Origin of the sequence: Coprothermobacter proteolyticus DSM 5265 (assembly GCF_000020945.1) — a bacterium.
GTDB lineage: Bacteria > Coprothermobacterota > Coprothermobacteria > Coprothermobacterales > Coprothermobacteraceae > Coprothermobacter > Coprothermobacter proteolyticus.
Map to the genome: position 1 here is coordinate 343079 of NC_011295.1, position 54487 is coordinate 397565.

64 protein-coding genes and 1 riboswitch (1 of these 65 only partly in view) are annotated in these 54487 nt (G+C 45.3%); of the genes, 38 read left to right on the forward strand and 26 right to left on the reverse strand.

Features of this window, described 5'->3' with window-relative positions; all coding sequences use genetic code 11:
- Positions 1 to 5: 5 nt before the first annotated feature.
- The 3 genes from COPRO5265_RS01705 (at position 6) to COPRO5265_RS01715 (ending at position 3826) form a co-directional block, all read left to right on the forward strand.
- Positions 6 to 1193: an ABC transporter ATP-binding protein gene (locus COPRO5265_RS01705; RefSeq protein WP_012544041.1), complete on the forward strand. Its 1188-nt coding sequence runs from the start codon at positions 6 to 8 to the stop codon at positions 1191 to 1193.
- Positions 1194 to 1257: 64 nt separating this feature from the next.
- Entirely contained in the window at positions 1258 to 2637 is a 1380-nt protein-coding gene (locus tag COPRO5265_RS01710) for a sigma-54-dependent transcriptional regulator (RefSeq protein ID WP_012544721.1), read from the forward strand.
- Positions 2621 to 3826 (forward strand): sugar transferase, encoded by a 1206-nt coding sequence (locus tag COPRO5265_RS01715; protein WP_012544744.1) that lies wholly within the window; start codon positions 2621 to 2623, stop codon positions 3824 to 3826. The genes COPRO5265_RS01710 and COPRO5265_RS01715 overlap by 17 nt, the downstream gene beginning before the upstream one ends.
- Before the next feature lie 76 nt (positions 3827 to 3902).
- On the opposite strand, the gene COPRO5265_RS01720 is transcribed toward COPRO5265_RS01715, so the two are convergent.
- The 4 genes from COPRO5265_RS01720 to udk form a co-directional block, all read right to left on the reverse strand.
- A complete protein-coding gene (locus tag COPRO5265_RS01720) occupies positions 3903 to 4166 on the reverse strand; it encodes an HU family DNA-binding protein (RefSeq protein WP_012544085.1) in 264 nt (87 codons plus the stop codon).
- Between the two features lie 152 nt (positions 4167 to 4318).
- Positions 4319 to 5287 carry a 3'-5' exoribonuclease YhaM family protein gene (locus COPRO5265_RS01725; protein ID WP_012543470.1) on the reverse strand — a complete coding sequence of 323 codons (969 nt, stop codon included), beginning with the start codon at positions 5285 to 5287 and terminating at the stop codon, positions 4319 to 4321.
- A gap of 4 nt (positions 5288 to 5291) precedes the next feature.
- Complete coding sequence (locus COPRO5265_RS01730; protein WP_012544291.1) at positions 5292 to 5846, reverse strand: class II aldolase/adducin family protein; 555 nt, start codon at positions 5844 to 5846, stop codon at positions 5292 to 5294.
- Positions 5843 to 6532, reverse strand: a complete 690-nt coding sequence (udk, locus tag COPRO5265_RS01735) for a uridine kinase (RefSeq protein ID WP_012544528.1) — start codon at positions 6530 to 6532, stop codon at positions 5843 to 5845. The genes COPRO5265_RS01730 and udk overlap by 4 nt, the downstream gene beginning before the upstream one ends.
- A gap of 107 nt (positions 6533 to 6639) precedes the next feature.
- Between udk and COPRO5265_RS01740 the strand changes: the two genes are divergently transcribed.
- Complete coding sequence (locus tag COPRO5265_RS01740) at positions 6640 to 8025, forward strand: aminopeptidase (protein ID WP_012543445.1); 1386 nt, start codon at positions 6640 to 6642, stop codon at positions 8023 to 8025.
- Between the two features lie 123 nt (positions 8026 to 8148).
- Here the strand turns inward: COPRO5265_RS01740 and COPRO5265_RS01745 are convergent, their stop codons facing one another.
- Both COPRO5265_RS01745 and COPRO5265_RS01750 read right to left on the reverse strand, forming a co-directional pair.
- Positions 8149 to 8589, reverse strand: coding sequence for a MarR family winged helix-turn-helix transcriptional regulator (locus COPRO5265_RS01745; protein ID WP_236608231.1), 441 nt, complete (start codon positions 8587 to 8589; stop codon positions 8149 to 8151).
- 44 nt (positions 8590 to 8633) lie between these two features.
- The gene (locus tag COPRO5265_RS01750) at positions 8634 to 9164 is read right to left on the reverse strand and encodes a nitroreductase family protein (protein ID WP_234397874.1); all 531 of its coding nucleotides are present in this window, start codon (positions 9162 to 9164) and stop codon (positions 8634 to 8636) included.
- Positions 9165 to 9232: 68 nt separating this feature from the next.
- On the opposite strand from COPRO5265_RS01750, the gene COPRO5265_RS01755 reads away from it, so the two are divergent.
- Genes COPRO5265_RS01755 through COPRO5265_RS01785 form a run of 7 tightly spaced genes read left to right on the forward strand, consistent with a single transcriptional unit; the run spans position 9233 to position 13190 of the window.
- On the forward strand, positions 9233 to 9595 hold the full coding sequence (locus COPRO5265_RS01755) for a hypothetical protein (RefSeq protein ID WP_012543743.1): 363 nt from the start codon (positions 9233 to 9235) through the stop codon (positions 9593 to 9595).
- An 18-nt stretch (positions 9596 to 9613) separates the two neighbouring features.
- On the forward strand, positions 9614 to 10267 hold the full coding sequence (locus COPRO5265_RS01760; protein ID WP_012543514.1) for a nitroreductase family protein: 654 nt from the start codon (positions 9614 to 9616) through the stop codon (positions 10265 to 10267).
- Positions 10268 to 10323: 56 nt separating this feature from the next.
- On the forward strand, positions 10324 to 10551 hold the full coding sequence (locus tag COPRO5265_RS01765; RefSeq protein WP_012544335.1) for a hypothetical protein: 228 nt from the start codon (positions 10324 to 10326) through the stop codon (positions 10549 to 10551).
- Between the two features lie 5 nt (positions 10552 to 10556).
- Positions 10557 to 11297, forward strand: coding sequence for a lipoate--protein ligase family protein (locus tag COPRO5265_RS01770; RefSeq protein ID WP_012544746.1), 741 nt, complete (start codon positions 10557 to 10559; stop codon positions 11295 to 11297).
- Complete coding sequence (locus tag COPRO5265_RS01775; protein ID WP_012544160.1) at positions 11288 to 11902, forward strand: cyclase family protein; 615 nt, start codon at positions 11288 to 11290, stop codon at positions 11900 to 11902. Before COPRO5265_RS01770 ends, COPRO5265_RS01775 begins: the two co-directional genes overlap by 10 nt.
- Entirely contained in the window at positions 11899 to 12558 is a 660-nt protein-coding gene (sfsA, locus tag COPRO5265_RS01780; protein WP_012544780.1) for a DNA/RNA nuclease SfsA, read from the forward strand. Before COPRO5265_RS01775 ends, sfsA begins: the two co-directional genes overlap by 4 nt.
- Positions 12522 to 13190: an N-glycosylase/DNA lyase gene (locus COPRO5265_RS01785; protein WP_012544164.1), complete on the forward strand. Its 669-nt coding sequence runs from the start codon at positions 12522 to 12524 to the stop codon at positions 13188 to 13190. The genes sfsA and COPRO5265_RS01785 overlap by 37 nt, the downstream gene beginning before the upstream one ends.
- A gap of 53 nt (positions 13191 to 13243) precedes the next feature.
- Here COPRO5265_RS01785 and COPRO5265_RS01790 read toward each other — a convergent pair whose 3' ends face one another.
- A complete protein-coding gene (locus tag COPRO5265_RS01790) occupies positions 13244 to 13741 on the reverse strand; it encodes a flavin reductase family protein (protein ID WP_012543758.1) in 498 nt (165 codons plus the stop codon).
- Between the two features lie 94 nt (positions 13742 to 13835).
- Here COPRO5265_RS01790 and COPRO5265_RS01795 point away from each other — a divergent pair, with 94 nt between their 5' ends.
- From COPRO5265_RS01795 to COPRO5265_RS01825, 7 genes are all read left to right on the forward strand, one after another.
- On the forward strand, positions 13836 to 16121 hold the full coding sequence (locus COPRO5265_RS01795) for a transketolase (RefSeq protein ID WP_012544065.1): 2286 nt from the start codon (positions 13836 to 13838) through the stop codon (positions 16119 to 16121).
- A gap of 8 nt (positions 16122 to 16129) precedes the next feature.
- The gene (pncA, locus tag COPRO5265_RS01800) at positions 16130 to 16711 is read left to right on the forward strand and encodes a bifunctional nicotinamidase/pyrazinamidase (RefSeq protein ID WP_012544363.1); all 582 of its coding nucleotides are present in this window, start codon (positions 16130 to 16132) and stop codon (positions 16709 to 16711) included.
- Positions 16708 to 17469: a TrmH family RNA methyltransferase gene (locus COPRO5265_RS01805; protein WP_012543724.1), complete on the forward strand. Its 762-nt coding sequence runs from the start codon at positions 16708 to 16710 to the stop codon at positions 17467 to 17469. The genes pncA and COPRO5265_RS01805 overlap by 4 nt, the downstream gene beginning before the upstream one ends.
- A complete protein-coding gene (locus COPRO5265_RS01810; protein ID WP_107763768.1) occupies positions 17435 to 18082 on the forward strand; it encodes an endonuclease III domain-containing protein in 648 nt (215 codons plus the stop codon). The genes COPRO5265_RS01805 and COPRO5265_RS01810 overlap by 35 nt, the downstream gene beginning before the upstream one ends.
- Positions 18083 to 18084: 2 nt before the next feature.
- Complete coding sequence (locus COPRO5265_RS01815; protein ID WP_012544670.1) at positions 18085 to 18555, forward strand: hypothetical protein; 471 nt, start codon at positions 18085 to 18087, stop codon at positions 18553 to 18555.
- Between the two features lie 45 nt (positions 18556 to 18600).
- Positions 18601 to 19332, forward strand: coding sequence for an SIMPL domain-containing protein (locus COPRO5265_RS01820; RefSeq protein ID WP_012543858.1), 732 nt, complete (start codon positions 18601 to 18603; stop codon positions 19330 to 19332).
- A gap of 108 nt (positions 19333 to 19440) precedes the next feature.
- On the forward strand, positions 19441 to 20172 hold the full coding sequence (locus COPRO5265_RS01825) for a class I SAM-dependent methyltransferase (protein ID WP_234397875.1): 732 nt from the start codon (positions 19441 to 19443) through the stop codon (positions 20170 to 20172).
- Here the strand turns inward: COPRO5265_RS01825 and COPRO5265_RS01830 are convergent.
- Complete coding sequence (locus COPRO5265_RS01830; protein WP_012544756.1) at positions 20159 to 20860, reverse strand: biotin--[acetyl-CoA-carboxylase] ligase; 702 nt, start codon at positions 20858 to 20860, stop codon at positions 20159 to 20161. The two genes, COPRO5265_RS01825 and COPRO5265_RS01830, sit on opposite strands and share 14 nt — an antisense overlap.
- 62 nt (positions 20861 to 20922) lie before the next feature.
- On the opposite strand from COPRO5265_RS01830, the gene COPRO5265_RS01835 reads away from it, so the two are divergent.
- Positions 20923 to 22695, forward strand: coding sequence for a M3 family oligoendopeptidase (locus COPRO5265_RS01835; protein ID WP_012544748.1), 1773 nt, complete (start codon positions 20923 to 20925; stop codon positions 22693 to 22695).
- A gap of 108 nt (positions 22696 to 22803) precedes the next feature.
- Here COPRO5265_RS01835 and COPRO5265_RS01840 read toward each other — a convergent pair whose 3' ends face one another.
- Positions 22804 to 23139 carry a phage holin family protein gene (locus tag COPRO5265_RS01840; protein WP_041735575.1) on the reverse strand — a complete coding sequence of 112 codons (336 nt, stop codon included), beginning with the start codon at positions 23137 to 23139 and terminating at the stop codon, positions 22804 to 22806.
- Positions 23140 to 23228: 89 nt separating this feature from the next.
- Here COPRO5265_RS01840 and COPRO5265_RS01845 point away from each other — a divergent pair, with 89 nt between their 5' ends.
- Positions 23229 to 24872 carry a putative manganese-dependent inorganic diphosphatase gene (locus COPRO5265_RS01845; RefSeq protein WP_236608233.1) on the forward strand — a complete coding sequence of 548 codons (1644 nt, stop codon included), beginning with the start codon at positions 23229 to 23231 and terminating at the stop codon, positions 24870 to 24872.
- A 71-nt stretch (positions 24873 to 24943) separates the two neighbouring features.
- Here COPRO5265_RS01845 and COPRO5265_RS01850 read toward each other — a convergent pair whose 3' ends face one another.
- The gene (locus COPRO5265_RS01850; RefSeq protein WP_012544615.1) at positions 24944 to 25840 is read right to left on the reverse strand and encodes a zinc metalloprotease HtpX; all 897 of its coding nucleotides are present in this window, start codon (positions 25838 to 25840) and stop codon (positions 24944 to 24946) included.
- A 119-nt stretch (positions 25841 to 25959) separates the two neighbouring features.
- On the opposite strand from COPRO5265_RS01850, the gene COPRO5265_RS01855 reads away from it, so the two are divergent.
- The 3 genes from COPRO5265_RS01855 to ymfI are packed head-to-tail and all read left to right on the forward strand — an operon-like array spanning position 25960 to position 29895.
- A complete protein-coding gene (locus tag COPRO5265_RS01855; RefSeq protein WP_083760210.1) occupies positions 25960 to 26346 on the forward strand; it encodes a hypothetical protein in 387 nt (128 codons plus the stop codon).
- On the forward strand, positions 26316 to 29141 hold the full coding sequence (gene uvrA / locus COPRO5265_RS01860) for an excinuclease ABC subunit UvrA (protein ID WP_012544006.1): 2826 nt from the start codon (positions 26316 to 26318) through the stop codon (positions 29139 to 29141). Before COPRO5265_RS01855 ends, uvrA begins: the two co-directional genes overlap by 31 nt.
- A gap of 7 nt (positions 29142 to 29148) precedes the next feature.
- Positions 29149 to 29895 (forward strand): elongation factor P 5-aminopentanone reductase, encoded by a 747-nt coding sequence (ymfI, locus tag COPRO5265_RS01865; protein WP_012544855.1) that lies wholly within the window; start codon positions 29149 to 29151, stop codon positions 29893 to 29895.
- Here ymfI and COPRO5265_RS01870 read toward each other — a convergent pair.
- From COPRO5265_RS01870 to COPRO5265_RS07635, 5 genes are read right to left on the reverse strand one after another with little or no spacing between them, the layout of a single operon-like run.
- A complete protein-coding gene (locus COPRO5265_RS01870) occupies positions 29892 to 30452 on the reverse strand; it encodes a hypothetical protein (protein WP_083760211.1) in 561 nt (186 codons plus the stop codon). The genes ymfI and COPRO5265_RS01870 overlap by 4 nt on opposite strands.
- A complete protein-coding gene (locus COPRO5265_RS01875; protein WP_012544310.1) occupies positions 30437 to 31180 on the reverse strand; it encodes a DUF72 domain-containing protein in 744 nt (247 codons plus the stop codon). The genes COPRO5265_RS01870 and COPRO5265_RS01875 overlap by 16 nt, the downstream gene beginning before the upstream one ends.
- Positions 31171 to 32445, reverse strand: coding sequence for a hypothetical protein (locus tag COPRO5265_RS01880; RefSeq protein WP_236608234.1), 1275 nt, complete (start codon positions 32443 to 32445; stop codon positions 31171 to 31173). The genes COPRO5265_RS01875 and COPRO5265_RS01880 overlap by 10 nt, the downstream gene beginning before the upstream one ends.
- A 26-nt stretch (positions 32446 to 32471) precedes the next feature.
- Positions 32472 to 34079, reverse strand: coding sequence for a two-component system sensor histidine kinase NtrB (locus tag COPRO5265_RS01885; RefSeq protein WP_012544734.1), 1608 nt, complete (start codon positions 34077 to 34079; stop codon positions 32472 to 32474).
- Positions 34076 to 34210, reverse strand: coding sequence for a hypothetical protein (locus COPRO5265_RS07635; RefSeq protein WP_269077301.1), 135 nt, complete (start codon positions 34208 to 34210; stop codon positions 34076 to 34078). The genes COPRO5265_RS01885 and COPRO5265_RS07635 overlap by 4 nt, the downstream gene beginning before the upstream one ends.
- A 36-nt stretch (positions 34211 to 34246) precedes the next feature.
- On the opposite strand from COPRO5265_RS07635, the gene COPRO5265_RS01890 reads away from it, so the two are divergent.
- Positions 34247 to 34786: a LemA family protein gene (locus tag COPRO5265_RS01890; protein WP_012544091.1), complete on the forward strand. Its 540-nt coding sequence runs from the start codon at positions 34247 to 34249 to the stop codon at positions 34784 to 34786.
- A 119-nt stretch (positions 34787 to 34905) separates the two neighbouring features.
- Here COPRO5265_RS01890 and COPRO5265_RS01895 read toward each other — a convergent pair whose 3' ends face one another.
- The 4 genes from COPRO5265_RS01895 to COPRO5265_RS01905 all read right to left on the reverse strand — a co-directional run bounded on the left by COPRO5265_RS01895 (position 34906) and on the right by COPRO5265_RS01905 (position 36061).
- Complete coding sequence (locus COPRO5265_RS01895; RefSeq protein ID WP_012544573.1) at positions 34906 to 35355, reverse strand: glucosaminidase domain-containing protein; 450 nt, start codon at positions 35353 to 35355, stop codon at positions 34906 to 34908.
- Entirely contained in the window at positions 35336 to 35509 is a 174-nt protein-coding gene (locus tag COPRO5265_RS07465) for a YvrJ family protein (protein WP_012544653.1), read from the reverse strand. The genes COPRO5265_RS01895 and COPRO5265_RS07465 overlap by 20 nt, the downstream gene beginning before the upstream one ends.
- 106 nt (positions 35510 to 35615) lie before the next feature.
- The gene (locus COPRO5265_RS01900) at positions 35616 to 35831 is read right to left on the reverse strand and encodes a DUF2922 domain-containing protein (protein ID WP_012543815.1); all 216 of its coding nucleotides are present in this window, start codon (positions 35829 to 35831) and stop codon (positions 35616 to 35618) included.
- 35 nt (positions 35832 to 35866) lie between these two features.
- Positions 35867 to 36061: a DUF1659 domain-containing protein gene (locus COPRO5265_RS01905; protein WP_041735579.1), complete on the reverse strand. Its 195-nt coding sequence runs from the start codon at positions 36059 to 36061 to the stop codon at positions 35867 to 35869.
- Between the two features lie 135 nt (positions 36062 to 36196).
- Between COPRO5265_RS01905 and COPRO5265_RS01910 the strand changes: the two genes are divergently transcribed.
- Entirely contained in the window at positions 36197 to 36424 is a 228-nt protein-coding gene (locus COPRO5265_RS01910) for a helix-turn-helix domain-containing protein (protein WP_041735580.1), read from the forward strand.
- A gap of 29 nt (positions 36425 to 36453) precedes the next feature.
- Here the strand turns inward: COPRO5265_RS01910 and COPRO5265_RS01915 are convergent, their stop codons facing one another.
- A complete protein-coding gene (locus COPRO5265_RS01915; protein ID WP_012544511.1) occupies positions 36454 to 37890 on the reverse strand; it encodes a pyruvate carboxylase subunit B in 1437 nt (478 codons plus the stop codon).
- A gap of 138 nt (positions 37891 to 38028) precedes the next feature.
- On the opposite strand from COPRO5265_RS01915, the gene COPRO5265_RS01920 reads away from it, so the two are divergent.
- The gene (locus COPRO5265_RS01920) at positions 38029 to 38583 is read left to right on the forward strand and encodes a hypothetical protein (RefSeq protein WP_012543564.1); all 555 of its coding nucleotides are present in this window, start codon (positions 38029 to 38031) and stop codon (positions 38581 to 38583) included.
- Positions 38537 to 39427: an O-antigen ligase family protein gene (locus tag COPRO5265_RS01925; RefSeq protein ID WP_012543911.1), complete on the forward strand. Its 891-nt coding sequence runs from the start codon at positions 38537 to 38539 to the stop codon at positions 39425 to 39427. Before COPRO5265_RS01920 ends, COPRO5265_RS01925 begins: the two co-directional genes overlap by 47 nt.
- Here the strand turns inward: COPRO5265_RS01925 and COPRO5265_RS01930 are convergent.
- Positions 39395 to 39898, reverse strand: a complete 504-nt coding sequence (locus COPRO5265_RS01930) for an ECF transporter S component (RefSeq protein WP_012544710.1) — start codon at positions 39896 to 39898, stop codon at positions 39395 to 39397. The genes COPRO5265_RS01925 and COPRO5265_RS01930 overlap by 33 nt on opposite strands.
- A 52-nt stretch (positions 39899 to 39950) precedes the next feature.
- Positions 39951 to 40079, reverse strand: a riboswitch (FMN riboswitch).
- A gap of 74 nt (positions 40080 to 40153) precedes the next feature.
- Between COPRO5265_RS01930 and COPRO5265_RS01935 the strand changes: the two genes are divergently transcribed.
- From COPRO5265_RS01935 to COPRO5265_RS01955, 5 genes are all read left to right on the forward strand, one after another.
- Complete coding sequence (locus COPRO5265_RS01935) at positions 40154 to 40780, forward strand: methyltransferase (RefSeq protein ID WP_107763781.1); 627 nt, start codon at positions 40154 to 40156, stop codon at positions 40778 to 40780.
- 28 nt (positions 40781 to 40808) lie between these two features.
- Positions 40809 to 41156, forward strand: a complete 348-nt coding sequence (locus tag COPRO5265_RS07330) for a glycerol-3-phosphate acyltransferase (protein ID WP_012544471.1) — start codon at positions 40809 to 40811, stop codon at positions 41154 to 41156.
- Complete coding sequence (gene rsmI / locus COPRO5265_RS01945) at positions 41111 to 41812, forward strand: 16S rRNA (cytidine(1402)-2'-O)-methyltransferase (protein ID WP_236608235.1); 702 nt, start codon at positions 41111 to 41113, stop codon at positions 41810 to 41812. The genes COPRO5265_RS07330 and rsmI overlap by 46 nt, the downstream gene beginning before the upstream one ends.
- Position 41813: 1 nt before the next feature.
- Positions 41814 to 42413, forward strand: a complete 600-nt coding sequence (gene mobA, locus COPRO5265_RS01950) for a molybdenum cofactor guanylyltransferase (RefSeq protein WP_041735583.1) — start codon at positions 41814 to 41816, stop codon at positions 42411 to 42413.
- A 75-nt stretch (positions 42414 to 42488) separates the two neighbouring features.
- A complete protein-coding gene (locus COPRO5265_RS01955) occupies positions 42489 to 42947 on the forward strand; it encodes an Hsp20/alpha crystallin family protein (protein WP_012544831.1) in 459 nt (152 codons plus the stop codon).
- A 77-nt stretch (positions 42948 to 43024) separates the two neighbouring features.
- On the opposite strand, the gene murJ is transcribed toward COPRO5265_RS01955, so the two are convergent.
- The 5 genes from murJ to COPRO5265_RS01980 all read right to left on the reverse strand — a co-directional run bounded on the left by murJ (position 43025) and on the right by COPRO5265_RS01980 (position 49115).
- Positions 43025 to 44581, reverse strand: a complete 1557-nt coding sequence (gene murJ, locus COPRO5265_RS01960) for a murein biosynthesis integral membrane protein MurJ (protein WP_236608236.1) — start codon at positions 44579 to 44581, stop codon at positions 43025 to 43027.
- 109 nt (positions 44582 to 44690) lie between these two features.
- On the reverse strand, positions 44691 to 45755 hold the full coding sequence (locus COPRO5265_RS01965) for a glycosyltransferase family 4 protein (protein WP_236608237.1): 1065 nt from the start codon (positions 45753 to 45755) through the stop codon (positions 44691 to 44693).
- A gap of 59 nt (positions 45756 to 45814) precedes the next feature.
- The gene (locus tag COPRO5265_RS01970) at positions 45815 to 46759 is read right to left on the reverse strand and encodes a glycosyltransferase family 2 protein (RefSeq protein WP_012543880.1); all 945 of its coding nucleotides are present in this window, start codon (positions 46757 to 46759) and stop codon (positions 45815 to 45817) included.
- A gap of 36 nt (positions 46760 to 46795) precedes the next feature.
- Positions 46796 to 47914 carry a glycosyltransferase gene (locus COPRO5265_RS01975; RefSeq protein WP_012543929.1) on the reverse strand — a complete coding sequence of 373 codons (1119 nt, stop codon included), beginning with the start codon at positions 47912 to 47914 and terminating at the stop codon, positions 46796 to 46798.
- Positions 47915 to 47981: 67 nt separating this feature from the next.
- A complete protein-coding gene (locus COPRO5265_RS01980) occupies positions 47982 to 49115 on the reverse strand; it encodes a glycosyltransferase (RefSeq protein ID WP_012543625.1) in 1134 nt (377 codons plus the stop codon).
- Positions 49116 to 49317: 202 nt separating this feature from the next.
- Here COPRO5265_RS01980 and COPRO5265_RS01985 point away from each other — a divergent pair, with 202 nt between their 5' ends.
- The 6 genes from COPRO5265_RS01985 to glf form a co-directional block, all read left to right on the forward strand.
- Positions 49318 to 50670 carry a UDP-glucose dehydrogenase family protein gene (locus COPRO5265_RS01985; protein ID WP_012544453.1) on the forward strand — a complete coding sequence of 451 codons (1353 nt, stop codon included), beginning with the start codon at positions 49318 to 49320 and terminating at the stop codon, positions 50668 to 50670.
- A complete protein-coding gene (locus tag COPRO5265_RS01990; protein ID WP_012543573.1) occupies positions 50667 to 51605 on the forward strand; it encodes a UDP-glucuronic acid decarboxylase family protein in 939 nt (312 codons plus the stop codon). The genes COPRO5265_RS01985 and COPRO5265_RS01990 overlap by 4 nt, the downstream gene beginning before the upstream one ends.
- Positions 51590 to 52633 carry a glycosyltransferase family 2 protein gene (locus COPRO5265_RS07335; RefSeq protein ID WP_012544755.1) on the forward strand — a complete coding sequence of 348 codons (1044 nt, stop codon included), beginning with the start codon at positions 51590 to 51592 and terminating at the stop codon, positions 52631 to 52633. Before COPRO5265_RS01990 ends, COPRO5265_RS07335 begins: the two co-directional genes overlap by 16 nt.
- Positions 52634 to 52732: 99 nt before the next feature.
- On the forward strand, positions 52733 to 53206 hold the full coding sequence (locus tag COPRO5265_RS07570; RefSeq protein ID WP_201763830.1) for an NAD(P)-binding protein: 474 nt from the start codon (positions 52733 to 52735) through the stop codon (positions 53204 to 53206).
- On the forward strand, positions 53185 to 53877 hold the full coding sequence (locus COPRO5265_RS07575; RefSeq protein ID WP_201763831.1) for a UDP-galactopyranose mutase: 693 nt from the start codon (positions 53185 to 53187) through the stop codon (positions 53875 to 53877). Before COPRO5265_RS07570 ends, COPRO5265_RS07575 begins: the two co-directional genes overlap by 22 nt.
- Positions 53878 to 54077: 200 nt before the next feature.
- Positions 54078 to 54487, forward strand: partial view of a UDP-galactopyranose mutase gene (gene glf, locus COPRO5265_RS02005; RefSeq protein ID WP_012544253.1) — the 5' portion only. It continues 730 nt past the right edge of the window; 410 of the gene's 1140 nt are visible here — the first part of the coding sequence; it begins with the start codon at positions 54078 to 54080; its stop codon lies off the right edge, out of view.

Genomic DNA, 54487 nt, shown 5'->3' on the forward strand with positions numbered 1-54487 from the left:
ACAAATTGGCTCGGGTATATCTTGAGCATGTGTGGAAAAAGTTCGGCACTGTTGTAGCCGTGAAGGATTTAACACTGGAAGTCAAAGATGGTGAGTTTTTTGTCCTTTTAGGTCCCAGCGGTTGCGGAAAAACTACCACGCTCAGAATGATAGCTGGGTTAGAAGATGTAACTGAGGGAACCATCTACATCGGGGATCGTGTTGTTAACGATGTTCATCCTAAGGATCGCGATATTGCCATGGTGTTTCAAAACTATGCACTTTACCCGCACATGTCGGTATTTGATAACATAAGTTTTGGGCTGAAGCTCAGGGGTTTACCCAAGGAAGAAATTAAAGCCAGAGTCGATGAGGTAGCAGGATGGTTAGGCTTAAAGGAACTGCTTAACCGCAGGCCACGGGAACTTTCCGGTGGTCAAAGACAAAGGGTGGCACTGGCAAGGGCTTTAGTGAGAAGGCCACAAGTTTTCCTCATGGACGAGCCGTTATCCAACCTTGATGCAAAACTAAGAACCCAAGCCAGAGGTGAACTACTCAGGTTGCACAAGGATTTTCCAACTACGACCATCTACGTTACTCACGACCAAGTGGAAGCAATGACTTTGGGTGATCGTGTGGCTGTGATGATGGAAGGTACTTTGCAGCAGGTGGATAGCCCACAAATGCTGTACCTTTATCCGGCGAACCAGTTTGTAGCTGGTTTTGTTGGCACGCCTCCTATGAACTTTCTTACCATGGACATTGTTACTGAAGAAGGTCAAATGTACTTGAAGCACAACGGGTTGAAAGTGCCTGTTACAGCAGACATGGCAGTTGGGCTCAAGGATTATCCCAAAAACAAAGTTTTGATGGGCATAAGACCTCAAGATGTTCATTTGGCTGACGAAGCCAGAATGATTGAGAATTCTGGCTGGGTTTTGCACTGCATTAGTGATGTAGCAGAAAGACTAGGTACAGAAACATATGTACACTTCACCCTGGACGACTTTGAGCTGGTGGGACGCGTTTCTGCTGTGCGCACAGTTTCCATGGGCATGGAGTATGACATTTACATGGATATGACTGGTGCTCATCTGTTTGATCTGGATACCGGAGTACGAGTGTGCAGTGGCACTGCTCCAGAAAAAATGGAAACCAGGTTAGGACTGAAGGCAGAGCCACAGCTGAGAACGGCTGAGCAGTCTGAAGAGTAAGAAAAGGAACAGAGCATTCTTTTATTGAGCAGTAGGGAAATAACATTTTTACATCTGTATAGTCATGGAGAAAAAAGAAGAGAGAGTGTCAAAGCGTAGTAAAAAAACTAATGAAAAGCCAGTAGTCTTGGTGGCTGACGATGAGCCTTCCATAAGGGAACTGGTTCAAACTGTTCTTTCTCAGCAGTCTTTGGAAGTGGTTACCGCATCGGATGGTGAAGAAGCACTTAAGGTCTCAGAAGCTCAGGTTGTTGACTGCGCATTAGTGGATATTCGCATGCCTAAAGTGGATGGCTTGGCTGTTCTTGAACAACTGGTATTGAAAAATATTCCTGTAATTGTTATAACTGCTTACGGAACTTCCGACGTCACCATTGAAGCTATGCGCAGAGGTGCCTACGATTTTATAACCAAACCCTTCGACATCGACGACTTGGCGGAAAAGGTACGCAAAGCACTGGACTACTCCAAAACCACTGAAGTGTTACCCATAAAGGGCAGTAAAGAGACATCATCATTAATGGTGGGCATGTCAGCTGCCATGCAGGAAGTGTATAAACTCATTGGACGTGTAGCTTCTACCGATGTAACGGTGCTCATAACTGGTGAATCGGGTACCGGAAAGGAATTGGTCAGTAGGGCAATCCACTACAACTCACCCAGAAACAAGGGTCCCTTTGTGGTTGTGAACTGTGCTGCCATTCCCGAAGATCTGTTGGAAAGTGAACTGTTTGGTTACGAAAAGGGTGCCTTTACTGGTGCTGATGAACGCAAGATAGGTAAGTTCGAGCTGGCAAACCACGGTACCATTCTTCTCGATGAAATCGGTGATATGAGCCCCATGCTTCAAGCAAAGATCCTTCGTGTGCTTCAGGAGCACGTCATTGAGCGTATCGGTGGAACCAGGTCCATACCAGTAGATGTCAGAGTTTTGGCAGCTACTAACAAAGATCTGCAGAGTTTAGTAAAAAGTGGGAGTTTCAGAGAAGATCTTTATTTCCGGCTGAATGTGGTTCAAATACAGCTGCCTCCACTACGAGAGCGAAAAGAAGACATACCGCTGCTGGCTGATCATTTCATTAAGAAATACGCAGCGGAAACGAGCAAGGAGGTTACTGGAGTTACCCCGGAAGTCATGGCGGCATTAATGGCCTATGACTACCCCGGAAATGTAAGGGAGCTAGAGAACATCATAGCTCGTGCCGTTGCTTTGTGTTCAGGTAAAGTGCTCACCCTTGACGTGCTTCCACCTCAGGTTGTTGAACCAAAGCCCGCCTTGAGGCCTTTAAAAGAGGTTCTGTTGGAAGCCGAGCGTAGAGCTTTCAGGCAGGCGGTTGCCGTGGCAGGCTTAGACCCACAGGCAGTAGCAGATTTGCTGCAGGTGGACCTGGATTATGCAAAGAAGCGGTTGAAGGAGTGGTTTTCCAGTGTGGGCAGTAATTGACCTCTTGGTTTTTCTTTCGTCCTATGCTTTAGCTTCTTTGACGAAATTTGGCTTTCCCATACCTCCCGAAAACCTTGAGTCCATGTTGATTGTTCTCCCTTGGTCTGCCTTAATATTTCTGTTTCTCATGTATTACCTAGATGCCTATGCCACCTATACCAGATCATTTGAAGACATAGCTTGGGCTACTGTTATTTCCATTGCGGGTGCCAGCCTTGCTTCCTTGGTGCTGTCTTTCTGGCTAAGGGCTTTTGCGTTTCCAAGAAGTGTTATCCTTTACGCACTCCTGTATCAGCTACTGCTCTTTTTCCTTATTACTTGGCTTAAGGTTCGGTTCATATCTAAGGAGCCTTTTCCCAGTGTGTTCGTAAAAGGGGTTGATGAAAGTATTGCTTCACTGCTTTCTAGCAATAGAGCTCAGTCCATTGATGAAGCCCAAGCCATTGTCATAGCTGGTTTAGATTTGGTGGAGGAGCTGAAGAAAGGTATTGAGCATGGTAAACCAGTTATTATTGATCCTACGGTGGAGCAAATGGCTCTTCTCAACGGTCTTATGGTATCCTTCGATGACCATCCTTTTATCCTTATCCATTCGTGGGTTTTTGATCGAGTACAGGTTTTCTTAAAAAGAGTAGTGGATATTATTATCGGGCTTTTAGGGAGTGCCATAACAGTGATTCTTTTGCCTTTTATTGCCTTAGCCATTTTCATCGACAGCCCTGGCCCCATTTTTTACACCCAGCAGCGCCTGGGTCAAGGCGGAAGGTCCTTCAAAGTAATAAAGTTTAGAACCATGATACCTGATGCGGAAAAGTACACAGGTCCGGTGTTGGCTAGTGAAGATGATCCAAGGATTACAAGGGTTGGAAGATTCCTAAGAAAGACGCGTCTAGATGAGCTTCCTCAATTCTTCAATGTGCTTGTGGGTGATATGTCTGTGGTAGGTCCGAGGCCTGAAAGGCCTGAGTTCTATGAAAAGGCTTTAGATGAGGTTGAGGACTTTAGGTTACGCTTAATTGTGAAGCCAGGGCTTACAGGCTACGCTCAGGTATATGCCAGCTACAGCGTCGATTTCAAGCACAAGTTTTTCTTTGACCTGTTTTACATAACCAGTCCCAATGTGCTTTCCACTGACATTAAAATACTGCTTCTTACTGTCAAATCGGTACTCAAACGAGAAGGCACTTAAGGGGATGCATATAAAAAAGAGGGGGCCCTTGTATATGTGGGTCCCCTGTTAATTCTCTTCCTCTTGTTAGCTTTCTTTAGTCACGAAGCTCTTTACCGGGTTTGAATACCACGGTCTTCTTGGCTGGAATGTCGATGGGTTCACGGGTCTTTGGGTTGACGCCTTTTCTGGCTTTTCTTTCGCGCAGCATAAACTTACCAAAGCCCACCAAAACTACTGGTTCACCGCTCTTCACGGTTTCCGTGACCACATCCATGAAAGCGTTCAAAAACAGTTCTGCATCTTTCTTCTTCATTCCGGTCCTCTCTGCTAAAGCATCTACCAATTCTGGTTTTGTCATTTTTGTCCACCTCCTGGTTTTTAGAGGGTTATGCACTACACCCTCTAAGCGTATTATATACCACAGTTTCCCCCATAGTCAATAGATGTGGTTATAACAGCGATATGAGGGGGCTGTGGATAACCACAGCGTTTACAGGCTTTGTAGTGATATCAGTTAGAATCCTCGTCCAAAACAAATATGGCTGCATCTAAGGGTTCGCTGTAGTGCGACCATTTTAGCCCTTTAGCCTTGGTTTCACGGTAAATCTTCTGAGCATGGTCTAAATATGCATCTGTGCGATCCGCCATGGCTACCAGCAAAGCTTCCAATGTTTTTGGCTTAACTGGTGAACCCCATTCTTTCTCTCCGTGGTGGCTTAGCACAATGTGAAGCAGTGCTTGTTTCAAGGATTCATCTAAGCCTAAGTCATCCATGAATTTTGCCAACATAAGCGAGCCGTGAACCACATGCCCCAGCAGTTTGCCGTTGTCGGTGTAATCGCCCCCTGGTATACTCATTTCTTCCACTTTGCCAATATCGTGCAAAAGTGCTCCTGTGAGAGCCAGGTCTCTGTTTACGTCAGGATAAAACCTTGAAAGATCACTAACCATTTCAGCTACGTGAACAGAGTGCTCCAAAAGTCCACCAATGCGCGCGTGGTGAATACTCTTGGCTGCTGGTTTCTTTATAAATTGGTCCCAAAGTTTCTCAAACAGTACGTACTCCAACAGTAGTTTCATTTCAGTGTTTTCTACGCTTTCAACTAAGCTTCTTAGTTCTGCTTTTAATTGTTCTAGGTTTTCCACGCTGGGATAGAGTAGTGCCAAAGTCTTCTCGTCGATAACAGATAGATCCACTTGTTCTATGTGAGAGACATACATGGTGACTTCAGAGTTGAATTCGCCAATATTACCTGTGCAGCAGACTAGTTGGCCGTTCTCAATGTTTATCATGCCGTTGTCATTGAGCTCCATGAAGCCCCTAATGCTTCCTTTAGCATCAGAAAGCACCAAGTTTGCGTAGTGGCTGCCGTCTTTCTTTTTTGAGCCGTAAGTTTTTTGTTGCAGGACAAAGAGTTCTTTGACGTTGGTCATTCCCGGTTTCAACTCAATTGAAAAGATCCTCTTTACGTATTCCATATCTCTAATGTCCTACGATGCTCTTAAATGTGATTCGTTCAGCCAATTCTTCCAGCTGTTGCAACCGGAAGAACACTTCCCACAAACTCTCTCCAGCCAATAGGAGGCCAAAATCAGTGGTTACTAAAGCCACCCCCACGTCAAAGATGTCCTTTATTTGCTCAATGAGCTGTTTCCTATCCAAAGGTGGTGCGGCGATGATCTGAAGATCTTGAAATAACATGCCTGGTTCAACGTTTTCTGCCATGGGTACTCGTCCCAAAGCTAGATTCACGAGGCTAATAGGATAGGAGTGAATTAGTGCTTTCACGTTGTCCCAATGTCTGTAAATGTCTAGGTGAACCAAAATTTCTTCCTCAGGATTACCTCTTAGCACTTCACCACTGGGTTCTATCTCCAGTAAATCCTCTTCGGTAACAAATGGGTCTTTCTTACCCACTACTGCCAGTATGTTGCCGTTTTCCAACTTTATCGATATGGTGGTATGGCCGTCACTAGCCAGCATGCTCGTGTTAATGGCGCGGACAGCCGCCAAAAGTTCTTCTTCCACTTTGTTCATATGTCTCCTTCCTCCCCTAATACAGAGGAATCATTGTCACTCTTGTAGCTTTTATCATCATAAAGTTCTTGCAGAAGCACTTGTATTTTAGCTTTAATTATGTCCATGGCAACCATGTTCTTTCCACCTTCTGGGACGATGATATCAGCAAATCTCTTCGTTGGTTCCACAAACTGGATGTGCATGGGACGTACTGTTTCCAAGTACTGCTTAATAACAGAGTCCAGTGTGCGACCTCGTTTTTCCACATCGCGTTTTAGTCTTCTCAGTATTCTCACGTCAGCATCGGTATCCACGTAGATTTTTATATCGAACAAATTCCTAATGCGTTCATCGTAAAACAACAGAATGCCTTCTACTATGATCACAGGCCTGGGCACTACAATCTCGTAATTACCCGTTCTTCCGTAAAGTTCAAAGGAATATTCTGGTACTTTTATGGACTCTCCTTGGATTAGCATCTGCAAGTGTTTATAAAGTAAATCAAAGTCGAAAGCATTGGGGTGGTCATAATTTAACTTCCGACGTTCTTCCAAGCTCAGATCCGGGAAATCTCTGTAATAAGAGTCCATGCTGAGCATGGTCACCTGGTCTTTCGGGACAATGTCATGTAAGGTTTTTGCAACTGTGGTCTTACCTGAACCTGTTCCGCCAGCTATACCAAGAAGAAGGTACTTTTTCTGCACAAGAGAATTATAGCAAACTCCACGTGAGTGGTTTACTTCAATAGAATGTTAAACTATATTTGTTTGTAAATGAAGGAGGCGCATGTGTGGTGAATTTTGAAGAGCTCATGATTAACTGGAAGAACGGACACTTGAAAGTTGATGAAACCACGCTCTCAGAGATCGAATCCTTTGCCAAGGATTACATGCAGTTTATGGCTGTGGCAAAAACAGAACGTGAAACTGTTACACAGTCCATAAAGGAAGCCCGAGAAAAGGGTTTCCGCAATTTAGATGAACTGGAAGGCTCTTGGAGACCAGGAGAGAAGGTATATTTTGAAAACCGTAAAAAGAGTGTGGTTTTTGCTGTACTAGGTCAGAAGCCTGCTACTGAGGGCGTGAACATTGTAGTGGCACACGTAGACGCACCTAGGCTGGATCTTAAGCCCAGGCCACTAAAAGAAGATGAGCAGATCGCCATTCTAGAAACACATTACTACGGCGGCATAAAGAACTTCCATTGGGTTTCTACGCCTTTGGCTTTACACGGTGTGGTAGTTAAAACAGATGGTACTGTGGTGGAAATTGCTGTGGGAGACAAGGATGAAGACCCCGTCTTGGTAATTCCGGACATATTGCCTCACTTAGGTAGAAAGATTCAAATGTCTAAGACCATGGATGAAGCCATACCAGGCGAATCCTTAGATGTTGTGATTGGTTCTGTTCCTCTTAAGGATGAGGAAAAGGAACCCGTTAAGAAATTCATCCTAAAGCTACTTAACGACACTTACGGTATTACTGAAGCCGATTTTCTGTCAGCTGAGTTAGAGGTAGTACCTGCATTGAAACCTCGAGAAGTAGGTTTGGACAGAGCACTCATTGGTGCTTATGCTCAAGACGATCGCGTGTGTGGTTACACGGCGTTTCGTGCTTTATTGGATCTAGCAGAAGTACCTGAGAAGACAGCCGTGGTGATCTTGGCTGACAAAGAAGAAGTGGGATCCATGGGAAACACGGGTATGAGATCTGCTTTCATCGATAAGTTCCTTTCCAAACTCATTGCACTGACCAAACCCTCGTTTAGTCCATTGGATCTTTACGAAGCTTGGAACCGCACAAAGGTGCTATCAGCTGACGTAACCGCTGCTGTAGATCCCATTTGGAAAAGTGTTCATGAGATGCAGAATGCTGCAAGGATGCACTATGGACCAGTTCTGACCAAGTACACGGGTAGCAGGGGTAAAGGCGGAGCCAACGATGCTCATGCTGAGTTCCTTGCTCAAGTTCGGGAAGCCTTTGACAAAGAGGGCGTTATTTGGCAAATGGCGGAACTTGGGAAAGTTGATGAAGGCGGTGGCGGAACGGTGGCTCTATTCATGGCTGATAGGGGAGCTGACGTAGTGGACATCGGTGTGGCTCTGTGGGGCATGCACTCTCTGTTTGAGGTTTCCAGTAAACTAGATGTCTATTACGCTTACAAGGCAAACCAAGCATTCTTCAAACATTTGAAGTAAAACCACTAGCAATAGTGCTTTCCCGGCAGTGAGAGCATGTGAAAGAAGAGAGGAGGGGACCTGTGGTCCCCTCCTTTGTTATTCATGTGTGCGTTTGCTATTCTTTACTTGTCTTTATACAACCTAAAACTCGAAGGTTCTTCTAAGCGTTTCTACTGCCTTTGCGATGTCGGCCTTTTCTTCATTCGTGAATTTTTCCAAGTGATGCTCTAGCGTTCTTAAGAATTGTTCTTTGGTCTCTTTTAATAAGCGCTGTCCTTGATCGGTTATCTCAACCAAAACCAGTCGCCTGTCCCTTTCTTCGTCTCTGAATCTTCTTACTAAACCTTTTTCAACGAGTTTGTCCACATGAGGGGTTAAACCGCCCATGGTTACTACCAGAGCATCAGACAAGTCTGACATTTTACAGGGTCCGATTTTGTCCAGTTCATTGAGTATTTTTAGCTCGCTTAACCCAAGTTGTAGTTCTTGATCCTGCATGGAAGCATAGAATAGCCTTTTAAACCTTCTTGGCAATTGGATATAAAGGTCGAACAAATACTCAGATAGTTTATCCATATCCATACACATTAATTATATGGTCTTAGTGTGCTAAAAATGTTTTTTTTCTAGAGTATAACTACGCTTTCATCAAAGGACTTACGAGCGGGAGAGGGCGGTATTTCTGCGGGGTATCCCAGTGGTACCACAGCTACCGGGAGAAATCGTTTAGGTATCTTCAAAGCCTTCTGAAGTTCTTGTTCGCTGAAATTTCCCACCCAGCAGCTACCCAACCCCTCAGACCATGCTGCCAGCAAGAGGTTCTCCACGGCAGCGCTCACATCACATATGCCGTAAAGGGTGGTTCCACGTTTCCCATAAAGAGCTCGCATGGCTTCAACATCCGTGCAAGCTACAACTATTACTGGCGCTAACTCCACGTGATCTTGATCAAAGCAAGCAGAAGCGACAGCCTTCTTAAGCTCTGGGTTTTTAACCAAATAAAACATTCTTGCCTGCGTATTACCAGCGGAAGGTGCCCACAGTGCTGCTTCCAATATACGTTTTAGTACTGCATCATCCACCGAATCTGGTTTAAAGTTCCTTACGCTCCTACGCTGTTTGATTAAGTCATAAATGTTTTCCATATAGTTTTCCATATAAATGAATTCTATCACGATCCGCCGTATAGTAGTGCTTTGCTTTGGTTATCTATAAGTATAGGGAGGTGAATTCGTTGATAAACGAAAATAGCAGTAAGAAGAAAGTAGTTATTGTGATCTCTTCTGGTGATAAGCAGGTGATCATGCCTGCCTTGAACATGGCACTAAAATCCAAGAGAGACAACCTTTACGAAGACGTGAAAGTGCAGTTTTTTGGCATTAGTCAAAAGATTGCAGCTGAAGATCCTGATGTGCAAGAGCTTATCAGTGAATTGGTTAAGGCGGGCATTAGTCCCATGGCATGTCGCCACATCAGTGACAAATTTGAGGTTACAGTAAAACTTGATAATTTGGGTTTCGACAACGTGCAAATCCCCATAGAAATTGCAAAGCTGGTTAACGAAGGCTACATTCCTATGGTGTTTTAAGGGCAGGGTGATACGAACATGAATTTTGAAGAACTTTCACAGCTTATCAAGAGTAGGCGATCTGTAAGGAATTGGCAGGATAAGGATGTGCCTGACGAAGTGTTGAAACAAGCGCTGGAATTGGCAACCTATGCTCCCAGTGGTATGAACTACCAAGGCTGGAAATTCGTAGTAGTAAAGAACAAGGACATGATAAACGCCATCGCCGATGCTGTAAGAAGCAGGGCTCAGAAGGTAGCAAGCTGGGAGGAAACTGCTCGCCACATGGAGAATCCACAAGCCATGGTAGAGCGTGCTGGCTTCTTTAGAAAAGCTCCCGTGCTCATCGCAGTCTATTCCCAGATTTATCCCTCTAGCAGGGACCAAATCTACCTAGAACGTATGGCGCATGATGAAGAAGCCGCCTTGATGAAATCTTGGCTTGATTTGGCAAATCCAAGCATACAATCTGTTGCTTCAGGCATTGCATACCTCTTGTTGGCTCTCCTTGCACAGGGGCTGGGCAGTGTGTGGATGACAGGTCCCATGCAAGCTAAAGGTGACATCGAACAGCTATTGGGAAAGCCTGAAGGATTCGATTTGGTGGCACTTATCGCTACTGGTTATCATGATGAAACACCTCGCCCAAAAACCATGAAATCATTTGATGAAGTGGTGCAATTTGTTGAATAAAATTCATTACGTGTACGATTCCATAATTCAATCGAAAACGTATTAAACTTTAACTTATGCGAGTGAAAATTGTAGGCCACATGGCTGAAGTTCTGTCAGTGCCGCCTGAAGGTCTTGAGGTTCTGTTGGATGCGCCCATAACATTAGGTGAGCTGGTCAAACGTCTTTGGAATGTGCCTTTTAGTTTGTTCATGGGGGCAAAGGTGGGTGATCTAAAGGTTTCAGAAGAATATGTAGTTACTGGCCACGAGGAAGAGATTGTTTTGCTATCAAATGGTGGGTGATAACCATGAAAGCTACAGTCATATTTGATACTTGTAGAGAAGGCAGTTTGAACATGGCGCTGGACAGCCTGCTTCTGCAACAGCTGCGAGAAGAGGAGCAGGTGTTCCTAAGATTCTACACTTGGTGTCCAGCCACTGTGTCCATTGGTTTATTCCAAAAGTGGCAGCAGCAACAACAACATTCTCCTTACCCCGTGGTTCGGCGTCCTACCGGTGGAAAAGCTGTTCTTCATTTGCTCGATGTGAGTTACTCATTTGTTGGACCTCTTAGCGGTTTTGGAAACAGTGTTTTGGAAACCTATTTTCTTGTGTCTCAGGGGCTTATCAAGGGTCTTGAGCTTTTAGGAATACCTGCCGAGTTTCTGCCAGCACCTTTGCCTACCAAGGAGGATCCATCAAGCTGTTTTGTTCATCTGTCAGGCCATGAAGTTGGCGTAGCAGGGAAGAAGCTTATCGGGTCAGCTCAAGCAAGAAAACCATGGGGCTTTTTACAGCATGGATCCATCATGGTTGAACCCATATACCATGAGATGGCTGAGCTGTTTTCCATTGAGGAATCTGAGATAAGAGCCCACGCTATTGCCCTTCGGGAGCTACTTCCCGATATAACCATAGGCGTACTTGAAAATGCTCTGCGTGAAGGTTTTGAGGATGCTCTGGATTTGCACTTTACCCAGGCTGAGTTTTCCTCGAAGGAACTTTCGCAGGCTGCCTCATTTAGCGGGAAATACGCTGTATGCAGTTAGAAGCTAAAAGCATAATCGATCTAACGCAAACCATTTCCGAAAATCTACAGGTATATCCGGGCGATCCACCAGTTGAGGTGCATACTGTGTCCACGCTTGAAGACGGTTTTGTTTTGGAGCGAGTCTGCATGTCCTCCCATGGAGGTACTCACTTGGATGCTCCTTGGCACGTTCTTAAGGGGGGTGCTGACGTAAGCTCTATTGCCTTAGAACGGCTCATATTGCCCTGTGTGTATGTGGACATGTCCGCCTTGTCAAAGAAGGAAGACCGCCTAGCCAAGCTAACGGGACGTTTTACGGACTTAAAAGATAAAGCATTACTTCTGAGCACTAATGAGAAGCTATCTGCGAATATTACACCCGAAGAAGTGGAAGTGCTCATAACTGGCGGTGTAAAACTGCTGGGTGTAGATGCAATGAGCGTGGAGCACAGTGATGATTTGGTGGTTCACAGACAACTTCTTTCTTCTGGGGTGCTCATTGTGGAGGGGTTGGCTAACCTTCACATGCTAAATGAAAAACAGGAGTATTTTTTGGTAGTTGCCCCACTGAAGCTGGAAGGCTGTAGTGGGGCTCCGGTCAGGGCTTTTGCGATTACACTATGAAGTTTCCACCCCTGCTTTTTGGAACAGTTGTGGAACGTCAAAAGCGTTTCAAACTGCTTGTTGATTTTGACGACCATTTGGACTGGGCTTATCTGCCTAATCCGGGGCGGCTACGTGAACTCATTTACCCGGGAGCTCCTGTGTGGTTAAAGCCTGTGCACTCTGCAAAACGCAAACTGGCCTATGAGGCTGTTCTTGGCTATGATTCTGTCCTGGTTTGTTTGTATGCCGCTTTGGCAAACAAATTGTTTCTGGAAAGTCTTGATCTGCTCGGTTTAGGCGGCAATGTTCAGGTGCTCAAAGAGGTTAGTTTAGGGCATTCACGTTTAGATTTTTCTGTTGACGGACGTTTGGTGGAGGTAAAGTCTGTAACGTTAGTCCAAGATGGATTGGGCTTGTTCCCTGACGCTCCCACAAAACGTGGAACTAAACATCTTTACGAGCTTGCTGATAAAGGTGAAGGCTTGGTGGTCTTTGTGGTGCAGCGGTGTGATGCAGAAGCTGTCACATTTCACAGTGCCATGGACGAGGATTTTGCAAGTGCCATGAAATGGGCAAAGAAGAAAGGTGTAAGTTTTAAAGCTGTGAACTGCATAGTAACAAAGGAGGAGATAAGGCCGTGGCGCGAAATTCCAGTGCTCTTCCCGCAAGATTAGAAATAGCTAACTCATTAGAAGAGCTTGTAAGTCTTGTCAAGGACGAAGCTAAAGACCTTGTTTCTCAGCGAATTGCACAGTTCAAAAACTTCCCACGCCATGATGTGAGTAATTTGTTTTCCGAGCTCAGCTTTTGTGTGCTCACTGCGAACTGGAGCGCTCAAGGTGGAATGCGTGCTCAGGAGCTCATAGGTGAGGGTTTTCTAACCATGCCTCCTGAGGATCTTGAGGATGCTTTACGTAGTGTGGGTCACCGCTTCGCTTACCAACGTGCTCGTTTCATTCTGGAAAACCGTCAGCGAGCTCATTTACTTCCTTTAATCGTAAACGGCAATCTGCCTTCACCAGAGGCTCGCAGCATGTTGGTCAAAAACTTTAAAGGCATCGGCTGGAAAGAAGCTAGTCACTTCTTAAGAAACGTGGGGTTACTGGACGTGGCAATCCTCGACAAGCACATCCTCAGGCTCATGCACCACTACAAGCTTATCGAGGATATGCCCAAAGGCTGGACCAGGGCTCGCTATGAAGCGCATGAACAATTACTTATTCCCATTGTGCAGAAGCTTCACATGGATTTAGGCGAAATGGATCTTTACCTGTGGTACGCTGTCAAGAACACTGTAGATAAGTGATCTTTCACAAAAGTCACAAAGGTCACAAAGGTTACGTGCTGTTTTTTTTGTGTTCATTCAACTAAGAACTGCTGATACTGGTCACCTGCTATCTGGAACAGCGGGCAAAAGGGACGCTTTAGCACGGATTTTGTAATTTCCAGCACAAAGAGGGTGTGATCACCTGTTTCAAAATAACCTTTTCTAGTTGCTTCCAAGTAAGCTGGTATGCCTTCAATGTAGGCGCTACCATTCTCCGCAAGTACCTTATTGACGTGGAACTGTTCAAACTTATCCACGTTCTTTCCTGAGCATTTTCCCGTATTTTCAACCAGCTCCTCGAAGGACTTATCTACTAAGTTTATGGTGGCAAAAGGGAAATCCATGAGCATGCTGTGACTAAAACGCTTAGGCGAAATAGCCAGTCCAACCAAAAACGGGTTCCTTGAGAGGATGGTATGCCACCCTAAGGGCATCATGTTTGCTCTTTCAAAACTACCAACCACCAGTATGATTACTTGGCGCGGATGCAGCAGATGATAATCCTCACGTGTGGTTAAGAACTCTTTCATGTACACCAAAACCTCCTTTTTTGGACAATGGGGCGCTGTTTAAATTATAATTAACTTATGCAGCTTCTTACCATCAATTAAAGGAGGTTTTTTCATGCAAAATGACTTCAAATACTGGGAGAAGATGAAGGACATCTCTTTCGAACTCATGGATATCATGCTGAATTACAGGCAGAGTGGTCATCCAGGCGGAAGTCACTCCAAGACTCAAATGCTTTTAGCTCTCATGTTCGGTGGCAAGATGCGGTACGACATACGTCGTCCGGAGTACCGTTTTAGCGACCGTTTCATTTTGGCAGCGGGGCATACCATCCCAATGGTGGATGCTGTGCTTGCCATGATCGGAGATGCTTTCCGCTTGCGTTTCACAGATACGGGTGATCAACGGTTTTTCATCGCTCCCGAAAAGATTGTATTGCCAGAAGATTTGCTACATTTTAGGCACCGCGGTGGCTTGCCAGGTCACGCTGAATTTGGTGGCAAGACCATGTTCCTCAAGTTCAACACGGGCCCATCGGCTCACGGTTTACCAGCCTCCGTGGGAGAAGCACTAGCTTTGAAAAAAGCTGGTTTATCGGAGTTCAAAGTTTTTGCCATTGAAGGTGAAGGAGCCTTAACAGCAGGCGGATCACATGAAGCTAAGAATGGTGCATGGGGCTATGGTCTTGGCAACCTTTACTGGCTGGTGGACTGGAACGATTTTGGCATTGATGATAGAAGAACATCTTCAGTGGTCTTTGGTGGGCCTGATGAATGGTTTGCTTCTCATGGTTGGAGAGTATTCGGTACCTTAGAAGGCCACGACTGGAACAACATATGGAAGGTCTTTGTGGACGCCTTGGATCATCCTGATGAATTACTTCCCACAGCCATGTACTTCAAGACCAGAAAAGGCTATGGTTACGGTGTCTATGACAATAAATCCCATGGCACGCCCATAAAGAAGAATGCTCCTTTGTTCTGGGAAATACGTAAAGGATTCATGGAAAAATATGGTGTGGAGTACGACGGTTTTGGCAAACCCGCTCCCGAAGATAGGGAAGAAGAGCTGAAGCAATTCAAGAATAATATCGACATTGCCTTAAGTGTGCTGCGTAACGACCGTGAACTGGTGGAATACATCACCGATAGGCTTACTGAAATTGGTGAAAGCCTACCTAAGGCTGTTCCCACGTTCAAGCTGGATGTGAACCCATACAAAGATCCTGACATTTATGACTACACCAAGTACCCTGAGGAAATGTTTGCGAAGCCTGGTGAAAAGGTGCCTAACCGTGCAGCTTTGATAAAGTGGGGCAGCTATGTGAACGCTGCCATCGGTCGTAAGTACAACAGGCCCTTGATCATAGCTACCTCGGCTGACCTAACTGAATCCACTAACTTGCACGGCTTCGGTCAAGGTTGGGGCGACAACCCAGGTTGGGGTTGGTATGACCGTTCCACCAACATTGATGGTGCCATACTTCCTTCTGAAATAACGGAGTTCATGAACTCAGGCTTAGCTGCCGGTATGGTAACTGTGAACATGGCTGAGAACCCCTACGAAGAATTCAACGGCTACTGGGTTATCATGTCCACCTACGGCTCTTTTGCTTACCTTAAATACGGTCCCATGAGACTTCTCAGCCAACTGGCTCAGGATTGCCCACTTAAGGTGGGAAAGGTCATTTGGGTCCTTGGTCACTCTGGTCCTGAGACTGCTGAAGACTCGCGTACGCACTTTGGTGTGTTCGCTCCAGGTGTTTCTCAGCTGTTCCCCAAGGGAAAGATAATCAACCTTTATCCTTGGGAGCACAACGAAGTGCCAGTAGTTCTGGGCGAAGCGCTTAGTAAGGATGTTCCCATCGTTGCTTTGCACCTAACTAGGCCGCCCATAACCATACCTGACAGAAAGGCACTGGGCATTGCTCACTATTTTGAGGCTGCGAAGGGAGCTTATCTCATTAACGATTTTGATCCAGCTCGTCCTAAGCAGGGCACAGTTATTGTCAGGGGAACAAGTACCACTGCTAACCTCGTAAGCATACTGCCTGAAATAAGAAAAGCTTTCAATGTGAAAATCATTGCGGCCATAAGCAGAGAACTCTTTGACATGCAACCTGAACATTACCGCATGCAGATTTTGCCGCCCACTGATTGGGCTGATTCCATGGTCATTACCAACGAGGCTCTCTCATTAATGCAGCCGTGGTTGTTCTCCAAGCTGAATGAGGAGTATTCTCTATCCAGTGACTGGGACAACAATTGGAGAACTGGTGGCACCGTGGAAGAAGTCATCGAGGAAGCGCACCTTGATCCTCAGTCCATATTCCATGGCATCGAGCGCTTTGTTAATGACCGTGAAAAGAGGTTGGCTCGCCTAAAAGAGCTGGGATGGTGAAGCATTAAATGATAGATTTTCAGCCCACCGACGGGCTCATTGTAGTTGATATTCAAAGGGATTTTTGTCCTGGGGGCACCTTGGCGGTGCCCCAGGGAGATGAAATAATAGATGTGGTAAACAGGATCATTAAGAAAGCAGAAGAAGCTGGTTCAGTAATCGTTTACACCAGAGATTGGCATCCAGAAAATCATCTTTCATTCAAAGCATATGGTGGTATTTGGCCACCTCACTGTGTGCAGTGGACACCAGGTGCTGAATTTCACCCCCAACTTTATCTTTCTGAAAAGGGCATCATTTTAGACAAAGGCACGCATCCGGAGTTTGAAGCATATAGTGGTTTTCAAGGTACGGGTCTGCATCAAATTTTTAAAGATCGTGGCGTAAACAGGGTTTTCGTTGTGGGTCTTGCTACTGACTACTGTGTAAAAGAAACGGCTGTTGACGCGCTTCGCTACAGGTATGAAACCTTTGTTGTGGCTGACGCAGTAAAAGGTGTAAATGTTAATCCTGATGATTCCCAGAAAGCGCTGCAGCACATCGAGGACATGGGCGGTAAGGTCATACTTTCTCAGGAGTTGCTTCCGTGAGATTCATAGAGAGTCCAAAGAATCCAAAAATAAAGGAAATCAAAAAACTGCTAAGTAGTAAGAAAGCACGTGATGAAAAGGGTCAGTTTGTTCTGGAGGGTCCGAAAGCCATTGAAGCTTACGTTCAGTCAGGTGGAAAGGTGTTAGAACTCCTTTACAGTAAAGATGCCAAAGACTTACCTAAAGTGAACGCCGTAGTTACTCAGTGCGCTCCAGGGGTTATGGAAGCTGTAAGCGATGTAGCAGGAGATCAGGGTGTCATAGCCATTGCTCAGAAAAGGGATTGGACACCCCAGCAGGTCCTAAAGCGTAAGCGTATTGTGGTTTTGGAACAGCTTCAAGATCCAGGTAACTTGGGCACCATACTTCGAACGGCAGCGGCCTTTGATTACGGGGTAATACTAACTACTGGGAGCGCTGACGTTTACAATCCCAAGGTTGTGCGTGCTTTGGCAGGCAATTTCCTAGCTCCTTTTGTCTATGTCACTGGCGGTGAAGCCCTGGAACTTTGCAAAAACCTGTTTGTTGTCACTACTTACAAATCTTCAGAAAAGCCGGATTTCAAGTGGCGGCAACCCTTTGCCATTGTTTTGGGCAATGAGGGGCAAGGGCTTACTGAATCCTGGAGACGTATTGCAAAAGCCAACGCCTGGATACCTTCAAAAGTAGAGTCTCTCAATGTATCAGTTACTAGTGCCATACTGATGTGGGAGGGGACGAAAATTGGAACTGCAAAAAGCAGTGGAGATCTTATCTGAGACCCACAAGAACGATTTGCATTTTGACCTGGAATTTGATAGCCCTTATGAGCTTCTCATAGCTGCTCTGCTGGCTGCTCAGGCTAGCGATGAATCGGTTAACGAAATCACCAAAGGGTTCTTCCCCAAGTTTCCATCTGCGCAAGCTGTAGCCGAAGCTGACGTGGAAACGCTGGAAAAGGCCATTTATCCGGTGAATTTTTACAAGACCAAAGCCAAGCGACTCAAAGAGTGTTGTCAAGCGTTGGTTGAGAAGTTTCATGGTGAGGTACCAAACAACGTTGAGGATTTGACAGAACTTCCGGGTGTGGGTAAAAAGACTGCGTCCATGGTTGTACTAGGCGCTTTTGGGCAGCCTGCGGTGGTTGTGGACCGTCATGTGCTCAGAGTACTAAATCGACTTGGTTTTAGTTTCAAAGACGCCGATGTGGCTGAAGAAGAAATCAGAAAAATGCTCGCACCAGAGTACTGGGGTAAGCTTTCCTATTCTTTCATGAGGCATGGTAAAACTATTTGTCTGGCAAGAAAGCCGCTGTGTGACAAATGCCCCTTAAAGGATTGTTGTCCCAGCAGTAATGCAGGCAGCAATGGTAACCAAAAGGATAGCTTTTGACAATGGCTCCACTTGATTGGATCACTGCCGCAATAATAGTTTACTTTGCTGTCTCTGGCCTTCTCAGTGGCGCAGGTGCACTGGCAACTACGTTAAGTGTGTTTCTCACTGTGGCATCGCGTAGCTTTATAACTACACAGCTTACGCACTGGGTTTTTCAGCTCATCTCCAGTCTGGGCGCAGATCCTTCTTATGGTCAGCCTCTATCATTAGTTCTTTCATTTCTCCTGTTTTTTACCCTGGCTCGTCTAGTTTTAAGAGCCTTACTTGGCGTTATCTTGCCTCGGGCAGGCATTGGCAGAGTTATTTACGCTGTGGGTAGTGTGATTGTTAACGGCTATGCTTACCTTTACTTGCTTAATGCTCTTCTGAGAAGCTCATGGCAGAGTTACATCTGGCTCATGCCATATTTCCAAGGAACTCACACTTTTAGGCTACTTGAGACAATTTTCGGCACTGTGACAGCTGTGTGAAACTTTTTGCCTCCGTGTGCGTCTACTTGACGGAGGTGATACAAAATGAAAAAGTTCTACAGCAGTCCACTGCTGGCATTGGCAGTGGTAGCGGCAGTTTTACTAGGTGCTTGGCTATTACCTGTAGGAGCGGCCAGCACGGATTCACAGGAAACACCCACCATTTCAGTAAATGGTATTGCAAAAGTGGAAGTTGTTCCTGACATGGCTGTGGTGAATTTTGTAGTAGAAGCAACGCAGCAGACAGCTTCACTGGCCATGGCTGAGGTAACCAAAGGAGCCAACGCCGTAGTGGAGGCAGTAAAAGATATCGTGAAGGACGAAAAGAACATAAAAACTAGTAATGTGAGCGTTTACCCTTGGTACGACTACACCGAAAAAGGTACCGAGCTTTTGGGATACAGGGCAGTTGTGCAGATTTCTGTTAAGTCCTCCGTAGAAGACCTACCTTCAATCATTGATGAAGCATTTACTGCAGGCGCTACTGGAATGAGTGGCATTGCATACGAGTACTCGAAGACCGCCTCTGTTATGGACCAGCTTATTAAGGATGCCATGGCTGATGCTCGTCACAAAGCTGAAGTGGCTTTGTCTGCTGAGCATGCCACACCGGGTAAATTGGCCAGCGTACAGGTTTTGGAAAGCTCTACACCAATTTGGCGAAGCGAGGCTTCATACTCCAAGGATGCACAAACAATGGCACAGGACATCAACATCATGCCTGGTGTTCAAGAAGTAAGCGTCAGTGTATCTGTTTCTTACGTCATTAATCAATAATAGGGCACTAAAAGTACTGTGCTGTAAGGACGTTTAGGAAGTCACTTGCGGGGGAAGAGGGCGCATGAAAATCTACATGTGCCCTCTTTTGTTTTACAATGCTTTTATATGGAGAATGGTATTATTGACTACTTTGGTGAGCTTTACTACAAATGCTTTGCAACTAAACTGGAGCAGCGCTCCGAGCAGGAGGCACGTCTTGCGCTGAAGCTACTTGATTCGCCTCGCAGCATTTTGGACGTGGGTTGCGGCTGGGGACGTCACTTGCAGTACTTTCTTCGCTGGGGATTGGATGCCTGGGGGGTGGAACCGAACCCGTTTTTTGTGCAGATTTTCAAAGAACGTAATCCTTTGTGGTCAAATCGTATCATACATAACAAACTGCAAAATCTCAATGTGTTCAAGCAGTTTTCAGCTGTGGTGAGCTTGTGGACCAGTATTGGCTGGGATCAAAGTGATCAGGAAGAACAAGAGCTGTTCAGAAAACTATCAGAATTCCTTTCGCCTGGAGGTTTACTCTTGCTGGATGTAGATAACCTTAAAGGCTGGCAAGCACGCTTTTGCAGAAAGTGGTGGGAAAGAGTTGATGGTGGTTATGTTCTTGACCAGCATGCACTTAAAGGTAGCAAACTTACCACAACACGGCAATTTCTTCTAGATGCAGGGAGCACCTACAAGGTAACCAGGCAGCTAAAACTTTATACTTTAGAAGATTTGCAGGCTTTGGCAGAACCTTATCAGCTTTTCCTCAGAGCCACTTACCGCGACTTAAGTGGTAACCCTTTTTACCCTGAAGCCCCGAGGATTGTCGCTGTGTTTGAGAAAATTACCGCAGCGTAACCTCACCCCAACCTAACGTTACCAGTTTGCCTTCCATGTTCAGGATCAAACTTCCATCTTCTTCAATGTCCACAGCGGTTCCTTCCCAAACTTGATCGTTGCTTCGTACCCGCAATTTCTTTCCCATGGATTTGAATTTGTCTTTGAACGTGGCAAGGATTTCCGAAAAATCAACGATTTGCTCGTACACCTGCTCCATGCGGTAGATAAGGTACATGAGTGGTTGCTCTACTGGTAAAGCCTGTCCGAACGCGTGTTTTATAGAAGTTGCCTCAGTATCGTCGGGAAACTCATCTTGATTAACATTGAGACCAACACCCACCACCACTCCTACAAGTCCATCCTGCCAAATGCCTTCAGGCAGAATGCCTGCCACCTTCTTACCTTCAATTAGTACGTCATTGGGCCACTTGGTTTCCCATGGCACAGGGAGTAAATCCAAATACTCTCCCACAAAAACGGCAGTAGCAAGCCCAAGCAAAGGTGGATTACTGTAGGTACTACCCGGCAAAGCGAAGCTTACCAACAGACTTTTCCCTGGCTCGTCCTCCCACACTCGACCCAAACGACCTTTGCCCCTAGTTTGATGCTCTGCCACGAAAGCAGCAGGTTCTTTGTTGCCTTCCAAAATGTACTTGCGAGCAAGGTCGTTTGTGGATTCCACCACTTCGAACTTCTGTATTCTCATGGTGAGCACCCCCTTTGACACATTATAACAGTGTTAAACTGAAAGTGGAGGTGAAGGTAACCATGATGGAATGGTCCTTAAGTGAACTTTATCCCTCTTTTGATTCTCCTGAGTTTCAAGGGGATTTGAAGGAGCTGGAAAATCGTGTTAAAGAGTTTAACGACTGGTCCCAAGGAGCCTTAAAGGATTACACTGCTCCCGTTTCTAAAGCAGAAGCAGGCATTAAACATACCATGGCTATTGCTGAGCTTTATGAGAAACTGGGCGCTTTTGCGCAGCTGACCATTAGTGTGGAGGCCTATAACGAGCAGGCAGCGAAGGCAGCCGATCGTGTGCACACCGTAGTAGCCGATATGGCTCTGGGTGACACAAGGTTTAAGAAGTGGCTGGCGGGTTTGGGAAACCTTGATGAGGTTATTGGAAAATCCGAATTACTTAAAGAGCATGAGTATTTCATAAAGGATTCCGTGCGTTATGCTCGTAGGTTGCTAAGCGAGCAAGAGGAAGAGCTCATAAACAAACTGCAAAGCACGGGCAGTCTGGCTTGGTCAAGGTTGCAGGGTAACCTCACAGCTAAGCTGCTTGTGGACATGAAGAAGGATGGCAAAGAAGAGAAACTTCCGCTCACGGTTGTGCGCAACATGGCCTACCACGAAGACAGGAACGTGCGCATGGCAGCTTACGAAGCTGAGCTAAAGGCCTATGAAAAAATCGATGAGGCGGTTGCATCCAGCCTAAACGGTATCAAGGGGGAGTTTTTGACCATATCCAAGAAGCGTGGTTACAAGGATCCGCTAGAAGCCACACTGGAAACGGCAAAGATGGATAGGGCGATTTTTGATACTCTCATGGATGTCATGAATGAGAGTTTGCCTGTATTCCGTAGGTACCTAAAAATCAAGGCAGAAATTCTCGGACATGGTGATCGTCTGCCTTGGTATGATCTTTTTGCGCCTGTAGGCAGAAGCAGCCGTAAGTTCAGCATAAATGATGCACGGGACTATATTGTGACCAATTTCGGAAAATTCGCACCCGAACTCTCGGACCTTGCAAGGACGGCTTTTGATAACAAGTGGATCGACGCTACACCCAGAGAAGGGAAGCGTGGCGGAGCATTCTGCTATGGTTTGCATCCCATCAAACAATCTCGTATCATGGCCAATTTTGATGGAACCTTTGATGGAGTTACCACCCTCAGCCACGAGCTTGGTCATGCCTTCCACAATTGGTGCCAGCGTGACGAGAGCATTCTGAATGCTGATTCACCCATGCCCCTAGCAGAAACAGCATCCACCTTCAATGAAACCATGATCACTGAAATAGCTCTTTCCGAGGCAGATCCACAGGAGCAGCTATTCATTCTGGAGAAGAGTTTAAGCGGTGATACTCAAGTGGTCGTGGACATTCTTAGTAGGTTCCTGTTTGAATCCGAGGTGTTTAGGAGGAGAACGCAAGGACCACTCTCAGTGAGTGAACTTAAAGAAATTATGGCCGATGCACAGAAACAAGCTTATGGCGAGGCTTTAAACTGGGACTACCTGCATCCTTACATGTGGGTTAACAAGCCTCACTACTACTATGCTAATCTGCACTTCTACAATTTCCCTTACGCTTTCGGTCAATTGTTTAGTAAAGCTCTTTACGCCATGTACAAGGAGCAGGGGAAGGACTTTATTCCCGCGTATGAAAATCTTTTAAGAAATACTGGCAAACACGACATAGGAGAACTGGGACAGCTTATCGGCGTGGATCTGACTCAGAAGTCTTTCTGGGAGAAATCCATCGAGCTTATCGAGCAGCAAGTAGAGCAGTTTGAACGGTTGGCAAAGGCATAGAAAAAGGTAAAAAACAAAAGGATTTTGTGGAGTTTAATAAAGAAGGGGAGTCGCTTTAAAAGGGCTCCCCTTCTTTATTATGTGCTATTCGCGTTTTTAGGCGCTTTGTCAGAGAATCAGTGGCCTGACGAACAGTCCCACTATACTAACGAGGATCCAGGCTATGATGGCTGCTCCAAAGGATTTCAAATAAATACCTGGGACTATTGATGCCATTAGCCAAATAATCAGACCGTTTATGACTAAACTGAATAGCCCCAAGGTCAGTATGTTTATGGGCAACGTAAGCAAGGTCAATATGGGTTTTATGGTAAGCTGAGCCAACGTGAGTACCAAAGCACCCAGAATCATTGCTGTTAAATTGGCATAAGTCAAACCCTTGTAAATCAAGCTCACGATAGCAAGTACCACAAAATTCGCAAGCCATTTTCCCAAAAAGAACATAACATCACCTCCGCTGGCATATGTTAACATACGAAAGCGGTTTTCTTTTGGTTGTCCCAATATTCTCTTTTTTAATTAAAATATGTCACATGTCACACAGCTATAGTCATGAGAATAGGGGCATGAGCATGGATATGGAAATGGTATATGTGGTTGGTCATAAGAATCCTGATACTGATTCTGTGGTTTCAGCAGTGGGTTATGCAGCATTAAAACCGGAGGAATATGTTGCTTTCAGAGCTGGTGAGCCTAACGACGAGACTCTTGAAGTTTTCCAACTTGCCGGTACAGACGTGCCGCCACTTCTTAGTTCTTTGAGATTAACAGCATTGGATATGTCAAAACAACTTACTTCTTTGGATGAAAAAGCGACTTTTTTGGAAGCCTCCAAATTGCTGGAAAAACAAAAAGTGATTCCCGTACTTAAGTCAGACAAACTTTTGGGTATTGTCACTGAGAAGGATCTGTTTCGGGTCATACAAAAAGAGCTTTTTGAAGAGGAAGTGACAGTCCGCCTGGAGCCAGAAGTACTCATAAAAACCATACCGGGGCGCTTCCTTACTCCTCCGCGAGTCATTGAAGGGGTTCCACTAGTGCTAGCTTCTTCTACTGAAACAGCAGGCAACCGTGTACGCAGCAACAATGTAGTTATCATGGGCGATCGCTGGGACTTACTGCCCGTACTGCTGAAGCGTCGTGTGCGTGCTGTCATTTTCACCATGGGTCTTTCCCCCTCGGAAAATGATTTGGAGCAACTGACGGATGCCGGCATCGTGGTTTTTTCTTCTTCTCTTCACACCTATAACACTATTCGTCTCATGTTCATGGCATTCACTGTCAAAGAAGCCATGAACGTAAACCCTGTAACGGTTTCGCCTCAGGACGGTCTGGATTTCCTGCGTCGACTTTCAAACCTGCATAGGCACAGATACTTCCCCGTGGTGGAAGAAGATGGTTCTTTCCGGGGCTTGTTGGAACTGGCTGATTTGGCCAGTCCGCCGCGCAAAAAAGTGTTCCTAGTGGATCACAACGAACCTGGACAAGCTGTAGATGGTTTGCAGGAAGCGCAGGTAATGGGCATCATCGATCACCACCGCCTTGGAGCATTCACCACTGATGAACCTGTGAAGATAATCATTGAGCCAGTGGGATCCACCTCCACCTTGGTGGCTCGAGAGTACTTGCGCCAGAATGCACACATGACTCGGCAGGTGGCAACGCTTCTTTTAGGCGGTCTGGTTAGTGACACACTTAACTTGCAGTCAGTAACCACAACACCTTTGGACGTGGATATTGCTCAGTTCTTGGAAGAAAGAAGTTTTCTTCCCCGTGATGAATTGGCTTCACGGCTTTTTCACGCTCGCGTTCAAGCAGTTTTGCGGGATCCTTCAGCTCTGACTAAAGATTTTAAGCTTTTCACATTCGGTAAAGTGAGGGTGGGGATTGCTCAAATAGAAATTCCTGGAGGTTCCTCCTTGGCCCCTGTTATGAGAGATGCCATAGAAAAAGTCATGACTGAGAAGTTAGAAAAAGAGCGTTTGGATTTAGCATTATTCATGCTGACCGACATTACTCAGAAAGGCACTCTGCTTTTCGCTTTCGGCCAGCGTCACATTGCGCAAATGGTTTGGGCAAAACCATTCAAAGACGGTACAGAATACTTGCCCTCTGTGGTCAGCCGTAAGAAGCAAATAGTACCACTTTTGGAACAAATACTGGGCGGTAACGGCTAGAAAAACATATAAAAAAACTTAAGCCGTTTTACCGCCCTCACCTCCCTTTGTGGGTATAGCTAACAGCTGTATTAGTAAGCTGTCATACTGCGCAGTCTTCTTATGCGTTCCTGCGTAGGTGGGTGCGTAGAAAACAGATTGGTCATCCAATCACCCTTTATATGATTAACTATGAACAGCTCAGCGAAGGCTGGATTCGTCTTAGCCAGAGCGCTCTTAGGCATTTGCTTACCATAAAGTTCTAGTTTTTCCAGAGCACTAGCAAGCGCTTCTGGATTCCTTGTAATTTGAGCACTCCCGGCATCTGCCATGAACTCACGTTCTCGGCTCACAGCTAAACGTATTAGTGTTGCAGCCAGCGGAGCCAAGAATATCAGAAGCAAACCAATGAGGGCAATGATGGGATTGCGGCCCCTATCGTCGCTGTCGCCGAAGCTACCCCAGAACATCATTCGCCAAGACAGATTTGCCAAGTAAGAAATCATGAGCGCCATGGTGGCAGCCATGCTTGTGAGCAATATGTCCCTGTGTTTTATGTGGCTGAGCTCATGAGCTATTACACCAGCCAATTCATCTCTGTTTAGTATTTTCAAAATGCCACGTGTGGCAACGACCACCGCATGATCTGGATCTCTTCCTGTGGCAAAGGCGTTGGGCTCCATGGTCTCCATGATGCCCACCTTCGGCATAGGCAAACCAGCCGCTATGCTAAGTTCCTCTACGATGTTGTAAAGCATTTGTGCTTCTACCGACTCGTTTGGATCAACCAGCCTCGTACCAGTCATGGTTAGCACTATCTTATCGGAGTACCAATAACTTGCCCAAATTTGCACCAGTGCCATGACCAGCGCTATGGTCATCCACAAGCTAACGTTTCCAAATAGATAACCTATTACCCATCCCAATGCAAGTACCAGTGCGCCAAACCATATCATCAGTAAAAAGGTTTTTAGCCTGACGTTGCGCATGGTGTCGGTTACACTAACAGCCAATACTTATCACCTCGGTTAGATTATACCCAGCTATTTCAGGAATTAAACCTATTTTTAAGTGGTTAGACGTTTTTCAGCTTATAATACTTTCGGAAATGGTAAATCGAGAAAAACTTCTTACACTCATACAATCAGCTTTTCATGAAGGTGGTCTGCTTTTGGAGAACGGTGCCCTTAGGGCTGCTGCAAACCGTTTCTACACTGGTGCCATGTATGGAGTCATGCTGTTCTTGGACGAGCCAGTGCAAGCTGATGAGACTATTTGGCGGCTTGGCTCAAGGTACCTTAGAAAGAGCGCTAAAATTTATAAGACGTCGTTGGAAATAAGAAAACTTCGAGGCTCAATCGAATTCAGCATCGAACATGAGCCCTCTTTGTCTGATGTTAAAAGGCTCAGTAAGTTGTGCCACGTGCTTAGTACGTGGTGTATGGAACAAACAAAGGAACCCTTATGGAACGAGAAATCATACTCCGTGGAGTAAGACATCACAATCTCAAGAATCTTTCTCTGAACATACCCAGGGAAAAATTCATCGTAGTTACTGGTATTTCTGGTAGCGGTAAGTCCACTTTGGCTTTTGATGTACTGTATGCGGAAGCTCACCGACGCTTTATTGAATCACTGAGCGGCTATGCCAGGATGTTTCTGGGTATCATGCAAAAACCTGATGTGGACTACATCGAGGGCATACCACCAGCCATATCAGTAGAGCAGAAGACGGCTTCACATAACCCACGTTCCATTGTTGGCACGGTAACCGAAATTTATGACTACTTACGTCTGCTGTTTGCTCATGTGGGTGTGCCTTACTGCCCTGAGCACCGAATTCCCATGCTACCCGTTACCGTGGATGAAATTGTGGACAGGGTACTTACAAATTACGCAGGTGAGCGCATTTACGTGCTCGCACCGGTAGTACGTGGAAAAAAAGGTGAGCAAAAGAAACTCATAGAACAAATAGCCAAGATGGGTTACACCAAAGTGTTCCTTGATGACATTCTCTACGATGTGGACGAACCTGTGGAAATCGATAAGAACCAACGTCACACGTTGGAAGTGGTAACGGACCGGCTCACAGTGAAGGCTGAGAACCGTTCCAGAATTGCCGATGCTGTGGAACAAGCTTTTAAGCTTGCAGAAGGGGTCGTGGCAATCACGACCGAGGAGGGTAAGGAGTATTTTAGCCAGCAGATGGCTTGCCCCATATGTGGTAGGACTTTACCTGAGCTCTCACCTAGGTTGTTTTCTTTCAACTCACCCTATGGTGCTTGCGAAGTATGTAACGGTCTGGGATTCCAAACCAAAGCATCAGAGGATTTGGTAGTGGACCATGAAAGCCCACTGCTGGAAGCCATTATTCCTTATCGCGATAATGAGTTTTATCAGCAAATGCTTCATGCATTGGCGCGTGAGTTTCACATTGACCTGAAGAAGCCCTTCAAAGACCTTCCTGAAGATGTAAAAGAAGGCATCCTTAGGAAAGGTTTTGGACGTGTTAAACTGCCCATCTATTTGGAAAATGGCCGGGAAATACATGTGCAGTTCAGACCCGTGCTACCAGAAATCGAGCGGCGCATAAAAGAAACGGCAAGCGAAGATGTTTTTAACTGGTATTACCGGTATGTGGAAGAGGTACCTTGCGATGCATGTGGTGGCGCTCGGCTTAGGCCCGAGGCTTTGTGGGTGGAAATCGATGGGCTGAACATTTATCAAGTGAGCAGTATGGATTTCAAGCACTTCTTAGGTTGGCTTGAGAGTCTCCACATCACTGGTGCCAGAAGCCAAGTGGCTCAGCCAATCATGCAGGAGCTCATCAAAAGGGTAAATTTTGTGGTGAACATTGGTTTGGATTACATTCAAGTAAACCGTCGTATGGATACTCTTAGCGGTGGTGAAGCTCAGCGTGTACGTTTGGCATCTCAACTGGGTAGCGGACTAACAGGTGTGCTCTACGTTTTGGATGAACCATCCATAGGACTGCACAGCCGTGATACAGAGAGATTGGTTTCCATACTACGCTCTTTGCGTGATGAGGGTAACACTGTGGTTGTGGTGGAACACGACAACGACATCATTGAATCATCGGATCACGTAATCGATTTAGGACCCTACGCAGGTAAAAGGGGCGGAGAAGTGGTTTTTCAAGGTAGCCCTGAAGAGCTTAAGAAAGCTGATACTCTCACTGGCCAATACGTATCTGGTCGGAGGCAAATACAGGTTACCCAGAAGAGGCGTGCACCCCAAGGTTGGGTGCGAGTTCAAGATGCATCTTTGAATAACTTGAAGCACATCGATGTGGGTTTCCCGCTGGGCTGTTTCACCGTGGTCACAGGTGTTTCTGGTTCTGGAAAGTCCTCTTTGGTCATTGATACTCTTTACAAAGCACTGGAGAACTACCAAAGCAGAAGAAAAGTGACCAGTGTGCGCCTAAGGAATTTGGAAATTCAGGGGGACATAAAACATACGGTTTTGGTTGATCAAAGCCCCATCGGACGTACTCCGCGTAGTAACCCCGCCACCTATACGGGTGTGTGGACACCCATACGTGAACTTTTTGCTACCTTGCGGGAAAGCAAGGAACGAGGTTACAAAGCTAGCCGCTTTTCTTTTAACGTGCCCAGTAGCAGGGGCGGTGGAAGGTGCGAAGCCTGTAAAGGTGAAGGACAGACCAAAGTAGAAATGGCTCTTCTGCCTGATGTTTACGTGACTTGTGAAGTTTGCGGCGGTAAGCGGTTCAACAAAGAAACCCTGGAAGTTAAGTACAAAGGACTCAGCATTGCTGATGTGCTGGAACTCACTGTTGATGAAGCACTGGAAGTTTTCGAGAACATCCCCGCCATAAGAAGAGGTCTCGAGGTTTTGCAGGCTGTGGGTTTGGGTTATATTGAGCTTGGGCAACCTGCTCCCACACTTAGCGGTGGCGAGGCGCAGCGTGTCAAACTTGCTACTTACCTAAAATCCAGAGCTAAAGATTACGTGTTCATTTTGGACGAGCCCACCACGGGTTTGCACAGTTACGACGTCGAGATGCTCCTCCAAGTACTCCACAAGCTTGTGGATCAGGGAAACACAGTCATTGTTGTGGAGCACAACCTTGATGTGGTAGGAAACGCTGATTACATTGTGGACTTAGGGCCCGAAGGTGGCGACGAAGGTGGTTACGTCATCTTTGCTGGCACCCCAGAAGAGCTGGTGAAGCAGGAGCATTCCTACACCGGTCAGTACTTGCGTCTGTACTGGGAACGCTTCAAACCACAGCTTATTTTGTCGCATTAACAAAGTCATGAGGTATACAGGCAAAGCAGCATTAGTAACGGGTGGTTCTCGTGGCATTGGCGCTGCCGTGGTTAAGCGTTTAGCGCAGGAAGGACTCAAGGTGGCTTTCTTTTACAGGCAGCGAATGGACAAAGTAGAAGAGCTGCTTGAGTGGGCACGAGATGCTCAGCTTACCGTGGTGCCCATCAAGGTGGACATAACTGATCCTAGAAGTTTGCTTAGCGCTATTACCGATGCAAAAGCCAACGTAGGTCCCATCGATTACCTGGTGAATAATGCTGGCGTGTCACATTACAAATTGCTTACTGAAGAAGAAGAACGAGAACTTGAGGAAGTCTTACGCACCAATTTAGAATCAGTCATATTGCTTACCAGAGAAATAGCAAAAGGCATGGTCATACGCAGTTTTGGTTCCATTGTGAACATTTCCTCTATTTGGGGCCTCTATGGAGGTTCATGTGAAGCAGTCTACGCTGCCACAAAAGGCGGCATTATCAGCTTTACCAGATCACTTGCCAAAGAGCTGGGTCCCAGTAATGTACGTGTGAACTGTGTAGCTCCTGGTGTGGTGCGTACCGACATGATGCTAAACCACTTCACTGAAGAAGAAATCGCTCAGCTGTGCCAGCGAATTCCCTTAGGCAGGTTAGCTCATCCTGAAGAAGTTGCGTCTGCAGTGGCCTTTTTGCTTTCCGATGAAGCTAGTTACATAAGCGGCAGTGTTTTGGAAGTCTCCGGCGGTTTTATTTCTTAGTAGGCTATTTCATCATCAAAATCAGGTGTTGGCTCTTTTTTTGTGCCAACTGCCACAGCTAAGGATTCTTCACCCACGCTTTTGAGGATCACATACGGGTTCACAAACCCCAGTTTAAGTAGGAGCGGTAAGCTATCACGAGAAGATTGCTCCATCAAGGTTTTTCTGTAGCGTTCCACAAGCTGCTGTTCAAAGGGCAGTAGGACCTCCACTCTGCCATTCTCTGGCAGAAGGTAGTATGCTTCTACCAAGTAACTTTCCAAATGCTTTGGCGTGGGTATAACAAACACTCTGTCCAGGGTAGTGCTTCTCACACTGCGCAGACGCGACATTCTTGTGATTATGGTTCTGTGCATGATGTCTTTGTCTTTAAGCTGTTCATGCCACAATTGTGGTTTACTGGTAACCAAAAGCAGCCAGCCATATGTTCCTACTTCATTCAGAAAACTAACCACCAGATTGTACGCATCGCGCTCCTCTAGTGCGTCCACAGATATTAAAGCAACGTTCTGGTTCGGTTTTAGATTTAGCGCTTTCGGGATTAGTCTGTATTCCATAGTTCAAGTAGCATTTGGGCGTTCTTAAATGCCTTTCCCTGATAATGGTTGTTGAAGTAAAGTAGGTACCTATCACTTCTAGTTTCTTTTATCTCTTTTACAAGCTCCGTCAGTTCTTGCTCACTGTAAAGGTAATCATATCGCTCATATGCTTCCTCATGCTGCCACCATTTTTCAGTATTCCTACCGTGGAAACGCATGTACAGGGTCTGCGTAGGTATGATTTTCTTTAAGTAGGGCGAATCTAACGATACGGGGACAAAGCCGAAGTCTTGTGATATTCTAACTAAATCTTCATCAAACCAAGCTGGATGCCTCATCTCTACAGCTTTTTCAAAAGGTATGGCTTCCAACACTTTCTGCAAGTAGCTAATGTTTTCCGGTGTCTTGTGAAAAGAATAGGGAAACTGCAAGAGCAGTATAAGGCCGTGTCCATTTTCTGGTATGGTGCTCACAGCATCCAGCATCTGTGGAAGCGGCTCTGTATTCCCTTTGTGGGTAATCTCTTGGTACACCTTCATGGTAAAGAGGAAGCCTTTGGGCGCTCTTCTGCATAAACTGTCTATGGTTTTCTTGCTTGGAATGGCATAAAAACTGCTGTTTATTTCCACCGTATTGAAAACGGTAGCGTAATAGTCAAACCATCGTGTTTTTTTCAGCGTTTCAGGATAAACGGCTCCCACCCAGTCTTGGTAAGAAAAGCCGCTTGTACCAACTCTCAGCTCCATATGTCCTGCCATCTCCTTACCACAGTGAAAGCTCCGGCTATGAGCGCCACAGAAAAGGAAGACCACAGTATGTACATGCTCAGGGAGCTGGTCACAATTAAGGTTCTTCTCGCTCCAAACAGCCCCATCCATATGAGAACCACTGCTGCTGACATGTAGAATATGGATTCCGTGTCCATATCTGGAAATAGAAGGGCTATAGGCACTGTAGCTAAGGCCGGACCTATCAAGAACAGTGGGGTGAACTTGAACAAGAATCCGCCAAGCAAAGCGGAAAGAAGCATGAGCCCAATACTCACAGGTATCATCCTTACATTGAATCGCCAGACTAAGAACAGTGCACCCAGCACAAACCAGTACCACCGTTGAGACAAATCCAGAAGCCATTTCTTTCTTGCTGTGCTGTCAATTTGATTCATGGCTTGTGTGATCATTTCTTGCTCTTCCTTAAATGTTTTTTCGTATTCTCCTTGGTAGTAACTGATACCCGGTTTGTAACTATCTATGTCACTAAGGTTACTAGTGCCGAACAGGTAGGTGGAAAACCCATCAGCCAGCACCAGTTTTTGCCTCAGCAAAAAGAAGTTTCGATAAGCTTTTAGTTCCATATCAAAGGGGAATATTTCCCAAGGTACACTACCGATGCACCCAGGCGGATAGGGTGTGCCAGCTAAGTTAGCAACCAGTGGCATCACATCATAAACCTGCATGCGCACGCTGGTTTTAGCAGGGAGTTTTTCTTTTACCAGTACCAGTCCGTACAGGTTGACTGCCCCGTGATTTATCTCCAGAGCTAAGTCTCCCGGCTTTAGCTCTGTTACTTCTTCTGCGAAGGTTATTTCCAGCTTTTCACCTTTTGCAAGGCGATTTAAGAAACCAAGGTTTTCAGGTACGTTGCTCAAGGTGGCGTATCCATCCAGATGACTAAGTGTGTACAGATAAGGCGCACTGTTATTACTTCTGAAGTTGTTAATGCCGGCATGAGCACCTGTGAGAATGTTCACCACGGTTTGCTCTTTTGTCCAGGTGATGGGCACCCTTATGTGCGACTCTAAGTCACTTTCTTGTTTTGCTGTTTCTGCCACGCGGCTGGTAAATATTATTCTGGTCTTTTCCTGTGCTGGTGGCGGTGCAAATACTGGTACATCTGAAAGCTTCACTGCCCAGCTATTTCTGGGAATGTAGTCCATCAGCGGTAGCAGCATAACAAATATGCACACAGTGACAAACATTATCAGGTACATGAGCTTGTTCATCCCGGTCATAGTCTGTATCCCGCCGTCACTGCCCCTTAATAGTTACCTGTGGTGCCAGAACCGTTTGGGAAGATGATTTCAAAAACCGTTTTTCCACTCGATTGCTTCACTGAAATGCTACCACCTTGTATCTCTGCTGCGCTTCTCACAATAGCCAGTCCCAAACCTGTGCCTGTGCTCTTTGTGGTGTAGAAGGGTTCAAAAATCTTTCCCAAATCTTCTTGAGGTATGGGAGTGCCGTTATTGGCCACTCTCAAAACCAAGTTTTGTCCTTCTCTTCTTGCTTCCACCCACACCTGTGTGGCTCCAGCGTCAAATGCGTTGCCCACCAGATTGCTCACTATTTGCAGCAAGTACTCCTCATCCAAGTTCCATACAAGGTTTTTTGGTATGTCCAGCGTAATCTGTGGGTTCTCTCCGAAATGTTGTGTGGCGAACTCATAAAGGTTTATGGGTTTCTTCTCAGCTGTTCTGGGTCTAGCGTAAACCAGCATGTCTCTTACAAGTTTTTCTACACGTTCTTGTTCTCTTAATATTTTTTCTGCATATGCTTTATCTTCTGGGCTACCCTGTTTTAGGATCATCTGCGAAAAGCCCCTAATGGCTGTTAACGGGTTTCTTATCTCATGAGCAATACCTGCTGAGAACCTACCCAAGGCAGCCAGGCGTTCTTGAAGAGCCATAGCTTCTCTCATGTTTATAATATCCGTCAAATCTTCAGCCACCACTATGAGCTCGTCCTCAGACACTCTAAGAAATGTAAGAGAAATGTTCTTGTCATTTGTTCTTATGTTCTCATGATAGTAATCTGGTGTGTCAGTGGAGATGCGATTTTCTAAGTCAGGCAGCAGTTTTTCCATAATGGGGTTTTTCAGTATGATCTCATGATTCTTTACCAGTGCCAGTCCCACAGGACTGTTCTCCATAACTGCATTTAATGCCTGAGTTCGTTCCTTTAGCTCTGCAGCTAACTCGTTTGCAGTGCTTGCAATGAGCCCTATTTCCCCTCTGAAGGTGCCTACTGGGAGCTGACTTTCCTTCAAAGAGGGCAGCTGCTTCACCAAATTCACAATGTCCCTGTTCACACTTTCAATGACAAGGAAAGCTAGTAGCACAGCCAGTAGAAGAATTCCTCCCACAGCACCCAGTATCGTGTTTCTCGTCTTTGTAAAGCTGGCTCTGAGGTCATCTGCAGTTTCCCAAATCCTGGCAGCACCAATTTGCTCACCAGCCCAGTAAATGGGGGCAGAAATCTCCACGCGGGTCTTTCCCTCTGCCTCTGGGTTTTTCACTTCAGCAATGGGTCCACCTAGCAAAGAAATTGAGTAAGAAAGCCCCAGTGTGGGCATTGCATTTTGCAGTGCCTGATTGTAAGGTAGCAGGGCAGCGGTAAGCCTAACTCGTGCTTCTTCCTGAAGTTGGACATCACCTCTTAAGGCATTAGTTATGAGTGAGTCTTTGTCCTGCTGGGGTGCAACGGCTTCGAAGTTCTTTACCATCAAGTTCAGCACGCCCTGTAGTTTGGTTTCTCTTTCCTGAAGGTAAATGTTCCACATGTTCGTAGAAAAGAGCCATGTTATAAGGAACACTGCTAGCAGCAATGGGACAATGGCTACAATCCAAAAACGTACTCTAAGACTCATGTGTTCCTACCTGCTTTACCCCAGTTTTTGTTTAGCTTCTTTTTATCATTCACAGTAGCGGTGTCGATGGGGTCAGTGTAGTAATGGCATTGTACTGAAAACCTCACTTGAATTAACGATGTTTTCTTCATGGTTTATGTTATTATACGTCAAGGAGGTGATGCTCAATGTGGATTGCAATTGTAGTTCTGGTCTTAGTACTCATCGTCATTTGGATTTATAACCGTTTGATCCAGCTGAAAAACCGCGTACAGAATGCTTGGCATCAAATTGAGGTCCAACTTCAGAGAAGGCATGACTTAATACCTAACTTGGTAGAAACGGTAAAAGGTTACGCGTCACACGAAAAGGAAACCTTCGAAAGGGTGGTCGCTGCCAGAAACAAGGCCATGTCAGCTAACACACCAGGGGAAATGGGCAGGGCTGAGGGCGAATTAACGCAAGCTTTGGGACGCCTTTTTGCTCTGGCAGAAAGTTACCCTGAACTAAAAGCCAACGAGAATTTTATACGACTTCAAGAAGAACTTACCAGCACTGAAAATAAGGTTGCCTATGCCAGGCAAGCTTATAACGATACCGTCATGATGTTTAACCAAACCATACAAATGTTCCCTTACAATTTGCTGGCAGGCCCAATGAATTTGAAGCCTGCTGAATACTTCGAAGCTGAAGAAGAAGCTCAAAATGTCCCCAAAGTGGAGTTTTAGCTCTTAACTGTTAACGAGCTGCCACTCTTCGTTCCCATAGCATATTGCTTGTCATGTGCACAGGAAGAAGGGCACCTTCTCCTAAGGAAGGGGCCCTTCTTCTTTTTGCTGTTATTATGTTATTGAGCACGCCGCCTCAATGTGGCAGCCACGCTGCATACCTTTTGTGTCCATTGTGGATCACTTGCCCACAAGCTTCCCATGGCTTTAAGGGTGCCACCTTTGTAGTAAGCGCCTCCCGCTGTTGCGTACCTGGTTCTGATGTACTCTGCTACAAAGAAAATGCCTTCCTCATAGCTGATAAACACCTTCGCTCCTGATGGGTTTCTGTCATATGCCTGAAAGCCGAACAAATTCTTTGTGCGTTTACTTAGTGCTGACTTGCCCCAACCACTTTCCAGCACTGCCACGCTGGTGAGTAGCAGCGCATTTACCTTGCTTAGTTTCTCAGCACAAACGAAGGTGGGAGCCAGTACTTCCATGGGTGTGCCTTTTAGCCCTTTTTGTAGTTCCAGCCAAGTAAGTTTGCTTTCGCTGAGAATCTTCGTATCAGGTGTCAATTCCCACATTGGTTCTCACCGCCTCCTTTAGTAGTGCAATTTCTTGTGAAAGATCTTTTATGGCAAGTAGCAGTTGCGCCAGTGTTTTGTTTATTTCCACGATAAAGTAGGCAGCCACTGCTATGGGGAAACCCAAGCTGCCAACTATTTGAATAATGTCCATGTTGTATGTTGTTCCTCCTTTCTATCTTTGGTTGCGTTTCATCAGTAAAAGAAAAGAGCAGGAGGGAGCTAAAGCCCCCTCCTCCAAAAACGTTCTGAACCGCTCATTAAGGCAGCATGTCCGTTGCGGTACGCTCCACGTAATTTGCATCAACAAGCTGAACGGGTTTTCCCAATTTTTCGCTCTTGATTACTCCTGTAACCACTATGGCGCTAGCAGCTTCTTGTATTTGCTGCGTTGTTAGATCCATTACTGGATCAGGGATTCTCAGAACCATGGTTTTGTCCATGTCTGTTTTAAAGCTCAGATTCAATGTAACCATGTGCATCATTCCTCCTTTCGTTTTTCATTGGTTAATTAGGGTAGTAAGTTGTTTACTACCATGAGCTGCACACCAGTAGTTACTCTGGTGGTCAGTGTGCCCAGGGCATTGGTTAGCTCCATAATGCTGGTAGCCGTTGCCGTTGGGTCGATGTTGTTCAGTGACCAAAGGCGTTTCTTGCCTTCACTGTTCAACCACACAATCCTTACTGTTCTCTTCACTTCTTCCATTTCTAAACTCACCTCCTGTTCTTGTGAACATGGTAGTAGTATAGGCATACATTTGTATGCTATCCTATAGCCTGTAGACCAAGTTTTGTTATGTTAGTTTTCTGCCAAAAAGGCGAAAGGAGTAAGGAAAGGGCTATGAAGCTGAACAGAAAAAGGCTAATTCAAATGTGTGTAGAACGGGGTTGGAGTTTGTACCGCTTGGCCATTGAAGCTGGGGTAGACCCCAGCCATCTGTACCGTATCCTGAGTGGGAAAAGGGGAGCGGGAGTGAATACCGTCTTTAAGATTGCTCAGACCTTGGGATGTTCACCTTTGGATCTCATATACAATGAAGAACCTGCCGACCCAGATAACCGCAAGTGACAGCATGGTCGGCAGGCCCCGCTCTAAAGTTAGTTCAGTCTTACTTTGTATGTGGTGTCCCCTATGTCCACTTCAAAGACTTTTTTCTTGAGCGGCAAGTCTTTGGATGTGAATTCAGGTTGTATCTCGCCTCTGAAGAACCTCAATGCCACATCAGGGAATATGGTGTAGGTGAGCACATCTTCTTCCTTCTTGAGTAAACCCATCTTCTTGAGTTCTTCACGACGTCGTTCTAACTCAGGCTCCAACAGGTCTGCTGGCCTTACTGTTATGATTTGGTCTTTCCAGTTCGGTCCAAACACCTTTTGTAGCACGTCTTCATCAATGGGGGCAGGCGGTCTTCCGTACATGCCCCTTAGATAATCTTTAGTTTCCTTGGGTACAATCTTGTAACGTTCTCCACCTATTATGTTTGCCACCGATTGACTGCCCACAATCTGGCTCATGGGTGTGACTAAGGGTGGGTAGCCAAATTCTCTCCAGACTACTGGCACTTCTTGCAGTATTTGAGGTAGTTTATCCAGGGCATTCATGTTCCTAAGCTGGGATATCATGTTGCTCATCATTCCGCCTGGTATTTTGTATTCCAAAACCCCTGGGTCAGGCCTAAGCAGCGTCTCTTCATGTAGGTGGCTGTATTTGTTCCACACCACCATGAGCTTTTCCCTTATACGCATAAGCAGTTTTAGGTCATATCCTGTGTCCCACTGTGTGCTTTGTAAAGCGGCAACAATGGATTCCGTGGGCGGCTGGGAAACACCGTTAGCAAAGGGTGACATGCAAGTATCTAAAATATCAATGCCTGCATGAATCGCTTCCATGTAAGCCATCTCTGTCATACCACTGCTGCAGTGGGAGTGTAGCTCCAGTGGTAGATCAATGCCAGCTGCCTTAATGCCCTCAATGATCTCTTTTGCCCGCCTTGGCGAAATAATACCTGCCATATCCTTAATCACCAAAGAATCACAACCCATTTCCGCTAGCTTCTTAAAGTTTTCCACGTAGTACTCTACTGTGTGAACAGGACTTTCCGTGTATGACAGAGCACCCTGGGCATGTCCACCGTATTTTTTCACAGCTTTAATGGGTACTTCCAAGTTTCTCAGGTCATTAAGCGCGTCAAAAATGCGAAAATTGTCAATGCCGTTTTTACGTGACAGACGGATGAACTCCTCTACTACATCGTCAGGAAAGTTGCGGTAAGCAACCAAGTTCATGCCTCTTAGTAGCATTTGCAGGGGTGTCTTCTTAAACTTTTCTCGAAGAACCTGCAGTCTTTGCCAGGGGTCTTCATTGAGGTACCTCATAGCAGCGTCAAAGGTTGCTCCACCCCACACTTCCACAGAGAAGAATCCCACCTCATCCATGAGAGGAGCAACGTCCAGCATGTCTTCTGTGCGCAATCTAGTAGCGAGCAGAGACTGGTGGCCGTCTCTCAATGTTTGATCGTGCAGTTGTATTCCCATGTTTTATCGACCTCCATTTGGTGATGCTATAAACCATTAAAAGCTTGTTAAGCATGACAAGCCAACTTGTCACCATCGCTTACATTCTATAGCAACTGCATACGCGATTTGGTTAAGGTGGTATAGAATACTAACGGTATGAAAACTAAGAATATTGTTTTGCTTATCGTAGTATTTTTCATGGTATTAGGCGCTCCCTTTAGCTGGGCGGCTTCCAGCATTGATCGCCTGGCTTTGGAAAGTTATCCGTCTTTTAAGGCGGAGCGTGTTTACGGTGGGACCGTAGCAGAAGTAACAAGAGAGTATTCAACCTTGCTAAACAGCGTTCCTTATCCGGGATTCGAAGCTCTAAACCTTCGCTATCTGTACATCACTGGCCAAAACGAACCAGTGTGGAAGGCTTGCCAAAATGGTGCAATGTCTTCCTTTTTTACCAGTGTAAGGTTTTACTGTTATGATTTGGCTTGGGCACATGACCGTGAAACAGCCATACAAATGGGCTCGGCTGAACGTTTCTACTATTACGACTTGTTCGTTTACGAGCAAGATCCGCGGGAGCACCTTACGCGCGTCATGCTCACAGCTTGGCGTAACGGCCAAATAATGCGTGAAGCCGCCGCGTTGGCACGTAGCCTTAACTTGCAGGATGTGGCAAACCTTTACGACCACACTACGCAGAGCCCTGCCAACTAAGTGGGAACTGCTGTTCGTTCTCTTTGTAGCTTGTTACAACACGGTGTTTTCTCTTGCGCCCTGGCGTACTCTACTGTTTTGGCTGCTGGTGCCTTTGGTTTACTGCTTTATAGTGTTTGTCATCGCAGTGTTACCAGAACATGTTGACAGTAGAAAATTGGCTTTCATAACAGGCTTTTTTTTGGTGATCAGTTTTCTTTGGACTGTCTATAAAAACGGCGGTGTTGTTAATTTTAGCGGCTGGCGCACCTTTCGACTCACTTTACCCTTTTTTGTCAGCACTACAAGTGCCGCCTTTTTCACATACTTTTTCCTTTATGCCTACAACCAACATGTTTTCTGGGCCGAGCTGTTCAGTTTAGTTTCCTTGCTTCTTACCCAGTCGCGTGGCCCCATTCTTGGACTCGCCATGGCATTTTTGTACGGTGGGGTAAACTTGTATTGGTTCATTGCCCTAACGGCCTTTATTGTTTATGCAATTCCTTACACCCTCAGAGAGTTTGTAGGACCTTATGCTTTCTACACCCAGCGTTTTCATATTTGGCGCGCAGCCTGGGACATGTTTGTCATGAGGCCTTTCAGTGGCGTAGGTTTTGCCACATTCCCTTTGGCTTTAAAGGTCTATTCACATCCTTTTCTGTTTCAGTTCTTTCCGTTCAACCATGCCCACAACATCCTACTTCAGCTTCTTGCAGAACTAGGCATAGCTGGACCAGTAGTTTTCATTATTCTCCTAAAAAACATCTACAGAACGTTCCCACCTGCTGACACAAAGAACGGTTTATTTCTTAGAATGGCACTGGTGTCCTACTTAGGTCGCAATATCTTTGATGTGACTCCGTAAGTACTTTGCTGACATTTCTGCCACAGCCAAGTTTAGGTAAGCCTGTAACAAGTTCACTGGTATTACGCCAATGAGGATGTAAGCTGGAAGCATATGCGTGGGGAGCCCCCACAGCATGGGTGTAAAAACCCAGTTAAAAAGAACCATGACGCCTGTTCTAATGGCTGGCACAAGTATCCACTTCGATTTTGAACCTTTCAGGTAATGGTATGGAATCAGCGTTGCTAAAATGCACACCACTTTGAAAAGCATACCAACAGGGTTTGAGCCTGTTAAGTAGCCCAGAAATGCCCACACGGTGAGTGCCATGAGCGAATCCTCTAAGGGGAATAGCCATGTGCCCAAAAGCAGGAAAGCTTCACCCAAATCCAGTTTTAGAAACTCGTAGTTTGGTACGGGGTAGGGGATTTCCAACTTAAAAAACACGAAAGCCAACGCCACAAAAATGGCTAAGCGGGTTAAACGTTTCATTTCTTCTAAACCCTCCTTAAATGTTTGTTTTTTGCGGTGGAGGGCCGCAATGCATGCCCAACTCCCGTCCGGACTATGAACCGTCGGTGCTGGAATTCCACCAGCTCCACCCTGGTTGCGGGCCAAGGGTTGCGGACTTTTACCGCCGGTACCGGAATTTCACCGGTCCTCGAAGGGCCACCGCCTTCTTTCTGGTGAACATTTTATCACAGTGAAATGTCTTTTTGCTTGTGTCCACACGTATAATTACCTCATATGGATGCTTTCACAGTTGAACCCACCTTTCATAAGGGGCTTTTGGTGGCTCAACCTGTCAGGGGCTACCGGTTTAGCATGGACTCAGTTTTGTTGCCTCACCTCATTGAGGGGCGTTTTGTTACTGCCGTGGAACTTGGTGCTGGCTGTGGCATCATGGCACTTCAACTTTTTGCTCATGGTAAAACCACGCTACTGCATTTAGCGGAATCCAATCCACTGCTATTTGAGGCTTTAAGGCTGACCACAGCGATCAATGCACTGGATGGTTTTTTCATGTTGTATCAAACTGATGTGGAGAATTTGCGTGTAAGTGGCGATTTGGTTTATTTCAACCCGCCCTATGGCAGAGGTAAAGTGGGCAAAGGTGAGCGTTGGCAGCCATTTATGACATTTCTGGAAAAGAACCGCTACAAAGAGGTCGCTTACATTTGCCCTCCTCAACTGGATTCCATATTTTCTCAATTCTTGGGTTCCCGTATGAACCTCAGAAAAGAAGTGCAGATTTGGTACAAACACAGCATGCGCATAGTGAAACAGTGGACTTATGAAAAAGTGACGCCGCTAAGAAAAGCACTTGTAGTTCCCTCAGAAGAAACAGAGCAGATGTACTGGGATTGCCCCTGAGACAATGGCTCTTTGGTAAAATTTAGTCATGCACATTGTCTTTGCATGCATTGTGGGGTTTCTTTCTGGTTCCATTCTTTGGTCTTATTTGCTTGGCCAACTTTTCTATGATGTGGACATACGCAACTACGGTTTAGATAGAAATCCTGGAGCCATGAATGCCTTCAGAGCCAAGGGATTTTGGCTTGGAGCTTCAGGTGGGCTGTTGGACGCGCTTAAGGGCTTTCTTCCTGCCAGTAAACACAAGCGAGCTAGCGCTGCTGTTGTCCTTGATGCACCATCTGTTGGAGCTCTTTACGGTTTCTGTATTGCTCACTGTGGCAACCTAAAATGGAAAGCAGGCAGCGCTTTAAGCTTACTGGAGCAGGACAAATGATCTACTTGGTTGGTACCCCACTGGGGAATTTAGAGGACATAACCCTCAGAGCGATTCGGGTTTTAGGGGAAGCTGACGTGGTAGCGTGCGAGAGCAAAGAAAGAGCACTAAAACTACTATCGCATTTACAGATTAAGAAACCCCTAATTTACTTACGCGAAGCGTCACGCGCGAGTGATGTTAAACGCATCATTGAGCTTCACAAGCAGGGCAAAACTGTTGCTGTAACCACCGACGCTGGTATGCCTGGCATTTCCGACCCTGGTGCCTATTTGGTAAGGGAGCTCAGCGCTCAGGGAATTCCGTTCACTGTGGTTCCAGGGCCCTCCGCTCTGTGCATGTCAATAACTGTTAGCGGACTAGAAGAGCCTTGGGCATTCTTGGGCTTTTTACCTCTTAAGGAAGGCAAACGCCGCAGAGAGCTGGAGAAGTTCTTGCCGTTGAACATTGGCCTTGTCATCTATGAAGGTCCACATCGCGTAGGCAAGCTGCTGTCCTTGCTAAATGAACTCTGCCCTCAGCGTAAGGTGGCTCTTCTTCGGGAACTAACCAAGCTGCACGAAGAAGTGCAGGTGGGCTACCCCCATGAGCTCATTAAAGATTCCTACAAAGGCGAATTTGTGGTGGTGGTCTACCCATCACAGGAAGGTACTTAACATGTCAAGTAGCACTGCTGTGGTCATACTTTGTGGTGGGGTTAGTAGGCGGCTGGGTGTTTCCAAAGCGCTAATGCAGGTTAATGGCAAGCCTTTGTTTAAGGTGGTTGAAGAAAACCTATCCCCTTTGGGCCTACCCGTGTATTTGGTTTCTAAGGTTCCCTTTGAGTCAGGGGGAGTTCCTTTGATTTTGGACATTTTTGAAGCCGATACGCCTCTTGCAGGCGTGCTAACTGCTCTAACCACTTTGCAGTACCAAAACTACCTGTTTACAGCTGTGGACATGCCTATACTACGAAAAGAAGCATCGCTATCACTTTTGAAGCATGCCTATGAGCATGAAAGCTCCGTTTTTTACAGCATAAATGGCTTCTTGCAGCCGTTCCCTTCACTTGTACAAGGCAGCGTGGCCAAGCACATTTTGGCATGCTACCACCAGCACCTTTACAAGCTCACTGAAGTCTTCTCCTCTATTCCTCATGTACTTTTGCCATACACGGGTGATCTAAATGTCTTTCTCAATGTCAACACGTGGAAAGACTGGGAAAGTTTTCAGGCCTCAGCTCCATACTACTTGCCCATGCATGATCACTTTGCATAACCTATACCCCCATCGGGTATATATAAGACTGGAAACAGGAAACCATAAAAACAATGCTAAAGGAGGTGATGGGCCATGCTGAGCAGAAGGTGGATTGATCCCTTCGAAGAAATGAGGTCCATCATTGATGAGATGGATAGAATGATGGAGGAATTCTGGAGCACAGGTATTGAACCTAGCAGGCCAGCACGCAGAGGCTTAGGCAGAAGATTTGTACCACCAGTTGAAGTTACTGAAGATGAAAACAATGTTTACGTTCGTGCAGCAGTCCCAGGCGTACCCAAAGATAAGCTGGAAATAACTGTTGAAGAAGATAGAGTTTACCTCAAAGGAGAACTGCAGGAGCAAAAGAAGGAAGAAAAGGAAGGCGTGTTCTATAGCGAAATGCGGTATGGCACCTTTGAACGTGCCATTGCGCTTCCAACCACAGTAAAGGCCGAAGAAGCCAAAGCTGAGTACCGCGATGGCGTAGTTGAACTCACACTCCCCAAGAAAGCTCCCGAATCCAAGGGAGTAAAGATTAGGCTGGAGTAATCCAGGACACGCTCCTAAAGCAAAAGAGCCGACCCTCAGGATGTCCGGGTCGGCTCTTTTTTATTAGTTGCGACTTACTACGTCTTCGTATACTTTTTAACTTTCTTTAAAGCCATACCTAAGAGGTCTTGCATGTTCTCATCTTTTAGCAGCAATAACCCAGCAAAATAAACCAGAGCTGCTACCACTATTAGCACAATAAGATTCAAGCCTTCATAGGGCAAATACAGCTTCCACACCAAAATGACTAGAAGCATTAGTACTGCTGCAGCTGTGCTCTTCCACAGAGCCTTTACTATCCTCAAAGTTTGTATTTGGTGCCTGCGTGCCCATGATATATATAGCCACAAGCAAAGAACAGTCCAAGAAATAGCAGTACCTATGGCAAACCCTGCTGCATTCATGTGCAGTCTTATCCCAAAAAAGTAGTTCAGAAAAGCGTTTAATACTATGCCGAAGATGTTCCTCTTAAGTGGAGTAATATTGTCTTTCTCTGACAGAAAGACAATGGCGAGAAGGTTTTGCAAGCCCAAGAACGGAACCCCTAAAGCGTAGAAAAGCAAAGCTCCGCTGGTCAGGGTAGCAGCTGCTATGTCGAATGCTCCACGCATGTAAACCAGTTTTACAATGGGTAAAGCAAGCGAGGCAAGGCCAACCGCCGACGGCAGCACAATGAGCCAGATTAGTTGTATGCCGCGGCTAACTGCGCTGGCTTGCTCTGGCCAGTCCATTTTTGCTGATGCGCTTGATATGGCTGGGTACAGCACGCTGGTAATAGGCACGGCAAACAAAGTAATAGGCAAGTTGTAAAGAAGAGAAGCATAGTTTAGAGCTGAGATATTACCTACAGGCAGGAAAGAAGCCATGAGCTGGTCTACCAGAGTAAAGGAGATAATAACGACCTGCCCAGCTAAGATCGGTAGCAGAAACTTTAAGTAATCCGAGACGTATCTATTCCATAAGCCAGAAGGCTTAAGGTTGGCCCTATAGGGCAAGGACATGTAATAGGCAATTGCAAAAGTGGCAAAACCTGTTGTAAGAGCCGATAAAGCCAGAGCCGTTGGTGTGGCACCATGCAGTGCACCCGCTAAAGCAAGTACCAGCACACCAGAGGCTGATGCAAATAAGTTGATACCAATTTGAGGAAGGAAGTTTTCAAATATTTGCAGTAACGTTATTTGCATGGAAGAAAGCACCTGAAACAAAAAGATAAGTGCAGTGAACCGAATAAAGAACACAGTTAGACTCAACCGCTGAGGGTCATTGTAAAACCCTGGTGCCAAGATGGCAATAAATGGCTGAGGCACTATCATCATCAATGCCGTAAAGAGTAAGAGCAGGGTTACAAGCCATCGGTAAATGCTGGAGTATGCCTTCCAGAAAGCTTCTTCACCCTCCTGGTTTCTAAGGTGAATAAGGTAAGGAAGCAGAGAGCTGTTTATGGCACCAAAAAAGGCTGAGCCGATTCTTGTGGGTATCGCTTGGCTCACATTGAAGGCATCTTTTACAACGCCTGCACCAAAGTAAAACGCCGTGAGCATCTCTCTGAAGAAGCCAAACACCTTCGACCACATAGTAGATACAGAGAGTGCCACGACCGATTGTTTTTTGCTCAGATTCAACTTAGAAGCCACGAATTCATTGTAACGCATAGCGTGGAATAGGAAGCTAGTGGCAGCATTCAGTGGAAATTGTCAGTGTGACAAAGACAGTTTGCCTTTACCGATGCAGACGTTAAACCTTTTACCGGCTAAGGAAGAGATCGTAAATCTCTTCCATCTGAGGTATTATGTTTTGCAAGTCGTACTGCTTGACCAATTCTTTGCTTTTTTCTCCCATTGAACGCCGTAAGTTCCCTGAGTTGATGAGACGTTCTATGGCTATGGCAGTTTGTTCTGCGTCATCTAGAGGTACTAGATAACCATTTTCGCCACTCTTCACCAAATCCCTGTTTCCTCTCACGTCTGTAGCTATTATGGGTAAGCCTACCGCCATGGCTTCCATGAGCGCCCTTGTTAGGCCCTCGTGACGTGAAGTGAGTATGAATATATCTGAGGATGCCATAAGTTCGGCCACATCTCTTCGAAAGCCTAAAAAGGACACTTTGTCTTGTAGCATTAGCTCGTTTACAGCCTTCTTTAGTTGCTGCTCACTTTCTCCATTTCCGACGACAAGGTAGTGGAAGTTTGTTTTGTTCAGTTTTGACAAGGCTTTTAGAACTTGAATGTGGTTCTTGCGTGGAATAAGCTCTGCTACAGTGATAAGAACGGTCGACAGTTCAGAAATGCCTAACTCCTTCCTTTTTTCAGACCTGTCTATGCTCGCGCCTCTTTGTTCTAAGTTGGCTATATCTACTCCTACACCAGGTACAAAGAACACTTTTCCGTTTCTCCGTAATTTGAACTTCTGGGCTGCTTTGTAGTCTTCTTCATTTATGGTTATCAGTCCATCAGTCCAGTGTGCAGCAAGCTTCTCCATGTTGTAATAAAGTAGCCAGTTCTTTAGTGGTGCGCCTTTATAGAAGTGGAATCCATGGGCTGTGTAAAGCACCGGATGCGTATTAGTTCGCTGACAGGCAAGACGGGTGATGAAAGCTGCAACAGGCGTATGCACATGAACAAGCGAAAAGCGTATCTCTTTGAGCAGTTTTTCCATTTGTTGTAGCGACTTAAAAACCTTGGGAGAATAAGGGCTCCTACTGAAATCTACATTGTGTTTTATGACGCCAATGTCATCAAACTCTTGCTGCCTATTTCCAAGCTTTGTTGCCACGTGGACTTCATAGTCTTTTCCCTGTAAGAGTTTCATAAAGGGTATGTGAAAGTTTAAGAGGTGGCTTTCGACCGTAGCGACAAAGAGAACTCTCTTCATTTGATCCTATTTCGTTGTTTTCGCTTCGCCCTCATCGCTCTTAGTCCTTTCCACATCTGGAGCAGAATAGCTTTTGGAACTGGTACCACAAAGTAAGGCAAGATGAATGCAAAGTTCTTTGTTTTTTTAAGATACTTTATAGGATACTTTGTAACTTGTTTTATCTGGCCAGAAAGCTTCCCGTAAGAAAATAGCAATAAAGTGAAATATAAAAGTCTTCGAGGACAATAGGTAGCTAGATCGTCGCCAAATTTATCTAAAGTTCTTAAGTATATTGGGAACCAAAGATGAGATTTACTGAGATAGTCACTGCTTACCCTTACTCCTTGGGTAGTGTACTTTCTAAGTGGTAGATGCAAATAAAATACTTTAGAACCTTTAATGGCCTCCCATATAGAGATAGCTTCTCCGCCATAAAGTGCGTCATCAAACTTTAATTTTGGAATCGCTTTTGAAGGATAGAGCCAGAGATATTCTCCTTCGAACTTGCCACATAGGAAATCTTCATAGTGTACCAGCTCACTTTTTCCGCAGTGCTTTCCTGTGTAGTTTCCGTTAGAATCTCTACAGTTGGCTAACACGAAATCAAAATTCCCCTGAGAAGCGATTGAGACAAGCCGCTCAACAGCATCCGGTACCAATGAGTCGTCGTCGTCTAGGATCAAAAAATAATCGCTCTTCACAAAGTCCATGCCATTGTCTTTATTTCCAGCTGGACCGTGTTTGTATCTAGTATTGCATACGTAGCAGATTCTTGAGTCCTTGTTCATGTAACTTTCTACGATTTGTTTTGTCTCTATATCGCAAGCATCATCGGTAACAATAATTTGAAGAATATAAGGGTAAGTCTGTTCCACTGCACTTTCAATAGCTCTACATAGTAGTTTTGGTCTCTTGTATGTCGGTATTACTATGTCAACTGTGATAGGCTGTTTCTCCATATTTCAATTATACAAGACGCTAAGTGTATTCCTTCATTATGATGCTTGAAGAAAAGTTTGTATCAGCTTGCAATACTGATCAACAATTTTGTCAAGTGAGAACTCTTTAGCTCTTTCCACACCTTTGCTTGTTTCGTCGCTCATCGCCGCCAATATGGCATCAGCTAATGCTTTTGGAGCGCCAACTGGCACAAGCCTGCCCCATTTCCCATTCTCAAGTATTTCTGCAGGTCCACTCGGGCAATCGGTAGAGACAACTGGCAAACCTAATGCAAGTGCTTCCGCTAACACGTTACCAAATCCTTCCCATCTTGATGAGAGTACGAAAACTGAACTGTGTTTCATGTATTTGTATGGGTTGTCTACAAATCCAGGCATACAAATGTCATTTTGTAAGCCAAGCTGCTTAACAAGTTGCTCAAGCTTAGCTCTCTCAGATCCTTCTCCTAAGATCATAAGTCTTGCCTCAGTTTTCTTCCTAACCAAAGCAAAAGCCTTGATCAGTGTTGGGAAATCTTTTTGTGGATGCAGCCTGCCAACTCCTAAAATGACTGGTGGTTGTCCTGGTTGGAACCAAGGATGGTTAACTGGCTCTTCAGCCTTCTTGAACATGTCTTCAGTGACTACAGGATTGTAAATAACCTGTACTTTGTTTTTTGGCAGATGGTATTTGTTAATGAGCTCTTGAGCGACCCCGTTTGATACACAGATAATTTTGTCTGCCTTAGGATAGAAAGCCCTAACTAATAATGGGATGAACTTTCCCGCTAAACCGGGAGTGTGTATCATTTCTTCACTCATTTGGCTGTGGATGGTCACGACAAGTCTTACATTGGATGATGCTCTTTCTTTTGCCATTGCGGCGACAAGGTTCGCTTGGTGTAAAGCAGAAATCAAGACATGAGGCTCTCTTTGCCTTAGGTAGCTTGATAAAGCTGAAATCGCATAACGAGTTCTCTTACATTGAAGATCGACCACATTAATAGAGGCTGGCAGCTCTCTCAAGTAAGGACCTTCAGCTTTTGCTAGTACAAAATCGACCTTTAATGCATGTTCACTTAGACCTTTGGCGATGTTTACCATGACCCTTTCAGCACCACCGCCTTGCAGGTTTGGCATGAAAAATGTTACATCAGGTGTTCGATTCTTTTCCATAAGCTTTCATCACCCCTTGCTTACTGAACTTCATCGTGAAAAATCCGTTCACAGCTTTAGCATCTCTTCACTGCTCCAATTCTTTTATCAATGCCACATACTGATCAACAATTCTATCTAGAGAAAACTCTTTTGCTCTTTCCGCACCTTTGCCTCTTTCATCATTTAGTGCCTCCAAGATAGCGTTGGCTAAAGCTTCAGGACTTCCTACTGGTACTAACTTTCCCCATTTGCCTCCTTCAAGTATTTCTGCAGGTCCGCTCGGGCAATCTGTAGAGACAACTGGCAAACCTAATGCAAGTGCTTCAATGAGAACTGTTGGCAATCCTTCCCATCTTGATGAGAGTACGAAAACTGAACTATGTTTCATGTATTTGTATGGGTTGTCTACAAATCCAGGCATACAAACGTCATTTTGTAAGCCGAGCTGCTTAACAAGTTGCTCAAGCTTGGCTCTCTCAGATCCTTCTCCTAAGATCATAAGTCTTGCCTCAGTTTTCTTCCTAACCAAAGCAAAAGCCTTGATCAGTGTTTCAAAATCTTTTGCTGCTGTAAGTCTCCCAACTCCTAAAATGACTGGTGGTTGTCCTGGCTGGAACCAAGGATGGTCAAGTGGCTCTTCAGCCTTCTTGAACATGTCTTCAGTGACTACAGGATTGTAAATAACCTGTACTTTGTTTTTTGGCAGATGGTATTTGTTAATGAGCTCTTGAGCGACCCCGTTTGATACACAGATAATTTTGTCTGCCTTAGGATAGAAAGCCCTAACTAACAAGGGGATTGCTTTTGCAAGTTTCTTTTTAGACTTTCCGATGTCGTGACTCATTGTCCCATGTACGCTGACAATAATTCTTGTTTTTTTACCGCTTAACATATTGGCCCACAGTGCGGTTAGATTGGCATGATGCAACGCTGAAAGAACAAGTTCAGGGTGTCGTTCCTTTAGGTAGCTTTTCATTGGCCTTAGCCAGCCATAGACGGTATTTGTACCTAAATCCACCACGTTGATCCTGCGGTCAATTTGTGATAGGTTCGGACCTTCAGCTTTTCCTAGAACAAAATCGACAACCATTCCTTTTTCAACAAATGCATTTCCCAGGTTAGCAAAGACTCTTTCTGCTCCGCCACCGCCAAGATTTGGCAGAAAAAGAGCGATGTGAAACTGCCTTAAGTTGAGCAACGGATCATGAATCGTTTTCATATGCCTAATTTAATTCTACGTCAAATGAATTGAAGTTTGTCATGAACTTTTCTTTCCACACGCCAAACGAGAGTCGCTATTCAGTATAGGAAGCGGTAACATGGTTTTATCTGATTCATACAATGCAGTTGGCTTCTAAAGCTACATTGCGTATAATAGAAAGCTGAGTCAGACTTATGAGTGGGAAGGGTGAAATGGTGCAATGAAAATTACAGTGATTGGCGGGGGCTATGTAGGTTTAACTACTGGTATTTGTTTTTCATACGTTGGTCATGATGTGGACATTGTAGAGAAAGACCATGCAAGGTTCAGTGCACTTGAGCTGGGGAAATTGCCAATATATGAGCCAGGATTAGATGATCTTCTACAAAAATCGAGAAGTCGTATAACGTTTTCAAATAAGGTTAATAGGGCTTTACTAAATGGCAGTGAGTTAATTGTTATTGCGGTTGGTACTCCTCCGAAAGATGACGGAGACGCTGACCTAACCTTCTTGCATGCTGCTGTTGAAGAGGTTATAAGTTACTTAGATAGGAGTGCTCAGGCAGTCGTGGCGATAAAATCGACTGTTCCCGTAGGAACTAATGACATGTTGGCGGAGAAGTTCGGATTAATTTTAGCCGGCCATAGAGTGCAATTTGTTTCCAATCCTGAGTTCTTGAGGGAAGGCCATGCCGTATATGACACGCTGTATCCAGACAGAATTGTGGTCGGCGCAAGAGATCGCGACGCTGTAGGTGTATTAAGAGAAGCATATGGTCCCATACTACAGCGCTCCTTTGTGAAACCGGATTTTATTACCGACGGCACTGAAAAGGATTTGCCATACTTTATCGTTACTACGCCTAAGAGTGCCGAACTGGTGAAGTACGCGTCTAATGCTTTTCTTGCTTTGAAGATTAGCTACATTAACGAAATCGCAATGTTGTGTGAGAAAGTAGGAGCAAACGTAAGAGATGTTGCTCTGGGTATGGGCACAGATTCACGGATTGGTCGCAGTTTCTTAAACGCTGGAATAGGTTGGGGAGGAAGCTGTTTTCCAAAAGACACGTCAGCTCTAATAAGAACCAGTGAGAAGCATGGTTCCGAATTGTCCATTGTCAGGGCGGCTGTCAAAGTAAACGATAACATGAAAGATTATTTTGTTAAGAACGTTGAATCTACACTGGGCGACTTACAAGGAAAGACTGTGGCTGTACTGGGGCTTTCCTTTAAGCCTAATACTGATGACGTGCGGGACTCGCCTGCCATGGAGCTTGTCGACCGTTTAGTCAAGAAAGGTGCCGTTGTAAAGGCTACTGATCCAATAGCCATTGAAAATGCAAGGAAGGTACTCCCTGAGTCTGACAAGGTGATTTACGAAGAAGACGTGTACAAAGCATTGGAAGATGTGGATTGTGTTCTCATCACTACTGAATGGCCTCATTGGAGTAAGCTGAACTTTGAGCGCATGGCTAGAATTGTTCGCCAGAAGTTGATATTTGACGGGAGGAACTGTTTGGACAAAGAACTTCTTGAAGGGCTTGGTTTTTTTTATAAAGGAGTGGGAAGATGAAAAGAGTATTGGTGACTGGTGGCGCAGGATTTATAGGTAGTCATCTATGTGAACGTCTTCTAAATGAAGGTAATGAAGTTTTTTGCATGGATAACCTTGAGACTGGAAGTATACGTAACATTGAGACGTTCAAAGAAAATCCCTTGTTTCACTTTATTCAACAGGATGTTATAGAGCCAATCGAGCTCCGGGTTGACGAAATCTTCAATTTTGCTTGTCCAGCTAGCCCACCACGTTACCAAAAAGATCCGGTCCATACTTTGAAGACGTCTGTGTTGGGAGCACTAAACCTTTTAGAATTGGCTACTAACACTGGAGCCAAGATAATGCAGGCATCAACCTCGGAAGTTTATGGAGATCCCGCTATCTCGCCGCAGCCAGAAACTTACTGGGGTAATGTGAACCCGATTGGCCCTCGATCCTGTTACGACGAGGGGAAGCGATGTGCAGAGACGTTATTCTTTGACTATGGCCGACAATTCGGGACAAAGATAAAGGTGATCAGGATTTTCAATACGTATGGACCACGGATGGATCCTGAGGATGGTAGGGTTGTATCAAACTTTATTGCGCAAGCTCTGAAAAATGAACCACTCACAGTATATGGTGATGGTAGTCAGACACGCAGTTTTTGCTATATTGACGATCTTATTGAAGGTATAATGAGCATGATGCAGACTGATGAGTCGTTTTCAGGTCCTGTTAACTTGGGCAATCCTGAAGAAGTTACTGTCTTGGAGGTAGCGAAACTTGTGCTTGAGCTTACATGTAGCAAAAGCGAAATTGAGTTTAGGCCTCTTCCGCAAGATGATCCAAAACGAAGGAAGCCTGACATAACATTAGCAAGGCAAACTCTTGGCTGGGAACCAACGGTAAAACTAAAAGAAGGGCTTATCACAACAATACAGTACTTTAGAGAATGTCTGCGTTTTTAGGGGTGAATCCTGTGGTCAATAATGAAAAGAATAGTTTACCTCTTGTAAGCATTATAATTGACAACTATAACTATGGAAGATTCATCCAGGATGCTATAGAAAGCGCTTTGAATCAGACCTATCCTAACATTGAAGTCATAGTCGTTGATGACGGTTCTACTGACAATTCCAGGGAAATCATTAGTAGATATGCCTCTGCTGGGCTTGTAAAGGCAGTGCTAAAAGAGAATGGTGGGCAGGCGTCAGCCATGAATGCGGGGTTTGAAGTGTCAAGTGGTGACTTGGTAGTGTTTTTGGATTCTGACGATGTGCTTAAGCCCGAAGCTATCGAAGTAGCCGTTAAAACATGGCACCCTGGCGTTAGCAAAGTGCAGTGGCGTTTAGAGGCGATTGACGGGCAAGGCAGCTCTATAGAACTGTTTTTTCCACCTCTGAATGCTCATCTGCTTAACGGGAACGTGCAACACATTGCGAAAAGGTGGTTTTACTTTGGTTTAAGCCCACAGAGTGGAAATTTGTACCCGCGTGATTTCTTGGAAATTGCAATGCCTTTGCCAGAAGAGGAATGGCGCATTTGCGCGGATTATCCATTAATTGCGGCAGCTGTTTTTTACGGGGAGATAATTTCTTTACCAGATGTTCTTGGTTTGTATCGCTTACATGGGGGAAATGCAGTTGGAAAGAAATCTGCAAAAATAAGTGTTGTTTTAGAACAAAATGACAAAGTCCGTAGGTACCTTCATGAAAGGTTTTGCAGGTTTGCAAAAGGCATAGTTTCGAGCGGATTAGACGAAAAAAGGCTAAAGTTGGTCAATGCGATTCTTTCAAAGGAAAACGGAATACCATATGTCTCACGGGTTAGAACCGGCTTTTGTGGTGCTCTAGATTCTTTAGTGTATCCGTTTTTTACTAGTTTCTCAAAGAGAGTTCTGAGCTTTATTTGGTTTTTACTTGTCGGTGTTCTCCCCAGCTCATTAGCTAAATTTGTGGCTGTGCAAGGAATTCCGGACGGGAATACTGTGGGTTAACTTATAATACGTGAAAGCCTTGGTTGCCATTGTTTCGACAATGTTATTGTGGGTTAATGTGACAATTTGGTGTAATGATGCCACAAGGAAGTGAGACATTTGATTAATTGTATAGTAGTAAGTGCAGGATTAGCTGGTGCGACTATAGCTGAACAACTTGCTAATAAATACTCCCAAAACGTGTTAGCAATAGAGAGCAGATTTAACGTTGCTTGGCATTGCTACGATAAACTTGGCAAATCTGGGATACGCTTACACATGTACGGTCCTCACTTATTTCACACCGACAATTCAAAAGTCTGGACCTATCTATCACATTTTACTGATTGGGACATGTACGAACATCGTGCACTTGTTGTCATTCACGGCGAAAAAGTTCCGGTACCATTCAACTTCGTTTCTCTTGAGGCTCTTTTCCCTCCAGCACTTGCTGAGCGCATAGAAAGTAAGTTATTAGACATATTTGGTTCTGATAGGAAGATCAACATTCTAGATTTGAGAAGCAAGCATGATGAAGATTTAGAACTATTGGCGAACTTTATTATAAAAATGTGTTTGAGCAGTACAGCTTGAAGCAGTGGGGTTTCAAACCAGAACAAATGGATGCAGACGTGGTTGGGCGGATACCTGTTGTACTAAATTATGACTCAAGGTATTTTCAAGATCGGTACCAGGCTGTACCACGGGAGGGTTATACGCAGATGATTACGAACATGCTTTCCAACAAGAGAATAAAAGTTATGCTTGGCACTAATTTCATGGATATTGCTCACCTACAGGAAGGGAAAGTCTATATTATGGGGCAAGAGTTTAGGGGCAGCGTTTACTATACAGGTAAGGTGGATGAATTGGCCGGTTTCGTTTTTGGGCTTCTACCTTACAGAAGCTTTAAGTTGCAATTTGAGAGAATAAACGTTGAATATTTCCAGGATGTGGCTCAAGTAAATTATCCGAATCAGTACGACTTCACTAGGATTACTGAGTTCAAGCACATTCAACCAAGTGAAAGCAAGGATACTGTCATCCTTAAGGAGTATCCATTGGAACATGTGCACGGAGAGAACGATCCATTTTACCCAGTGTTTAACAAGGAAAGTCGCGGAAGATACGAAAAGTATGCCGAGTTTTTACAGCAATATAAACAAATAATACTGGTTGGTAGGCTAGCAGAGTACAAATATTATGATATGGACGATGTTGTGGCACGCGCTCTCGATGTTGTGGAACAGGCAATGCAAGGGTAGAGAAGGTAAGCCTGGTGAAATTTCCGAGAGAACTAGATACTAATCGGTTCCCGAAATGATAGACCAACTGCAAAAAGCCTTACTCGAACCTGCAGCAGACTCTTTTGGGTTACAATGGATTTAATAGGCTTGTAATTCCCATTTCGGGGACTGTTTTAATAATGGAGTATTTTTTAGGTTTTTTGGAGGTGAAGCTGTAGATGTTCAAATACATTGTGGTGGGTGCAGGGTTGTCGGGGGCGGTGGTTGCTGAGCGCATTGCTTCACAGCTCAATGAGAAGGTTTTGGTGTTGGACCGCAAGCCACACATAGCTGGAACATGCTTTGATAGCAAAGATGAGAACGGCATATTGGTGCACAGGTATGGGGGCCATTTGTTCCGCACAGAAAACGAAGTGGTTTGGTCGTACCTTTCTCAGTTCACTGATTGGCACTACTACCAGCACAGGGTTTTAGCTTGGGTAGACGGTAAAATGGTACCGCTGCCCTTTAACTTCAACTCCATGGACATGGTGTTTTCGGCTGAACTTGCCTCCAAATTAAAAGAAAAGTTGCTAAACGCTTACGGTTTAAATACAAAGGTGCATGTGACAAAGCTTATCCAGAGCGA

Bases quoted from the DNA above. Each gene is read 5' to 3' on its own strand.
- COPRO5265_RS01840 (WP_041735575.1), bottom strand. From the start codon at position 23,139: ATGTTCTTTTTGGGAAAATGGCTTGCGAATTTTGTGGTACTTGCTATC.
- COPRO5265_RS01885 (WP_012544734.1), bottom strand. From the start codon at position 34,079: ATGAGTCTTAGAGTACGTTTTTGGATTGTAGCCATTGTCCCATTGCTG.
- COPRO5265_RS01790 (WP_012543758.1), bottom strand. From the start codon at position 13,741: ATGAAAGAGTTCTTAACCACACGTGAGGATTATCATCTGCTGCATCCG.
- rsmI (WP_236608235.1), top strand. From the start codon at position 41,111: ATGGAAAGCAGGCAGCGCTTTAAGCTTACTGGAGCAGGACAAATGATC.
- COPRO5265_RS01750 (WP_234397874.1), bottom strand. From the start codon at position 9,164: ATGGAAAACTATATGGAAAACATTTATGACTTAATCAAACAGCGTAGG.
- COPRO5265_RS01720 (WP_012544085.1), bottom strand. From the start codon at position 4,166: ATGACAAAACCAGAATTGGTAGATGCTTTAGCAGAGAGGACCGGAATG.
- pncA (WP_012544363.1), top strand. From the start codon at position 16,130: ATGATAGATTTTCAGCCCACCGACGGGCTCATTGTAGTTGATATTCAA.
- COPRO5265_RS01905 (WP_041735579.1), bottom strand. From the start codon at position 36,061: ATGGAAGAAGTGAAGAGAACAGTAAGGATTGTGTGGTTGAACAGTGAA.
- COPRO5265_RS01930 (WP_012544710.1), bottom strand. From the start codon at position 39,898: ATGAAACGTTTAACCCGCTTAGCCATTTTTGTGGCGTTGGCTTTCGTG.
- COPRO5265_RS01880 (WP_236608234.1), bottom strand. From the start codon at position 32,445: ATGACCGGGATGAACAAGCTCATGTACCTGATAATGTTTGTCACTGTG.
- mobA (WP_041735583.1), top strand. From the start codon at position 41,814: ATGTCAAGTAGCACTGCTGTGGTCATACTTTGTGGTGGGGTTAGTAGG.
- COPRO5265_RS01725 (WP_012543470.1), bottom strand. From the start codon at position 5,287: ATGGAATACGTAAAGAGGATCTTTTCAATTGAGTTGAAACCGGGAATG.
- COPRO5265_RS01970 (WP_012543880.1), bottom strand. From the start codon at position 46,759: ATGGAGAAACAGCCTATCACAGTTGACATAGTAATACCGACATACAAG.
- COPRO5265_RS01935 (WP_107763781.1), top strand. From the start codon at position 40,154: ATGGATGCTTTCACAGTTGAACCCACCTTTCATAAGGGGCTTTTGGTG.
- COPRO5265_RS01915 (WP_012544511.1), bottom strand. From the start codon at position 37,890: ATGGGAATACAACTGCACGATCAAACATTGAGAGACGGCCACCAGTCT.
- COPRO5265_RS01745 (WP_236608231.1), bottom strand. From the start codon at position 8,589: ATGGATATGGATAAACTATCTGAGTATTTGTTCGACCTTTATATCCAA.
- COPRO5265_RS01855 (WP_083760210.1), top strand. From the start codon at position 25,960: ATGGTAAATCGAGAAAAACTTCTTACACTCATACAATCAGCTTTTCAT.
- COPRO5265_RS01770 (WP_012544746.1), top strand. From the start codon at position 10,557: ATGAAAGCTACAGTCATATTTGATACTTGTAGAGAAGGCAGTTTGAAC.
- COPRO5265_RS01820 (WP_012543858.1), top strand. From the start codon at position 18,601: ATGAAAAAGTTCTACAGCAGTCCACTGCTGGCATTGGCAGTGGTAGCG.
- COPRO5265_RS07330 (WP_012544471.1), top strand. From the start codon at position 40,809: ATGCACATTGTCTTTGCATGCATTGTGGGGTTTCTTTCTGGTTCCATT.
- COPRO5265_RS01965 (WP_236608237.1), bottom strand. From the start codon at position 45,755: ATGAAACTCTTACAGGGAAAAGACTATGAAGTCCACGTGGCAACAAAG.
- COPRO5265_RS01835 (WP_012544748.1), top strand. From the start codon at position 20,923: ATGATGGAATGGTCCTTAAGTGAACTTTATCCCTCTTTTGATTCTCCT.
- COPRO5265_RS01895 (WP_012544573.1), bottom strand. From the start codon at position 35,355: ATGTGGGAATTGACACCTGATACGAAGATTCTCAGCGAAAGCAAACTT.
- COPRO5265_RS01920 (WP_012543564.1), top strand. From the start codon at position 38,029: ATGAAAACTAAGAATATTGTTTTGCTTATCGTAGTATTTTTCATGGTA.
- COPRO5265_RS01900 (WP_012543815.1), bottom strand. From the start codon at position 35,831: ATGGTTACATTGAATCTGAGCTTTAAAACAGACATGGACAAAACCATG.
- COPRO5265_RS01910 (WP_041735580.1), top strand. From the start codon at position 36,197: ATGAAGCTGAACAGAAAAAGGCTAATTCAAATGTGTGTAGAACGGGGT.
- COPRO5265_RS07335 (WP_012544755.1), top strand. From the start codon at position 51,590: ATGTCTGCGTTTTTAGGGGTGAATCCTGTGGTCAATAATGAAAAGAAT.
- COPRO5265_RS01980 (WP_012543625.1), bottom strand. From the start codon at position 49,115: ATGAAAACGATTCATGATCCGTTGCTCAACTTAAGGCAGTTTCACATC.
- COPRO5265_RS01975 (WP_012543929.1), bottom strand. From the start codon at position 47,914: ATGGAAAAGAATCGAACACCTGATGTAACATTTTTCATGCCAAACCTG.
- COPRO5265_RS01870 (WP_083760211.1), bottom strand. From the start codon at position 30,452: ATGGAATACAGACTAATCCCGAAAGCGCTAAATCTAAAACCGAACCAG.
- COPRO5265_RS01740 (WP_012543445.1), top strand. From the start codon at position 6,640: ATGATTAACTGGAAGAACGGACACTTGAAAGTTGATGAAACCACGCTC.
- COPRO5265_RS01760 (WP_012543514.1), top strand. From the start codon at position 9,614: ATGAATTTTGAAGAACTTTCACAGCTTATCAAGAGTAGGCGATCTGTA.
- sfsA (WP_012544780.1), top strand. From the start codon at position 11,899: ATGAAGTTTCCACCCCTGCTTTTTGGAACAGTTGTGGAACGTCAAAAG.
- COPRO5265_RS01825 (WP_234397875.1), top strand. From the start codon at position 19,441: ATGGAGAATGGTATTATTGACTACTTTGGTGAGCTTTACTACAAATGC.
- COPRO5265_RS01955 (WP_012544831.1), top strand. From the start codon at position 42,489: ATGCTGAGCAGAAGGTGGATTGATCCCTTCGAAGAAATGAGGTCCATC.
- COPRO5265_RS01795 (WP_012544065.1), top strand. From the start codon at position 13,836: ATGCAAAATGACTTCAAATACTGGGAGAAGATGAAGGACATCTCTTTC.
- COPRO5265_RS01830 (WP_012544756.1), bottom strand. From the start codon at position 20,860: ATGAGAATACAGAAGTTCGAAGTGGTGGAATCCACAAACGACCTTGCT.
- uvrA (WP_012544006.1), top strand. From the start codon at position 26,316: ATGGAACGAGAAATCATACTCCGTGGAGTAAGACATCACAATCTCAAG.
- COPRO5265_RS01730 (WP_012544291.1), bottom strand. From the start codon at position 5,846: ATGAACAAAGTGGAAGAAGAACTTTTGGCGGCTGTCCGCGCCATTAAC.
- COPRO5265_RS01710 (WP_012544721.1), top strand. From the start codon at position 1,258: ATGGAGAAAAAAGAAGAGAGAGTGTCAAAGCGTAGTAAAAAAACTAAT.
- COPRO5265_RS01985 (WP_012544453.1), top strand. From the start codon at position 49,318: ATGAAAATTACAGTGATTGGCGGGGGCTATGTAGGTTTAACTACTGGT.
- COPRO5265_RS01925 (WP_012543911.1), top strand. From the start codon at position 38,537: ATGTGGCAAACCTTTACGACCACACTACGCAGAGCCCTGCCAACTAAG.
- COPRO5265_RS01850 (WP_012544615.1), bottom strand. From the start codon at position 25,840: ATGCGCAACGTCAGGCTAAAAACCTTTTTACTGATGATATGGTTTGGC.
- COPRO5265_RS01875 (WP_012544310.1), bottom strand. From the start codon at position 31,180: ATGGAGCTGAGAGTTGGTACAAGCGGCTTTTCTTACCAAGACTGGGTG.
- COPRO5265_RS07465 (WP_012544653.1), bottom strand. From the start codon at position 35,509: ATGGACATTATTCAAATAGTTGGCAGCTTGGGTTTCCCCATAGCAGTG.
- COPRO5265_RS01765 (WP_012544335.1), top strand. From the start codon at position 10,324: ATGCGAGTGAAAATTGTAGGCCACATGGCTGAAGTTCTGTCAGTGCCG.
- COPRO5265_RS01890 (WP_012544091.1), top strand. From the start codon at position 34,247: ATGTGGATTGCAATTGTAGTTCTGGTCTTAGTACTCATCGTCATTTGG.
- COPRO5265_RS01815 (WP_012544670.1), top strand. From the start codon at position 18,085: ATGGCTCCACTTGATTGGATCACTGCCGCAATAATAGTTTACTTTGCT.
- COPRO5265_RS01990 (WP_012543573.1), top strand. From the start codon at position 50,667: ATGAAAAGAGTATTGGTGACTGGTGGCGCAGGATTTATAGGTAGTCAT.
- COPRO5265_RS07635 (WP_269077301.1), bottom strand. From the start codon at position 34,210: ATGAAGAAAACATCGTTAATTCAAGTGAGGTTTTCAGTACAATGCCAT.
- ymfI (WP_012544855.1), top strand. From the start codon at position 29,149: ATGAGGTATACAGGCAAAGCAGCATTAGTAACGGGTGGTTCTCGTGGC.
- COPRO5265_RS01845 (WP_236608233.1), top strand. From the start codon at position 23,229: ATGTCACACAGCTATAGTCATGAGAATAGGGGCATGAGCATGGATATG.
- COPRO5265_RS01775 (WP_012544160.1), top strand. From the start codon at position 11,288: ATGCAGTTAGAAGCTAAAAGCATAATCGATCTAACGCAAACCATTTCC.